This is a genomic window from Stenotrophomonas sp. SrG (assembly GCF_050031795.1).
Lineage (GTDB): Bacteria > Pseudomonadota > Gammaproteobacteria > Xanthomonadales > Xanthomonadaceae > Stenotrophomonas > Stenotrophomonas rhizophila_A.
In genome coordinates this window covers 1-57,671 of sequence record NZ_JBNBBE010000005.1, presented here as the reverse complement: position 1 = coordinate 57,671, position 57,671 = coordinate 1, and the positions used below count along the sequence as shown (strand labels likewise).

42 protein-coding genes and 1 pseudogene (1 of these 43 running past the window's edge) are annotated in these 57,671 nt (G+C 66.3%); 35 read left to right on the top strand and 8 right to left on the bottom strand.

Annotated elements, in window-relative coordinates:
- Positions 1 to 1,154, bottom strand: the 5' end (the start) of a protein-coding gene (locus ACQG3P_RS06250) for an indolepyruvate ferredoxin oxidoreductase family protein (protein ID WP_426804530.1). It extends 2,545 nt beyond the left edge of the window; 1,154 of the gene's 3,699 nt are visible here — the first part of the coding sequence; the start codon lies at positions 1,152 to 1,154; its stop codon lies beyond the left edge, outside the window.
- Positions 1,155 to 1,314: 160 nt separating this feature from the next.
- Here ACQG3P_RS06250 and ACQG3P_RS06245 point away from each other — a divergent pair, with 160 nt between their 5' ends.
- On the top strand, positions 1,315 to 1,953 hold the full coding sequence (locus ACQG3P_RS06245; protein ID WP_184126281.1) for a tetratricopeptide repeat protein: 639 nt from the start codon (positions 1,315 to 1,317) through the stop codon (positions 1,951 to 1,953).
- Between the two features lie 66 nt (positions 1,954 to 2,019).
- Here the strand turns inward: ACQG3P_RS06245 and ACQG3P_RS06240 are convergent, their stop codons facing one another.
- Positions 2,020 to 3,504: an AAA family ATPase gene (locus tag ACQG3P_RS06240; RefSeq protein ID WP_068848215.1), complete on the bottom strand. Its 1,485-nt coding sequence runs from the start codon at positions 3,502 to 3,504 to the stop codon at positions 2,020 to 2,022.
- A gap of 131 nt (positions 3,505 to 3,635) precedes the next feature.
- On the opposite strand from ACQG3P_RS06240, the gene ACQG3P_RS06235 reads away from it, so the two are divergent.
- The 9 genes from ACQG3P_RS06235 to ACQG3P_RS06195 all read left to right on the top strand — a co-directional run bounded on the left by ACQG3P_RS06235 (position 3,636) and on the right by ACQG3P_RS06195 (position 12,546).
- Positions 3,636 to 4,265 carry a ParA family protein gene (locus tag ACQG3P_RS06235; protein ID WP_068848217.1) on the top strand — a complete coding sequence of 210 codons (630 nt, stop codon included), beginning with the start codon at positions 3,636 to 3,638 and terminating at the stop codon, positions 4,263 to 4,265.
- Between the two features lie 16 nt (positions 4,266 to 4,281).
- Positions 4,282 to 4,758: a SixA phosphatase family protein gene (locus ACQG3P_RS06230; protein WP_426804529.1), complete on the top strand. Its 477-nt coding sequence runs from the start codon at positions 4,282 to 4,284 to the stop codon at positions 4,756 to 4,758.
- A 117-nt stretch (positions 4,759 to 4,875) separates the two neighbouring features.
- Positions 4,876 to 5,373, top strand: a complete 498-nt coding sequence (locus ACQG3P_RS06225) for a YceI family protein (RefSeq protein ID WP_083214025.1) — start codon at positions 4,876 to 4,878, stop codon at positions 5,371 to 5,373.
- Positions 5,370 to 7,463: a phospholipase D-like domain-containing protein gene (locus ACQG3P_RS06220; RefSeq protein WP_217538714.1), complete on the top strand. Its 2,094-nt coding sequence runs from the start codon at positions 5,370 to 5,372 to the stop codon at positions 7,461 to 7,463. The genes ACQG3P_RS06225 and ACQG3P_RS06220 overlap by 4 nt, the downstream gene beginning before the upstream one ends.
- 27 nt (positions 7,464 to 7,490) lie before the next feature.
- Positions 7,491 to 7,928: a hotdog fold thioesterase gene (locus ACQG3P_RS06215; RefSeq protein WP_068848225.1), complete on the top strand. Its 438-nt coding sequence runs from the start codon at positions 7,491 to 7,493 to the stop codon at positions 7,926 to 7,928.
- Positions 7,929 to 8,001: 73 nt separating this feature from the next.
- Positions 8,002 to 8,793: a lysophospholipid acyltransferase family protein gene (locus ACQG3P_RS06210; protein WP_068848227.1), complete on the top strand. Its 792-nt coding sequence runs from the start codon at positions 8,002 to 8,004 to the stop codon at positions 8,791 to 8,793.
- 4 nt (positions 8,794 to 8,797) lie between these two features.
- Positions 8,798 to 9,790, top strand: a complete 993-nt coding sequence (locus tag ACQG3P_RS06205; protein ID WP_426804528.1) for a YheT family hydrolase — start codon at positions 8,798 to 8,800, stop codon at positions 9,788 to 9,790.
- Between the two features lie 64 nt (positions 9,791 to 9,854).
- Positions 9,855 to 11,924, top strand: coding sequence for a tetratricopeptide repeat protein (locus tag ACQG3P_RS06200; RefSeq protein WP_426804527.1), 2,070 nt, complete (start codon positions 9,855 to 9,857; stop codon positions 11,922 to 11,924).
- A gap of 10 nt (positions 11,925 to 11,934) precedes the next feature.
- A complete protein-coding gene (locus ACQG3P_RS06195; protein ID WP_426804526.1) occupies positions 11,935 to 12,546 on the top strand; it encodes a YbhB/YbcL family Raf kinase inhibitor-like protein in 612 nt (203 codons plus the stop codon).
- A gap of 78 nt (positions 12,547 to 12,624) precedes the next feature.
- Here the strand turns inward: ACQG3P_RS06195 and ACQG3P_RS06190 are convergent, their stop codons facing one another.
- Positions 12,625 to 13,461, bottom strand: coding sequence for an META and DUF4377 domain-containing protein (locus ACQG3P_RS06190; RefSeq protein ID WP_093535553.1), 837 nt, complete (start codon positions 13,459 to 13,461; stop codon positions 12,625 to 12,627).
- A gap of 71 nt (positions 13,462 to 13,532) precedes the next feature.
- Positions 13,533 to 14,327: an undecaprenyl-diphosphate phosphatase gene (locus ACQG3P_RS06185; protein ID WP_093535287.1), complete on the bottom strand. Its 795-nt coding sequence runs from the start codon at positions 14,325 to 14,327 to the stop codon at positions 13,533 to 13,535.
- A gap of 246 nt (positions 14,328 to 14,573) precedes the next feature.
- Between ACQG3P_RS06185 and glnA the strand changes: the two genes are divergently transcribed.
- From glnA to ACQG3P_RS06065, 24 genes and pseudogenes are all read left to right on the top strand, one after another.
- On the top strand, positions 14,574 to 15,983 hold the full coding sequence (gene glnA, locus ACQG3P_RS06180) for a type I glutamate--ammonia ligase (RefSeq protein ID WP_184126272.1): 1,410 nt from the start codon (positions 14,574 to 14,576) through the stop codon (positions 15,981 to 15,983).
- 382 nt (positions 15,984 to 16,365) lie between these two features.
- The gene (locus ACQG3P_RS06175) at positions 16,366 to 16,704 is read left to right on the top strand and encodes a P-II family nitrogen regulator (RefSeq protein ID WP_068854487.1); all 339 of its coding nucleotides are present in this window, start codon (positions 16,366 to 16,368) and stop codon (positions 16,702 to 16,704) included.
- A gap of 18 nt (positions 16,705 to 16,722) precedes the next feature.
- On the top strand, positions 16,723 to 18,156 hold the full coding sequence (locus ACQG3P_RS06170; RefSeq protein ID WP_184126271.1) for an ammonium transporter: 1,434 nt from the start codon (positions 16,723 to 16,725) through the stop codon (positions 18,154 to 18,156).
- 270 nt (positions 18,157 to 18,426) lie between these two features.
- Positions 18,427 to 20,151, top strand: a complete 1,725-nt coding sequence (locus ACQG3P_RS06165; RefSeq protein WP_426804624.1) for a ShlB/FhaC/HecB family hemolysin secretion/activation protein — start codon at positions 18,427 to 18,429, stop codon at positions 20,149 to 20,151.
- A 70-nt stretch (positions 20,152 to 20,221) separates the two neighbouring features.
- Positions 20,222 to 35,728, top strand: a complete 15,507-nt coding sequence (locus ACQG3P_RS06160; protein ID WP_426804525.1) for a hemagglutinin repeat-containing protein — start codon at positions 20,222 to 20,224, stop codon at positions 35,726 to 35,728.
- Position 35,729: 1 nt separating this feature from the next.
- Entirely contained in the window at positions 35,730 to 36,311 is a 582-nt protein-coding gene (locus tag ACQG3P_RS06155; protein WP_426804524.1) for an imm11 family protein, read from the top strand.
- A gap of 824 nt (positions 36,312 to 37,135) precedes the next feature.
- Positions 37,136 to 37,594: a hypothetical protein gene (locus tag ACQG3P_RS06150; protein ID WP_426804523.1), complete on the top strand. Its 459-nt coding sequence runs from the start codon at positions 37,136 to 37,138 to the stop codon at positions 37,592 to 37,594.
- Positions 37,595 to 37,958: 364 nt separating this feature from the next.
- On the top strand, positions 37,959 to 38,477 hold the full coding sequence (locus ACQG3P_RS06145; RefSeq protein WP_426804522.1) for a hypothetical protein: 519 nt from the start codon (positions 37,959 to 37,961) through the stop codon (positions 38,475 to 38,477).
- The gene (locus ACQG3P_RS06140) at positions 38,474 to 38,905 is read left to right on the top strand and encodes a cytidine deaminase-like fold-containing protein (protein WP_426804521.1); all 432 of its coding nucleotides are present in this window, start codon (positions 38,474 to 38,476) and stop codon (positions 38,903 to 38,905) included. Before ACQG3P_RS06145 ends, ACQG3P_RS06140 begins: the two co-directional genes overlap by 4 nt.
- A gap of 10 nt (positions 38,906 to 38,915) precedes the next feature.
- Positions 38,916 to 39,245, top strand: a complete 330-nt coding sequence (locus ACQG3P_RS06135; RefSeq protein ID WP_426804520.1) for a hypothetical protein — start codon at positions 38,916 to 38,918, stop codon at positions 39,243 to 39,245.
- Between the two features lie 103 nt (positions 39,246 to 39,348).
- Positions 39,349 to 39,465, top strand: a pseudogene (locus tag ACQG3P_RS06130) (toxin C-terminal domain-containing protein); the annotation flags it as partial.
- A gap of 919 nt (positions 39,466 to 40,384) precedes the next feature.
- Entirely contained in the window at positions 40,385 to 40,834 is a 450-nt protein-coding gene (locus ACQG3P_RS06125) for a hypothetical protein (RefSeq protein ID WP_426804519.1), read from the top strand.
- Between the two features lie 582 nt (positions 40,835 to 41,416).
- A complete protein-coding gene (locus ACQG3P_RS06120) occupies positions 41,417 to 41,953 on the top strand; it encodes an immunity 42 family protein (protein ID WP_426804518.1) in 537 nt (178 codons plus the stop codon).
- 229 nt (positions 41,954 to 42,182) lie between these two features.
- Positions 42,183 to 42,530, top strand: coding sequence for an immunity 8 family protein (locus ACQG3P_RS06115; RefSeq protein ID WP_426804517.1), 348 nt, complete (start codon positions 42,183 to 42,185; stop codon positions 42,528 to 42,530).
- 460 nt (positions 42,531 to 42,990) lie between these two features.
- A complete protein-coding gene (locus tag ACQG3P_RS06110) occupies positions 42,991 to 43,506 on the top strand; it encodes a hypothetical protein (RefSeq protein ID WP_426804516.1) in 516 nt (171 codons plus the stop codon).
- 108 nt (positions 43,507 to 43,614) lie between these two features.
- Positions 43,615 to 44,352 carry an N-acetylmuramoyl-L-alanine amidase gene (locus tag ACQG3P_RS06105; protein ID WP_426804515.1) on the top strand — a complete coding sequence of 246 codons (738 nt, stop codon included), beginning with the start codon at positions 43,615 to 43,617 and terminating at the stop codon, positions 44,350 to 44,352.
- 71 nt (positions 44,353 to 44,423) lie between these two features.
- On the top strand, positions 44,424 to 45,599 hold the full coding sequence (mltA, locus tag ACQG3P_RS06100) for a murein transglycosylase A (protein WP_426804514.1): 1,176 nt from the start codon (positions 44,424 to 44,426) through the stop codon (positions 45,597 to 45,599).
- A 10-nt stretch (positions 45,600 to 45,609) separates the two neighbouring features.
- Positions 45,610 to 46,152, top strand: a complete 543-nt coding sequence (locus ACQG3P_RS06095; protein WP_217539271.1) for a hypothetical protein — start codon at positions 45,610 to 45,612, stop codon at positions 46,150 to 46,152.
- Positions 46,153 to 46,242: 90 nt separating this feature from the next.
- Complete coding sequence (locus ACQG3P_RS06090; RefSeq protein WP_426804513.1) at positions 46,243 to 47,178, top strand: HAD family hydrolase; 936 nt, start codon at positions 46,243 to 46,245, stop codon at positions 47,176 to 47,178.
- A gap of 60 nt (positions 47,179 to 47,238) precedes the next feature.
- A complete protein-coding gene (locus ACQG3P_RS06085) occupies positions 47,239 to 48,252 on the top strand; it encodes a tetratricopeptide repeat protein (protein WP_426804512.1) in 1,014 nt (337 codons plus the stop codon).
- A gap of 160 nt (positions 48,253 to 48,412) precedes the next feature.
- Positions 48,413 to 49,474: a two-component system sensor histidine kinase NtrB gene (locus ACQG3P_RS06080; RefSeq protein ID WP_068848254.1), complete on the top strand. Its 1,062-nt coding sequence runs from the start codon at positions 48,413 to 48,415 to the stop codon at positions 49,472 to 49,474.
- The gene (ntrC, locus tag ACQG3P_RS06075) at positions 49,464 to 50,912 is read left to right on the top strand and encodes a nitrogen regulation protein NR(I) (RefSeq protein ID WP_426804511.1); all 1,449 of its coding nucleotides are present in this window, start codon (positions 49,464 to 49,466) and stop codon (positions 50,910 to 50,912) included. The genes ACQG3P_RS06080 and ntrC overlap by 11 nt, the downstream gene beginning before the upstream one ends.
- Positions 50,913 to 50,983: 71 nt before the next feature.
- Complete coding sequence (locus tag ACQG3P_RS06070) at positions 50,984 to 51,553, top strand: superoxide dismutase family protein (protein ID WP_095362473.1); 570 nt, start codon at positions 50,984 to 50,986, stop codon at positions 51,551 to 51,553.
- A gap of 53 nt (positions 51,554 to 51,606) precedes the next feature.
- A complete protein-coding gene (locus tag ACQG3P_RS06065) occupies positions 51,607 to 52,236 on the top strand; it encodes a superoxide dismutase family protein (protein ID WP_426804510.1) in 630 nt (209 codons plus the stop codon).
- Between the two features lie 108 nt (positions 52,237 to 52,344).
- Here the strand turns inward: ACQG3P_RS06065 and ACQG3P_RS06060 are convergent, their stop codons facing one another.
- Complete coding sequence (locus ACQG3P_RS06060; RefSeq protein WP_426804509.1) at positions 52,345 to 53,232, bottom strand: hypothetical protein; 888 nt, start codon at positions 53,230 to 53,232, stop codon at positions 52,345 to 52,347.
- 92 nt (positions 53,233 to 53,324) lie between these two features.
- On the opposite strand from ACQG3P_RS06060, the gene ACQG3P_RS06055 reads away from it, so the two are divergent.
- Positions 53,325 to 54,620 (top strand): acetyl-CoA C-acetyltransferase, encoded by a 1,296-nt coding sequence (locus ACQG3P_RS06055; protein ID WP_095362474.1) that lies wholly within the window; start codon positions 53,325 to 53,327, stop codon positions 54,618 to 54,620.
- Positions 54,621 to 54,684: 64 nt separating this feature from the next.
- On the opposite strand, the gene ACQG3P_RS06050 is transcribed toward ACQG3P_RS06055, so the two are convergent.
- The 3 genes from ACQG3P_RS06050 to ACQG3P_RS06040 all read right to left on the bottom strand — a co-directional run.
- Positions 54,685 to 55,998, bottom strand: a complete 1,314-nt coding sequence (locus ACQG3P_RS06050) for a heme biosynthesis protein HemY (protein WP_426804508.1) — start codon at positions 55,996 to 55,998, stop codon at positions 54,685 to 54,687.
- A gap of 3 nt (positions 55,999 to 56,001) precedes the next feature.
- A complete protein-coding gene (locus ACQG3P_RS06045; RefSeq protein WP_426804507.1) occupies positions 56,002 to 56,973 on the bottom strand; it encodes a uroporphyrinogen-III C-methyltransferase in 972 nt (323 codons plus the stop codon).
- Positions 56,974 to 57,081: 108 nt separating this feature from the next.
- Positions 57,082 to 57,671: uroporphyrinogen-III synthase (locus tag ACQG3P_RS06040; protein ID WP_426804506.1), on the bottom strand; the 590-nt coding region annotated here is incomplete at its 5' end.

Sequence of the window (57,671 nt, the reverse complement as noted above, 5' to 3'; positions counted from 1 at the left end):
ACGATGGACGGGCGCTGGCCCCAGCTGGCCGGCCAGTTGTAGAACTGCTCCTTCATCTGGCGCTCGATGAAGGCCCGCTTCTCCTCCACCACCACGATGTCTTCCAGCCCCTGGGCGAAGCGCGCGATGCCTTCCGGTTCCAGCGGCCAGGTCATGCCGACCTTGTACACGCGGATGCCGATGTCGGCGCAGGCGCGCTCGTCCAGGCCCAGGTACTCCAGCGCCTGCAGCACGTCCAGGTAGCTCTTGCCGGTGGTAACGATACCCAGCCGCGCGCGCGGCGAATCCATCACCACCCGGTCGATGCCATTGGCCCGCGCGAACGCCTGGGCAGCCTTGACCGCATAGCGGTGCAGGCGCATTTCCTGGTCCAGCGGCGGGTCCGGCCAGCGGATGTTGAGCCCGCCGGCGGGCATCTCGAAGTCTTCAGGCAGCACGATCCGGCGCGCGAACGGGTCCACCTGCACCGATGCGGACGATTCCACCGTCTCGGCGATGGTCTTGAAGCCGATCCAGCGCCCGGTGTAACGGCTCATGGCCCAGCCGAGCAGGCCCATGTCCAGGATGTCCTGCACGCCGGCCGGGTTGAGCACCGGCATCATCGCGCTGACGAATTCATCTTCGCTGCCGTGGGGCAGGGTGGAACTACGGCAGGCGTGGTCGTCGGCGGCCAGCGCCAGCACGCCACCGTGCACGGACGTACCCGCCGCATTGGCGTGCTTGAACACATCGCCGCAGCGGTCCACGCCGGGGCCCTTGCCGTACCACATGCCGTACACGCCCTGGACCTTGGCCCCGGGGAACAGGTTGGTCTGCTGGGTGCCCCAGACCATGGTCGCGCCCAGATCCTCGTTGAGGCCGGGGGTGAACTTCACCTTCGCCGCCTCCAGGTGCTGGCGGGCGCGCCACAGTTCCAGGTCGAAGCCGCCCAACGGGCTGCCGCGGTAGCCGCTGATGAAGCCGGCGGTGTCCAGCCCGGCGGCCTGGTCGCGCAGCCGCTGCATCAGCGGCAGGCGTACCAGTGCCTGCACCCCGCTCAGGTAAATGCGGCCATCGGTACGGGTGTACTTGTGGTCCAGCGTGTAGCTGTCGTCCAGCGGCCCGGCAGGCAGGTTGGCGGACGAAGGCGAGGTGAGTTCGGCGGTACTGGTCATGGCTGGCCCGTGCTGACGGCTGGCACGGCCACCGCGAGGGCGGCCGGAAAGGGCGGAATTGTATCAGCCGGGCATTTTCTGGCCTTCGGGACTCGCACCGCGGGCGAGCTGCGGTTAGGATCGGGGAGGGAGGTTGTTGTGACAACCTGGGGGAGTTTGTATGGCAGTGGCAAGAAAGATGCTGACCGGCATGGTGCTGGCGGCGGGGATGAATGTGTTCGGGGCGGCAGCGCAATCGTTGCCGGCATTGCAGGAGTTCTACTTCGATGACGACGTGGCTGCGGTCACGCCCGTGGTCGTGCCGGCCGACAGCAGCGATGTCGTCGACCAGCTGATGAAACAACGCGAACGTGGCCGCAAGGCGCTGGAAGCCACCGTGCAGCTGGCCAGCGTGGCCTATGCACAGGGCCGCCCGGAGCTGGGCCGCGAGCTGTACGCCGATGCGGAAAAGAATGCGCCGGGTACCTCGGTGCCGGGTCGCATGGTGCGCTGGAACCATGGCTGGGACCTGTTCCGCCAAGGTGACGCCGAGGCGGCCCTGGTGCAGTGGCACAGCGCCCAGCAGGGTCTGCGCGGCAACGCATCGTGGGTGCCGCAGACCTACGCTCTGGCGTTGTGGACGCTGGGTCGCAAGGACGAAGCGGTGAAGTGGTACGCCGCCGCCGTGCGCACCGAGCCGCAGCGTTGGAGCACCAGCGACGGCTACGCGCAGGCACTGCCGGGCTGGCGCGACAGTGAACGTGCCACCTTGGCCGAAGTGCAGCAGGCCTGGGCGGCGCAGCCGCCGGCTTGGCCGTAACACCCGCAGGTTACGCCGGCTTCGACCCTGCTCGAAGCCGGTGGCCGCACCGTGCTGGAGCGTGGTCTATTCGTCCGCGCTGACGGTACGCCCGCGTGCCCAGTCGCGCAGGCCGTTGACCTGTTCGGCCATCAGCACCGACAGCGGGCGGCTGCCGCGGATCTCGGTCATCAGCAGTTCGGTGTCCAGCGCACGTTGTTCGGCATGTGCCGCGTACAGCCCGGCCACCACGGCCTGTTCGATTTCCGCGCCAGAGAAACCATCGCTGGCCGCCGCCAGCGCCGGCAGCGCGAAATCGTCGGCATTGAGCGTGCGCCGGCCCAGGTGCAGCCGCAGCAGCTCTACCCGGGTGTTGGCATCGGGCAGGTCGACGAAGAAGATCTCGTCGAAGCGGCCTTTGCGCAGCAGCTCCGGCGGCAGTTCATGCACCTGGTTGGCGGTGGCCACGATGAACACCTGGCTCTTGCGCTCGGCCAGCCAGGTCAGCAGGTGACCCAGCACGCGCCGGGACACGCCGCCGTCCTCGCCACCACTGGCCAGCCCCTTCTCGATCTCGTCGATCCACAGCACGCACGGCGCCAGCTGCTCGGCCGAGGCCAGCGCCTCGCGCAGGTTCTTCTCGGTTTCGCCGTGGAACTTGTCGTACAGGCTGCCGAAGTCCAGTCGCAGCAGCGGCACCCCGAAGCCGGCGGCGGTGGCTTTGGCCAGCATTGATTTGCCGCAGCCCTGCACGCCCAGCAGCAGCATGCCCTTGGGCGGGTCCAGCCCGGCCGGGCCCTGGCCGCCCAGGAACACGGGGCGACGCTGGTTGACCCAGCGCTTGAGCCGGTTGGCCCCGGCCACGTCGGCGAAGCGGGTGGTGTCGTATTCGTAATGCAGGTGCCCGGCGCGGTTGAGCAGCTCGAACTTCAGCTTCGCCAGCTGCGGCAGGTCGTCCTGGCTGATCGCACCGTCGGCGAAGATCAGCTGGCGGGCGATCCGCCGTGCATCCACCAGGCTCAGCCCACGCAGGTTGTGCAGGATCTTCTTGACCGCATCGTTGTCCACTTCGACCCGGCGGCCGCCGTTCTCGCGCGCATAGGCGGCCACTTCCTCGCGCAGCATCTTGAGCAGCGCGTTGGGGTCGGGCAGGCGCGGGTTGAAGCGGGTAGCCAGCGCCTCCAGCTCGGCCGGCAGCTCCACCTTGGCGCCGATCAGCACCAGTACGTGGGCCTCGCAGTGGCGGCGCTGGATCAGGTCGCGCAGCGCGCGCTGGTGGCTGGCATAGCCCAGGTAAGGGTGGAAATCGAGCAGCAGGTAGATGCCGCGCTGGTCGGCCTGGCGGATCATCTGCAGGGCCGAACTGGCATCGGGCGGGCCGACCGCGTCGTCCTCGCGGTCCATGTCGATCCGGCGCAGGCCTTCGGTGATGGACCAGCGGTGCAGGGCCCGCCAGACATGCATCAGGGTCTGCCGGAACAGCTCCACCACACGACCCTCGTCCTGGGTCTCGATCACGATCAGCGGGGTATTGGCGCGGATCAACGCGCTGAGGTCCTGTAACTCGCTCATGCCGGCTTGCAGTCCATTGGATCGCGCACGATAGCAAAGCGGCGCGGGATGCAGGAGGTTCAGCCGCGCGACTATCTCCATCACGGAGGGCGGTGTACGCTCGGGTCACGTTCCCCGGAAGCGAGGCTGGCATGAAGACGATCCTGGTAGCCGGTTCCAAGGGTGGGGTGGGTAAATCCACCATTGCCACCCACCTGGCGGCGCAGGCTGCCCTGGCCGGCAAACGGACCGTACTGGCCGACGCCGACCCGCAAGGCTCCGGCACCCGCTGGGCAGAACGCCGTGCCGGGCTGGAAAGCGCGGTGCTGCCCATCGATGCCAGCGGCAAGCACCCGCTCAAACACGTACCTGACGATACCGAGGTGCTGGTCATCGATGCCCCCGCCGGTGCCCGGGCCGGTGAGCTGGACGCCTTCCTGGACGTGGCCGACGCGGTGGTGGTGCCGGTGCTGCCCTCGGCGCTGGACATCGAAGCCATCGTCGGCTTCCTGAACACCCTGTCCAAGGTGCCGCGCGTGCACAAGCGCAAGCTGCCGGTGGGGCTGGTGCTCAACCGCACCAAACCGTGGACCCAGACCTCCCGCCAGGCCGAGCAGATGCTGGAGGAGTGGCCGTACCCGGTCGTTGCCAAGCTGCGCGATACCCAGGCCTACGTGGTCATGACCGGCCTGGGCCGAAGCATGTTCGATTACCGCTCCGCGCAGGTGCGCGAGCACCAGAGTGACTGGGAGCCACTGTTGAAGTGGTTGAAGATTGCCTGAGCCAGAAGAGAGCCTTATGCGAGAACTGATCCTGCTGCGCCACGCCCATGCCGAACCTGCGGGTACCGGCCAGGCCGACCTTGACCGGCCGTTGTCGTCGACCGGGCTGGCCGAAGCCGAAGCCGCCGGCAAATGGCTGAAAGACAACAACCTGCTGCCGGACTGCGTGCTGTATTCACCCGCGCGGCGTACCCGCGAGACCCTCGAAGCGGTGCTGGCCGTCATCGGCAACGTCGAAAAGCGCTTGGACGACGGGATTTACGAGGCGACGCCCGGTGCATTGGCCGCCCTGGTCGATGACCGCAGGGACGTGGATCGGCTGCTGGTGGTCGGGCACAACCCCGCACTGGAACAACTGGTGGCGCTGATGAGCGACGGCAGCAGCAGTGAATACCGCGGCATGGCCCCGGGCGGAATAGCGGTACTGCAGATTCCCAGGGACACTGCCATCGAGCCCGGCGTTGCGAGCCTGACCGCGTTCTGGTGGCCGTAAGCCGTGACAGCAGTGCGAACCCTGTTGTGCTGTCTGCTCGGGCTGGCGGCGGGGGCGGTGCGCGCCGAATCCCCGGTGACGTCCCTGCCCCCGGCCCAGGCCGCACCCAGACACGTGATGGAGCTGGATACGGCGCGTTCGCGCCTGGGCTTCGAGATCCGTACCCGGCTGGGCCAGCGTATCGAAGGGGTGTTCCCGCGCTTTGAAGGCCGCATCGACGTGCTGGCCGACGGCCGCCACCAGGTCCACCTGCGCATGTTCACCGGCTACGTGGAGATTCCCGGCAAGGACCGCTACACCGGCTGGATGCGGGGCGAGGAGTTCTTCGACGCCGGGCGCTACCCGGTGGTCGAGTTCGATTCGGTGCCCTACGACCCGCAGCTGGTCGAAAAGGGCGGCGGCATCCATGGCCGGCTGATCCTGCGCGGGGTATCCCACCCCGAGACCCTGCAGGTGGAACCGGCGTCCTGCCCCCGGGCCGGGTATGATTGCGATGTGGTCAGCCGCGGTACCGTCCAGCGTGGCCGGTATGGGATGGACAGCTGGCAGCTAGCCCTGAGTGATCGAGTGACCTTCGTCCTGCGTGCGCGTCTCAACGAGGCGCTGAAACCGTGAATCCCCTGCTGCGGGTGATCGTGCTGGCAATCCTGTTGCTGGGCAGCGGCTGTGCGTCGCTGTCCAACGCGCAGCGCGAGCGCGCGGCCGGCATTGCGGCGCAGGCGCGTTCCCATGCGGTGGACTGCGACAAGCCCGACCGCTGCGCGCTCGATTCGCCATTGCGCGCCCTGGGCGGGCAGGCCTTCAGCGAATCCACCGAAGCGGCGCCTCGCCATTACGCCACCATCCTGGACGAGGGCGAAACCGCGCTGGTGGCGCGCATCAACCTGATCCGCAGCGCCACCCGCAGCATCGACCTGCAGACCTACATCTTCGACAAGGACGACAGCGCCCGGCTGGTGCTGGACGAACTGCTGGCCGCCGCGCGGCGCGGGGTGAAGGTGCGGGTGCTGATCGACCAGCTCTCGGCGATCTCCGACCTGGAGATCCTGGCCGCGCTGGCCAGCAGCCACCAGAATTTCGAAATACGCGTCTACAACCCGACGTTCGGCAAGGCGCGGCTGAACTACGCCGATTACGCCGGCAGCGTGATCTGCTGTTTCCGCCGCTTCAACCAGCGCATGCACAACAAGCTGCTGGTGATCGATGATGCGCTGGGCGTGGTGGGCGGGCGCAATTACCAGGACGACTATTACGACTGGGACAGCGAATACAACTTCCGCGACCGCGACGTACTGCTGGCCGGCCCCGAAGCGCGCGGCATGGCAGCCAACTTCGATGCGTTCTGGCGCGCCCAGCGCAGCGTGCCGGCCGAGCGCCTGAACGATGTGGGCAATACCCTGCTCAAGCAGGGCGCCCCGGCCATGCCGCCGGCCGACTACCGCCGCCCGGCGCGGGTGGAACAGGTGATCGATGAGGCGATCGACCCGGCCTACATCCAGCGCATGTTCGTCGATACCGCGCTGCCGGTGCGCTCGGTCCGCTATGTGGCCGACCTGCCGCGCAAGCACCGCCGCGAGCGTGCCAGCCAGCCGGCCAACGGCCAGCACGTGACCGAGCCGCAGCTGGATTCGCTGATCGCCGGCGCGCAGAGCGAAGTGCTGCTGCAGACCCCGTACCTGGTGCTGTCCAAGCCGGCGCGCAAGTTGTTCGAGGCACTGCGCAAGCGCGAACAACCGCCGCGCATCGTGGTCTCCACCAACAGCCTGGCCGCCACCGACAACCCGATCGTCTACGCGCTGTCCTACAAGTACAAGCGCCGCAACATGCGCGAGCTGGGCTTCAACATCTACGAATTCAAGCCGTTCCCGCTGGATGCGCCGGTCGACTACCGCAACCTGGTGCCGGCCCCGCTGGGCACCACGCCCAGCACCGACAGTGGGCGCAGCAGCCTGTTGGGTGGCAGCGCGGCCGGCAGCAACGCGCGCGGCAGCGGCAGCAACCGGCGCAGCGCGGACACCACGGGTGCCACCGCACCGCTCGTGGCGCAGGAAGACGCCGGCACCGTGCCTGCCACCGACGACGCCGGCGGCCGCCCGCAGCCGACCCCCGGCCCGGCCGCGCGCCGCCGTACCGACGGCAGCGTGGTGGAACGCCGCGTGCTGCGTGCCGAAACCCGGCCTTCGTTCCTGGGCACCAAGGCGGTGAACAAGCCGCTGCCGGTGACCCGCAGCGGCGCGCGCATGGGCCTGCACGCCAAATCACTGGTGGTGGACCGCCGCATCGGCGTGATCGGCACCCACAACTTCGACCCGCGCAGCGAGAACTACAACACCGAGGGCGCGGTGATCATCGATGACCCGGCGTTTGCCGAAGCGCTGGCGCAGAGCATCCTGCGCGACATCCACCCCAAGAACTCCTGGGTGGTGGCGCCGCGGACCAAGCCGCCGGTGCTGTCGGGCCTGAACTACAGCGTGGGCAAGGCCTCCGAAGCATTGCCGGTGCTCGATTTCTGGCCGTGGCGTTACGCCACCGATTACGAATTCCAGCCCGGCCCGGACTGCCCGGAGCCGCTGCGCCGCCAGGACCCGGACTTCCACCGCTGCTATGTGGCCGTGGGCGATTTCCCCGAGGTCAACGTCGGCCCGAAGTGGTTGCTGGTGCGCATGCTCACCGCGTTCGGCGCCGGCCTGGTGCCCATCCTGTAATTACTTTTCGTTCCAAGGAGGCGCTGCATGTCCCAGGTATTCCGCGAGCCGGTTTCGATCGAGGCGCTCAACGCGCTCAGCCGCAACACCCTGATCGAACACCTTGGCATCGTCTTTACCGCCGCCGGTGACGACTGGGTCCAGGCCACCATGCCGGTCGACGCGCGCACCCGCCAGCCCTACGGGATCCTGCACGGGGGTGCCTCGGTGGTGCTGGCCGAAACCCTGGGCAGCAGCGCCGGCAACCTGTGCGTGGATACCCGCGAACAGGTCTGCGTGGGCCTGGAGATCAACGCCAACCACATCCGCGCCCAGCGCGGTGGCACCGTCACCGGTACGGCGCGGGCCGTGCACGTGGGCCGCAGCACCCACGTGTGGGACATCCGCATCGAAGACGAGGCCGGCAAGCTGGTCTGCACCTCGCGGCTGACCCTGGCCGTGGTCCCGGCGGTCCGCCCGGGCTGAGCCCGGCTTGACCTGCTGTGGCGGATGGCCCGCCACGCTGGCAGACCCCGCAGCGCTCGGGTATCGTTCGCGGATGACTTCCCCCCCTTCGGCCTCGCGTGGCGGCGTGGCGCGTGTGTGCCGTTACCTGTACCGCGTTCCCCTGCTGCTGGTCCACCTGCTGCTGTTCCTTCCGCTGCTCCTGATCGGCATGCTGCCGCCGTGGGGCAACCTGCGCGTGGGCGGGCGTACGTTGGAGCACCTGCTGGTCAATGCCTGGTCGGGCGGGTTGATGTGGATCTTCGGCTTCCGCCTGCACCGCATCGGCACGCCGTTGCCGGGCGCGGTGCTGTTCGTGGCCAACCACGTCAGTTGGGTGGACATCTCCATGCTGCACAGCCAGCGCATGATGGGCTTCGTGGCCAAGCGCGAAATCGCCGGCTGGCCGGTGGTCGGCTGGCTGGCCGCACGCGGGCAGACCATCTTCCACCAGCGCGGCAGCACTGAATCGCTGGGCGGGGTGATGCAGCTGATGGTCGAGCGCCTGCAGCAAGGCAAGGCCGTGGGCGTGTTCCCGGAAGGGCGCACACGGGGTGGCCACGAAGTGGGCCCGTTCCACGCCCGCATCTTCCAGGCCGCGGTGGAAACCCAGGTGCCGGTACAGCCGGTGGCGCTGCGCTACGGCGTGCGCGGCGACGCGCAGACCGTGGTCGCGTTCGGCGAGCGCGAAAGCTTCTTCGCCAACTTCCTGCGCCTGCTGGGGGAACCGGCACGGCGGGCCGAGGTGCATTTCCTCGCGCCCATTGGCACCCATGACCTGGAAGGCCGCCGCCGCATCGCGGAAACCTCGCGTGCGCGCATCGTGGCGGCCATGAACGCCCAATAGCGCGATGCTGACCGCTGCCGACTACTGTCCGCCGCGTTGGCTGCGCAACCCGCACCTGCAGTCGATGCTCAGCTCCAGCCGCATGCGCATGCAGCGCGGCCTGGTGCTGCTGTCCGCCACCGGCGCGGTCACCGAAGAGCTGATCCTGGACGGCGGCGAAGGCGTGCGCCTGCAGGGCTGGCACAGCCGCATCGAAGGCCGTGAGCCGGTCGGCATGGCGCTGCTGCTGCATGGCTGGGAAGGCAGTTCCGAATCCAGCTACATGCGCATGACCGCCGCGCGCATGCTCGAGGCCGGCTACGACGTGGTGCGCCTGAACTTCCGCGACCACGGCAACACCCACCACCTCAACCCCGGCATCTTCCACTCCAACCGCATCGACGAAGTGGTGCACGCCGCCGGCGACATCGCCCGGCGCTGGCCGCAGTTGCCGCTGGTGGCCGCCGGCTACTCGCTGGGCGGCAATTTCGTGCTGCGGCTGGCGCTGCGCGCGCCGTCGGCCGGGGTGCCGCTGCGGCGGGTGGCCTCGGTCTGCCCGGTGCTGGACCCGGCGATCACCATGGAAAGCATCGAAAACGGCCCGGCGATGTACGACTGGTACTTCCGCCGCAAATGGGCCGGCTCGCTGCGCCGCAAGCGCGACCTGTTCCCCGAGCTGAGCGACTGGGACGACCGCGTGCTGAAGCTGGACATCCGCGCGCTGACCGCCTGGCTGGTGGAACACCACACCGAATTCGGCACCCTGCAGGCTTACTTCGACGGCTATTCCATCGCCGGCGACCGCCTGGCCGGGCTGGAAGTGCCGGCCGACATCCTGATGGCCCAGGACGACCCGGTCATTCCCTACGCCACCTTCCACGGCTGGCGCCTGCCGGCCCATGCCCGGCTGGAAATCGCCCCGTGGGGCGGTCACTGCGGGTTCCTGGAAAACTGGCGTGGCGATGGCTTCTCCGAACGCTGGGTGGCCCAGCGGCTGAGCCTGGAAGCGCTGCGCTGAGGCCCGGCCCGGCGCGCCGGCGCCGGTGTTCTACAATCGGGGTTTGACCCCAAGCCGGACCGTCATGCAAGACACTATTCTCCAAGCCCTGCGCCGCAACGCAGTGGAAGAAGCCGCGCAGCTGGCGCGCGAATGGATCCAGGCCGAGCCGGAGCAGCCGCAGGCGCACCGCTGGCTGGCCCTGGCGCTGCAGCAGCAGGGCCAGCACGACGCAGCACTGGCCAGCCTGCAGCGCGGGCTGGAGCTGGCCCCGGACAACGCCGAACTGCATCTGCAGCACGCCGGCCTGCTGCTGGCGCTGCGCCAGTTCGACGCCGCCAACAGCGCGCTGGACCGCACCGCAGAGCTCAATCCCAACGAACTGTCGGCCTACCTGATGCAGGCCCACCTGGCGTTGTCGCGCAACGATGTGGACGAGGCCGAGCGGATCACCCGCACCGCCGCGCGCGTCGAGGAAGACAACGCCGAAGTGGTGGCGCTGCAGGGCATGATCGCGCTGCGCCGCAATGATGCCGACCGTGCGCTGGCGCTGCTCTCGGCCGCCAGCCAGGCGCTGCCCAACGATGCACGCATCCTCTATGCGCTGGGCTTTGCCTATATGGGCAAGGACCTGCTGGCGTTTGCCGAACAGGCCTTCCGCCGCGTGCTGGAGATCAACCCGGCCATTACTTCGCTGCAGGGCCTGCTGGTGCAGCTGGCCCTGCGCCAGGGCAATACCGAAAACGCCGCCGCCATCGTGGGCCAGGTGCTGGCCCAGCCCGAGACCGACACCCCGGCGATGCACCGTCTGGCCGGCGAGCTGGCCCTGCAGTCGGGCCAGCCGCTGCAGGCGCTGGAACACCTGCTGCCGGTGCTGGAACAGTGGCCGGCCGACCGCCAGACCCTGCAGCTGCTGCTGATGGCCTGGCAGCGCCTGGGCCGCGAGCAGCAGGCCCGCGACACCCTGGATGCCACGCTGGAAACGCACCCGCAGGAACACAACCTGTGGATGGCCCGCCTGGCCATCGAAGTGGTTGGCAGTGCCGAGGCCGCCGCCGTGGCCGATCGCTGGATCGCGGCCGTGCCGGATCACCTCCCGGCGCTGGAAGCGCGCCTGCGCCTGCACGACATGGCCGGCGATGCCGCCGCCGCGGAAGCCATTGCGCGTCGGATCATTGCGCTGGAGCCCGGCCGCAGCAGCGGTGAAATGCGCGTGGTCGAGGCCCTGCTGGCGCGTGACCCGGCGGCGGCTGTGGCGCACGTGGAGCAGCTGATCGAGCAGGTCCCGGCCGAGGCCAAGCCGGGCCTGCGCGCCTGGCTGGGCGCGGTGCAGGACCGTGCCGGTCAGCACGCCGCCGCGCTGGCCACCTGGACCAGCCTGCATGCCAACGAAGCCTCCATGCGCCTGCCGTTGCCGCCGCAGGCCAAGGCCCCGTTGAGCTGGCCGGCGCTGGGCGAGGTTGCCGCCGACGTCGGCAGTCGCCCCATGTTCGTATGGGGCGCGCCGGGTTCGGGCGTAGAGCGGGTCGTCGCCGCTATCGCGGCGGCCAGCCCGGTGGTGCGTGGCGATCGCTTCAGTCCCAACCCGCCCAATGATGCGTTCCAGAGCTACCACGCGCTGCAGGACCTCTCCACCGGCAAGCTGGCGCCGGAGCAGCTGGTGGCGCAGTGGCGCGCCGCCCTGCCCGAACGCGGCCTGGCCGACGGCAACGTGATCGACTGGCTGCTCTGGTGGGACAACGCGCTGCTGTGGGCGCTGCGCCCGCAGCTGCCCGAAGGCCGCCTGCTGCTGGTGCTGCGCGACCCGCGTGACATGCTGCTGGAGTGGCTGGCACACGGCGCACCGGCGCCTTTTGCGGTGAACTCGGTGCACGAAGTGGCCGAGTGGCTGGCGCGCGCACTTGCCCAGATCGCAACGCTGCACGAGCAGGACCTGTACCCGCACGCGGTGGTGCGCGTCGACGAGATCGGCAACGACCCGGCCGCCATGGCCGAGCATCTGGGCCGCCTGTTCGGCGTGCATTTCCCGCCCGCGCAGACCCTTGGCCCGGCGCGCTTCCCGGCCGGCCACTGGCGCCAGTACAGCGAGGTCCTGTCTGCCGCGTTCGCCCAGCTCACCCCGGTTGCGGTGCGGCTTGGCTACACCGAAGCGTAAGGAGACCCTGATGAAACTCACCAGTACCCGCCTGCGCAACGGCGCGCCGATCGACAGCAGCTTCGCCGCAGGTGATGCAGGCGGCTTCGCCGCCAACCGCAACCCACCGCTGGCCTGGAGCGAGGTGCCCGAGGGCACCCGTTCGTTCGCCCTGCTGTGCATCGACCCGGACGTGCCCACCGTGCCGGAAACGGTGGGCCGCAGCGACTGCAGCGTGCCCGTCGACCAGCCACGTGCCGACTTCACCCACTGGGCGATGGCCGACATTCCGGCCGAGCTGCGCGAGATCGCCGAAGCCAGCTGCAGCGACGGCTTCACCGCCAAGGGCAAGCTGCAGCCTGCCGGCCCGGCCGGTGCGCGCCAGGGCCTGAACGATTTCACCGGCTGGTTCGCCGGCAACCCGGACATGGCCGGCCAGTATCTGGGCTACGACGGCCCGTACCCGCCGTTCAACGACGCACGCGTGCACCGTTACTTCTTCCGCCTGTTCGCGCTGGACGTGGCCACGCTCGAGCTGCCCACCCCGTTCACCGCCGCCGACGTGCACAAGGCCATGCACGGCCACGTGCTGGCCGAAGCCGCATTGCACGGCACCTACACGCTCAACCCGGCGTTGGCGTGAAAAAAAGCCGCCCGATCAATCATCGGGCGGCACAGTGCATCGGTAGCGCCGGCCGTTGGCCGGCCCACGCAATGCCGGTCACTTCTCGGTCGCAGACTCCACGACCATATCCAGCACATACGCCTTCGACGACGCATCGGCCGGCGGGTTGGCCACGTTGAAGCGCTTCACCCGCAGCACGTTGCGCGTGCCGGCTTCGTGGGTATAGCCCTCGATCACGTCGTAGAAGTTCTCGAACGCGCCCGGCGTACCCTGCTTGATCCCCTTGTCGTCGAAGTGGATCTCACGGGTCTGCAGGCACTGCTTGTCGCGGATCATCGGGTGCGGGCACGGCTTGGTCTGCGCGGCCACCTCGATGAAAATCGTCTCGCCCGGGCCGCCGAAGCGGGTTTCGGCGGTGGGCTGCGGGCTGAACACCAGCACGTCGCCGCTGGCGGTGCGCAGGGTCAGCTGGCCTTCGCCGCCCAGCTCGGTCTTCAGCGCGCCTTCCAGCCGCGAACCCACCGCCTGGTCCAGCGCCATCAGCGCCTTGTCGGTGCAGGCCATCATGGTCGAGGCCATCGGCGAGACGGTCAGCGTGCCGTCGGCCAGGGTGTAGCCGCCACCCATGCGGTTGCAGGTATTGCTCACGGCCAGGCGGCCATCGATGAAGTCCAGCGTGACCGGCTTGTCGGCGCGCGCGAACAGCGCATCGATGCGCTTGCCAGCGCTGTCGGTGGCGCTGTCGAGCACCCAGTGGTTGCCCTGCAGGCGCTGCACGTCCAGCTGCACGGCGGCCTTCTGGTCGGCGGCGGCGGTCGGGGCCGGCGCGAGGTCGTCGCGGCCGGGGCCGGCGGGGGCCTGGCTGGAGGGGTTGCTGCACGCAGCCAGCAGGGCCAGCGGCAGGATCAGCATCAGGTTGCGGGTGGTTTTCATGGACATCTCCTTGGGAACCCGGGGAATAACGCTGGAGCACCCCGGGTGGGGTTGCGGCGACGCGGCGCTGTTCAGTTCCCGGCAGGCAGGAACAGCAGCAGCCCCGCGCCGAGTGCGATCCGGTAGAACGCAAACGCCGTGAAGCGGTGGGCCTTGATGTAGCCCAGCAGCCACTTCACTACGACGAAGCCGGTGATGACGGCGGCAACGAAGGCCACGCCCACGTCGGCCCAGTTCTCGCTGGCCAGCTTGCCGTCCTTGGCCAGCTCCAGGAATGCGTAGCCACTGGCGGCGAACATGGTGGGAATACCCACCAGGAACACGAATTCAGTGGCGGCCGCGCGCCTGCTCAGGCCGAACAGCATGGCGATGAAGATTGCCGCCGCCGACCGCGAGGTGCCCGGGAACACGCCGGCCACCACCTGCGCCAGGCCAACCAGCACCGCCACCTTCCAGGTCACCTCGTCGCGGTCGGGCAGGCGCGCGGTGCGCGCTTCCACCAGGATCATCCAGATACCGCCGATGATCAGCGCCCACGCCACCGGGGTCACCGTTTCGGGCAGCTCCCAGCCGGCCAGCCGGACCGGCAGGCCCACGATCGCGGTCACCAGGAACGCGGTGCCCAGCTTGAGCACGTAATCGCGGTTGGCGCGGTCGTGCAGGCCGGTGGCCAGCGTCCACAACCGCTGGCGGAACACCAGGGTGATGGCCAGGATCGCACCGGCCTGGATCACGATGTTGAAGAAGTCCGAGCGTGCGCCCAGCCAGTGCTGGGCGATCAGCAGGTGGCCGGTGCTGGAAATCGGCAGGAATTCGGTAAGGCCTTCAAGGATGCCCAACAGCAGGGCGGAGAACAGATCGGACATCGGCGGGCAATTGCTCGAAAAATGAAGGGGTAGAGCCGGGCCCTGCCCGGCTGGTGCGGTCAAATCATAAAACATCACAACCCGCACCAAATGTGTGCATGGTGCGGCCATTGCACCGCAATGGTGCGCCGCGTTCAGCGTCCATCCGGGTGCACGCCGTGTGAAATCAACCACTTGTGCGCCACGAAAAGTTGGCACGGGGATTGCTCTATCCACACAGGCAATCACCCATCTGAGGTTTCACCGATGTCCGTGGAAAATGTTGAGAAGCTGATCAAGGACAACCAGATCGAGTTCATCGACCTGCGTTTTGTCGACATGCGCGGTGTGGAACAGCACGTCACCTTCCCGGTCAGCATCGTGGAACCGTCGCTGTTCGAAGAAGGCAAGATGTTCGACGGCAGCTCCATCGCCGGCTGGAAGGGCATCAACGAGTCCGACATGGTCCTGCTGCCGGACCCGGCCAGCGCCTACGTCGACCCGTTCTACCAGCACCCGACCCTGGTGATCAGCTGCGACATCCTCGACCCGGCCACCATGCAGCCGTATGGCCGCTGCCCGCGCGGCATCGCCAAGCGCGCCGAGGCCTACCTGAAGTCCTCCGGCATTGCCGAACAGGCCTTCTTCGGCCCGGAGCCGGAGTTCTTCATCTTCGACTCCGTCCAGTTCGCCAACGACATGGGCAACACCTTCTTCAAGATCTCCTCCGAAGAAGCCGCGTGGAGCACCGGCGACAAGTTCGACGGCGCCAACAGCGGCTACCGTCCGGCGGTCAAGGGCGGCTACTTCCCGGTCCCGCCGACCGATTCGCTGCACGACTTGCGCGCTGAAATGTGCAAGACGCTGGAACAGGTCGGCATTGAAGTCGAAGTGCAGCACCACGAAGTGGCCACCGCCGGCCAGTGCGAAATCGGCACCAAGTTCAGCACCCTGGTGCAGAAGGCCGACGAACTGCTGCGCATGAAGCACGTCATCAAGAACGTCGCGCACCGCAATGGCAAGACCGCCACCTTCATGCCCAAGCCGATCGTCGGCGACAACGGCAGCGGCATGCACGTGCACCAGTCGCTGTCCAAGGGCGGCACCAACCTGTTCTCCGGCGACGGCTACGGCGGCCTGAGCCAGCTGGCGCTGTGGTACATCGGCGGCATCTTCAAGCACGCCAAGGCCATCAACGCCTTCGCCAACTCCGGCACCAACAGCTACAAGCGCCTGGTGCCCGGCTTCGAAGCCCCGGTCATGCTGGCCTACTCGGCCCGCAACCGCTCGGCCTCGTGCCGCATTCCGTGGGTGTCCAACCCGAAGGCGCGCCGCATTGAAATGCGCTTCCCCGATCCGATCCAGTCCGGCTACCTGACCTTCACCGTGCTGATGATGGCCGGCCTGGACGGCATCAAGAACCAGATCGACCCGGGCGCACCGAGCGACAAGGACCTGTACGACCTGCCGCCGGAAGAAGAGAAGCTGATCCCGCAGGTGTGCTCCAGCCTGGACCAGGCCCTGGAAGCGCTGGACAAGGACCGCGAGTTCCTCAAGGCCGGCGGCGTGATGACCGACGACTTCATCGATGGCTACATCGCGCTGAAGATGCAGGAAGTGACCCGCTTCCGCGCCGCCACGCACCCGCTCGAATACCAGATGTACTACGCCAACTGAGCAACAGGTGGCGATGCCGAAGGACTTCCCTCCCACCTTCGTCATCGCCACCGCTTCTGCACTAACGCGCCATGGCTGGGGAGCCAAAACGCGGCAACACGCACCACGCGGCATTCCGCACGCACCACGCGACATCCGCACGCACCACGCGACAATCCGCACGCACCACCCGGTAGAGCCGACTGTTAGTCGGCTGCTTCTGCCGCACCACCAGGGGAAAAGAGAGACCGGACGCGCAGCATGGGCCACACCTCCCTCCCGCGTCATCGCGGTCCATGCAACGTCCGGCGCAACGACCGGCGGCCATGTGCAAGTGGCCGCCGGTTGACCTGACATCGGCCTGCGTCTTCGGGCCGGTTCCATCCACCATCGGGACATGCGCATGAAACTGATCTCCGCCATCATCCGGCCGTTCAAGCTCGACGAGGTCCGCGAGGCCCTCTCCGATGCGGGCGTGTCGGGCATTACCGTGACTGAAGTAAAAGGCTTCGGTCGCCAGAAGGGACACACCGAGTTGTATCGCGGCGCCGAATACGTCGTGGATTTCCTGCCCAAGATCAAGATCGAAACCGTGGTCACCGACGAACGACTGGACGCGGTGGTTGAAGCGATCCAGAACGCGGCCGGCACCGGCAAGATCGGCGACGGCAAGATCTTCGTCACCGCCGTTGAACAGGTCATCCGCATCCGCACCGGCGAAATCGGCGCGGACGCGCTCTAACCCCACTCGGAGCCCACAATGAAGACTTCCTTGTTCACCGGGTGGCAAGCCCGGTTCCACGCGGTGTGCCTGTTGATGCTGTTCAGCGCGCTGGCGGTGGGTGCCTTCTCCGGCACCGCGCATGCCCAGGCCCAGGTCAGCCCCGCACCGTCGGAAGCCGTTGCCGTCGAACCGCTGCCCGGCCCGGAAGCCGCGGCACCGGCCGCCGCCGCGGAAGCTGCCGCAGCGCCCACCTTCGACCATGGCGACGTCGCCTGGATGCTCACCTCCACCCTGCTGGTGCTGCTGATGGTGGTGCCTGGCCTGGCCCTGTTCTACGGCGGCCTGGTCCGCTCCAAGAACGTACTGTCCGTCCTCAGCCAGATCCTGGTGGTGTTCTCGCTGGTGCTGATCCTGTGGGTGGCCTACGGCTACAGCGCGGTGTTCAGCGAAGGCAACGCCTTCTTCGGCTCGTTCACCCAGTTCGCCTTCCTCAAGGGCTTTGCGCCCGATTCGGTGGGTAACACCCCGATCAAGGGCCTGCCGGATTACCTGTTCGTTGCCTTCCAGTCCACCTTCGCCGGCATCACCACCGCGCTGATCGTCGGTGCGTTCGCCGAGCGCATCAAGTTCAAGGCGGTGCTGCTGTTCTCGGCACTGTGGTTCACCCTGAGCTACATCCCAATGGCCCACATCGTGTGGGGTGGCGGTTACCTGGGCGCAATGGGCGCGATCGACTTCGCCGGTGGCACCGTGGTGCACATCAACGCGGGCGTGGCCGGCCTGGTCGCCGCGTACTTCGTCGGCAAGCGCATCGGCTACGGCCAGACCGCCCTGAAGCCGCACAACGTGCCGTTCACCTACATCGGCGCGATGCTGCTGTGGGTGGGCTGGTTCGGCTTCAACGCCGGTTCGGCTGCTGCTGCCGACACCGTGGCATCGCTGGCCTTCATCAACACCATCCTCGCCACCGCCGCTGCGGTGCTGGGCTGGACCCTGGTCGAAGCGGTCAGCAAGGGCAAGCCGTCCGCGCTGGGCGCGGCGTCCGGCGCGGTCGCCGGCCTGGTCGGCATCACCCCGGCGTGCGGCACCGTGGGTCCGCTGGGTGCGATCGTGATCGGCCTGGTCACCGGCGTGGTCTGCGTGTGGGGCGTCACCGGCCTCAAGCGCCTGCTCAAGGTCGATGACACCGCCGACGTGTTCGGCGTGCACGGGGTCGGCGGCATCGTCGGCGCGCTGCTCACCGGTGTGTTCAGCGCGCAGTCGCTGGGCGGCACCAAGGCCGACCTCGACATCGGCCACCAGGTCTGGGTGCAGCTGGTCAGCGTGGGCTTCACCATCGCGTGGTGCGCGGTCGTCACCGTCGCCATCCTGCTGGTAGTGCGCCTGGTCTTCGGCCTGCGCGTCACCGAGGAAGCCGAGCGCACTGGTCTGGACGTCACCTCGCACGGCGAATCCGCTTACGAGGTCTGATAGAGGTCACAGTTTCTTCGGGGTTACACCATTGCGGTAATGCACGTTGACCATTGACGTTGCTACCGGCGGTCTTCGGGCCGCCGGTTTTTTTATGCCCGCGCACGCCCCGGGCGAAGTCTCACTTTCACGCGCGATGCGTAGTTTTCCTACAAACGAAAGGGAGGATCCAGAGCTGTTTCGGATCGCGGGATTGCTTTAAAGTTCGCCGCCCGCCGGCCGTTTCAGGATCGGAGGCTTCAGAATTTTCTGCCAGGGAAGCGCGTGAACGTGGATCAGGGACGTATCGAACGCAGCCGTGCGCTGCGCTGGCCGTTGGCCGTGGCCGTGGCAATCGCCTGCCTGCCGGCTGCCGCCGTTGCACAGGTGGCCGGGCCGTCAGACCAGGAACTGCTGCGCCAGCAGGAGCGTGAGCGTGTGCTGCGCGAGCAGCAGGAAACCACGCCTGACGTGCGCCTGCAGGCAGCCCCGGAAGAAGCCGTCGGTCGCCTGCCGGTCGACGAATCGCCCTGTTTCACCATCAACCACATCGTGCTCGACGGTGACCTGGCCGAACGCTTCGGCTGGGCGCTGAAGGCCGCCGATCCGCGCAACGATCGCGCCACCGGGCGCTGCCTCGGCACCGGTGGCGTGGACATCGTGATGAAGCGGGTGCAGAACGCGATCATCGCCCGCGGCTTCGTCACCACCCGCATCCTTGCCGCCCCGCAGGACCTGAAGACCGGCACGCTCACGCTCACGGTGGTGCCCGGCCGCATCCACGCGGTCCGCTTCGCCAGCGGTGAAGGACGAACCCCGGCGCTGTGGAACGCACTGGCGGTCGGCCCCGGTGACCTGCTCAACCTGCGCGACATCGAACAGGCGCTGGAAAACCTGCAGCGCGTGCCGACCGCCACCGTGGACATCCAGATCGCACCGCCGCAGGAAGGCGAGCAGGCCCGGCCCGGTGAGAGCGACCTGGTCATCAGCTGGAGCCAGCGCGCGCCCGTGCGCCTCAACCTGACCCTGGACGACGCCGGCAGCACCTCCACCGGCAAGCTGCAGGCCGGTGCCACGGTATCGCTGGACAACCTGGCCGGGATCAGCGACCTGTTCTATTTCAACGCCGGCAAGTCCGTGTTCAACGGCAGCGCACGCGGCACCGACAGCTGGGCCGCGCACTACAGCGTGCCCATGGGGTGGTGGCTGCTGGGTGCCAACGCCAGCGAGTACGACTACCAGCAGACCGTGGCCGGCGCGTTCGAGACCTACGAATACAGCGGCTCCAGCCGCAACGCCGAACTGCGCCTTACCCGCATGCTGTTCCGCAACGCGCGCGCAAAGACCAGCATGCACGCGCGCGGCTGGTACCGCGAATCGGACAACTTCATCGACGACACCGAAATCCTGGTGCAGCGCCGGCGCATGGCCGGCTGGGAACTCGGGCTCGCCCACCGCCAGTTCATCGGCAAGGCCACCCTGGACGCCAACCTGGCCTACCGACGTGGTACCGGCGCGTTCGATGCGCTGCACGCACCGGAGGAGGGGTTCGGCGAGGGCACCGCGCGCGGCAAGGTGGTCACCGCCGATGCGCAGCTCACCGTGCCGATGCAGTGGGGCAGCCAGGCCCTGCGCTACACCGGCAGCTGGCGCGCGCAGTGGAACCGCTCGCGGCTGGTCCCGCAGGACCGCTTCTCCATCGGCGGCCGCTACACCGTGCGTGGCTTCGACGGTGAAGTCTCGCTCACCGGCGAGCGCGGCTGGCTGCTGCGCAATGAGCTGGCGTTCGCGCTCGGCGGCGCAGTGGAGAGCTACGTGGCGATCGACCACGGCCAGGTCAGCGGCCCGTCCACCGAATGGCTGCTCGGCGACCGCCTCACCGGCATGGCGCTGGGCCTGCGCGGTGGCACCCGCCACGTGCAATGGGAAGGCTTCGTGGGCAGCCCGCTGGACAAGCCCGCCGGTTTCCAGACCGCCTACACCACCTTTGGCATGAATCTCGGCGTCTCGTTCTGACGTCCGTCGTACGGTACTGCGCACCGTGCCGGTGCGCGCCCCTACCACCGCATTGAAAGGAAGCAACGCCGTGAATCGAGTCTACCGTCTGGTCTTCAACCGCACGCTGGGTGTCATGCAGGTCGCCTCCGAGCTGGTCACCGCACCGCGCGGTGGCTGCGACGCGCGCGGTGGCAACACGGTGGCCACGCTGCGCCCGGTGAGCTTCGCCCTTTGGCTGGCGCTGGGCTGGGTGGGCGTGGTGCAGCCGCTCTCGGCGCAGCAGTCACCCAGCGCCGGCCGCATCATCGCCGACCCCAACGCGCCGGCCGACCAGCGCCCCACCGTGGTCAGCTCGGCCAACGGCACCCCGCAGGTCAACATCACCACGCCCAGTGCGGCGGGTGTCTCGCGCAACCAGTACCAGCAGTTCGACGTTGGCGCGCAGGGCGTGATCCTCAACAACTCGCGTGGCGATACCCAGACCCAGATCGGCGGTTGGGTGCAGGGCAACCCGTGGCTGGCCACCGGCACCGCGCGCGTCATCCTCAATGAAATCAACAGCAGCAGTCCCAGTCAGCTCAACGGCTACATCGAAGTGGCCGGCGCCCGCGCGCAGGTGATCATCGCCAATCCGGCCGGCATCCAGATCGACGGCGCCGGCTTCCTCAACGCCAGCCGCGTCACCCTGACCACCGGCACGCCCATCGTCAGCAACGGTGCGCTGGAAGGCTACCGGGTTGCCGGGGGCGCCATCCGCATTGCCGGTGCCGGCCTGGATGCCAGCCGCACCGATTACACCGACATCATCACCCGCTCGCTGCAGGTCAACGCCGGCATCTGGGCCAACCAGCTGCAGGCCAGCCTGGGCAACAACGTGGTCAGCGCGGACAACACCGCCGTGACCCCGCAGGCCGCCGGCAGCAGTGCCCCGGCGTTCGCCCTGGACGTGGGCGCGCTGGGCGGCATGTATGCCAACCGCATCTGGCTGGTCGGCAACGAGCAGGGCGTGGGCATGCGCAACGCCGGCAAGATCGGTGCGCAGGCCGGCGAACTGGTGGTCACCGCCGAAGGACGGCTGGAAAACACCGGCGCGCTGCACGCCCAGCAGGACACCCGCATCAAAGCCGCAGGCGGCGTGGCCAACGCCGGCACGCTCAGCGCCGAGCGCGAGCTGCGCGTGGACACCCCCGCCGACATCGACAACAGCGGCGGCACGCTCAACGCACGCCGGCTCGAACTCAACGCCGACGCGCTGCGCAACCGCGCCGGCAGCATCGAACAGGTGGGCGCGCAGGCGCTGCAGTTGAAGGGGGCCGACGTCCGCAACCTGCAGGGGCAGATCGGCACCGTTGCCACCACCACGCCAGGCGAAGGCACCGGCAACACCGGCGGCACCGCTCCGGGCAGCGGCAGCACTCCCGGCACCGGCACGGGCATCCCGACGCCCGGCACCGGCACCACCCCGCCGCCCGCCACGACGGTTCCCCTGGCGGCCGGCGTGCTCAACATCGCGCGCACGCTGGACAACGACGGCGGCGCCATCGACGCCACCGGCGTGCTGCAGCTCGACGCGCGCAGCAGCCTGGACAACAGCGGCGGCACGCTCGGTGTAGACACCCTGAAGGTGCAGGGCCAGGCCCTGCGCAACGTCGGCGGCACCCTGGAAGTGCAGGGCGCCACCACCGCCCGGGTAGCCACGCTGGACAACAGTGACGGGCACATGACCCTGGCCCAGGGCGCGGAGCTGCACACGCAGACACTGCTCAACCGGGGCGGCAGCCTGGCGCACGGCGGCGGCGCCGCCAGCGCCTGGACGATCGGCATGCTCGACAACCGCGATGGCAGCATCGCCAGCAACGCGGCCAGCTTCGGCCTGGGCATCGGCACCCTGGTCAACACGCGGGGCAGCATCAGCCACGCCGGCAGCGACGGCCTGCGCCTGCGCGCCGATCGCCTGGATGGCGTGGGCGGTACCCTCGCCACCGCAGGCGATCTGCTCCTGCAGCTGGGCACTGCCGACCACCGCAATGCGCAGCTGATCGCCAACCAGATCAGCCTGACCGCCGCGTCCTTCGACAACCGCGGTGGCCGCGTGCTCGCCACCGGGCAGCAGGCCAGCAGCCTGGACGTACAGGGCACCCTGGACAACGGCGACGGCGGCACCGTGGCCAGCAACGGCGACCTGCAGATCAGCGCAGCGCAACTGGGCAACGCCGGCGGCACCGTGCAGCAGGCCGGCAGCGGCAGCCTGCGCATCGATGCGGCCACCCTCCAGGGCCAGGGCGGCAGCGTGCTCAGCAACGGCAGCCTGCTGCTGCAGGGCGGCACCACCAACCTGCGCGACGGCACCACCGCTGCCCAGCGCATCGACATCCATACCAACGACCTGGTCACCGCCGGCGGCTCGCTCACCTCGGCCGGTCCCGAGGCGCTGAACCTGCAGGTAAGCCGCACCCTGGACAACACCGGTGGCCTGCTCGGCAGCAACGGTGCACTGGCCATCGAGGCCACGACCCTCATCAACAACGGCGGCAAGCTGGTCGCCGCCGGCACCGGGGCAAGCACGCTGCGCGCCAGCGGCCTGCTTCAGAACCAGGGTGGCACGCTGTCCAGCAATGGCGACCTCCGCATCGACGCCGACGGCCTGCTCAACGCCGGCGGCAGCATCGACCACGCCGGCGACGGCACCCTGCAGATCACCGCCAACACCGTGCAGGGCAGCGCGGGCAGCATCGCCAGCAACGGCCTGCTGCAGCTGCAGGCGCAGGCGCTGGATGTACGCAAGGGCAGCACCCGCGCACGCCAGGTGGACATCCGCGCCGGGTCGCTGGACAACAGCAACGGCACGCTGCTGTCGCTGGGCGAGCAGGCCCTGCAGCTGAGCGTAAGCGGCGCCCTGCTCAACGATGGCGGCACCCTCAGTGCCAACGGTGCACAGCAGATCGAGGCGGGGTCGCTGAGCAACCGCAGCGGCGAGCTCACCTCGGCCGGCACCGCCGACACCCGCATCGTGGTGGCGGGCACCCTGGACAACCACGCCGGCAGCGTGGCCAGCAATGCCGCAGCGCTGCAGCTGCAGACCGGCACGCTGGTCAACGCCGACGGCGCCATCAGCCACGCTGGTAGCGGCGGGCTGTCGATCACCACCGGCCGCCTGGACGGACAGGACGGCCGCATCGGCACCGCCGGCGCGGTAACCCTCAGCGCCGGTGCGGTGGACCATCGCGGCGCCTCGCTGGCCGCCGCCCAGCTCGACCTCACCGCGCAGTCGCTGGACAACCGGGGCGGCAGCATCGTCGCCACCGGCACCGCCGCCAACACGGTGCAGGTGGCCGACACGCTGGACAACGGAGACGGCGGCAGCCTGGCCAGCAACGGCGACCTGTCGATCAGCGCCCAGACCCTGGGCAACGCCGGCGGTTCCATCCAGCAGGCCGGCAGCGGCACACTCGCCATTGAGGTGGCTCGCCTGGACGGTACGGCCGGCAGCCTGCTCAGCAACGGCACCCTGCAGCTTCGCGGCGATACTCTGGACCTGGGCAGGGGCACCACCTCGGCGCAGCAGATCCAGATCGACAGCGAGCGCCTGGTCACCGCCGGTGGTCAGCTCAGCGCGCTTGGCACCGGCGTGCTGCAGGTGCAGGCCCGCACCCTGCTGGACAACAGCGGCGGCACCTTCGGCAGCAACGGCTCGGTCAACATCGCGGCCGGTACCTTCACCAACGACCACGGCAAGTTGATCGCGGCCGGTGAAGCGGCCTCGCAGATCCGCGTGGCCAACCTGCTCGATAACAGCGGCGGCGCCATCTCCGGCAACGGCAGCCTCCACATCGACACCGCCACCCTGCGTAACGCGGGCGGAAGCGTGGTCGCCAGCGACGCGCTGCAGCTGCAGGGCGAGGAACTGGACCTGCGCGATGGCGCGGTCGGCGCCACCCAGGTCACGGTGCACGCCGGCAGCCTGGACAACAGCGGTGGCTCGCTCAATGCCACCGGCACGGCCGACATGCTGCTGCAGGTACGCGACCGCCTCGGCAACGACGACGGCACCATTGCGTCCAACGGTGCCCAGCGCATCGAGGCCGGCACGCTGTCCAACCGCGACGGCACGTTGAGCTCGGCCGGTACGGCTAACAGCCAGATCACCGTCAGCAGCGAACTGGACAACAGCCAGGGCCTGATCGCCAGCAACGCTGGCGCGCTGGCAGTAAGCGCCGGCAGCCTGCGCAATGAGCAAGGCACGCTCAACCACGCCGGCACCGAGGGTCTCACGGTGGACACCGGCACGCTGGACGGCCGCGACGGCGCCATCGTCACCGCAGGCGACCTGGCCCTGTCGGCCACCACCGTGGATCATCGCGGTGCCACGCTGCAGGCGGCGCAGATCGCGCTGGACGCGCGCTCTTTCGACAATCGCGGCGGCAAGCTGGTGGCCACCGGCACCGGGGCCAACCGCCTCACCGTGCAGGACACGCTGGACAATGGCGGGCAGGGCCTGATCGCCAGCAACGGCGACCTGGCCATCAACGCGGCCACCTTCGGCAATGCCGGCGGCACCGTGCAGCAGGCCGGCAGCGGCCTGCTCGACATCACGGCGGTCCGCGTCCTCGGTGCCGATGGCACGCTGGTGAGCAATGGCAGCCTGACCGTGCAGGCCGACGACATCGACCTGCGTGACGGCACCACCTCCGCGCAGCGCATCCGCATCGACGGCGGCACCGTGACCACCGCCGGTGGCACGCTCACCGCCACAAGCACCGATGCCCTTGTGCTGCACGCGCGCGGCCAGCTCGACAACAGCGGCGGCACCGTTGCCGGCAACGGCACGCTGGACCTGCGCGCCGGTGCGCTGCTCAACAACGCCGGTACGGTGCAGGCCGCCGGTACCGGTGCCAGCCAGCTGCAGATCGACCAGGCGCTGCACAACCGCAGCGGAAAGATCCTCACCAGTGGCGATCTCGCCATTACCGCGTCCAGCCTCGACAACCAAGGCGGCACCCTGCACAGCGCAGCCGACCTTCGCGTGGGCGTGGACGGGCTGCTGGACAACAGCAACGCCGGCCTGGTCGCCAGTGCGGGCGACGCCGACATCAGCGCCGGAACCCTGGACAACCGCAGCGGCGCCATCGAGCAGGCAGGCGACGGCCAGCTGCAGATCAACGTGCAGACCCTGCAGGGCGCGGCTGGCCGCATCGTCAGCAATGGCGCGCTGAACCTTGAAGGCGAGACCCTGGACATCAGCGGCGGTACCACCGCCGCGCGCGACATCAAGGTCATTGCCGGCAGCCTGCAGAATGCAGGCGGTACCCTCAGCGCCACCGGCGAACAGGCCATGGTCCTGCAGGTACGCGATGCGCTCGGCAACAATGGCGGCACCATCGCCGCCAATGGCGCGCAGCAGATCAGCGCCGGCGCGCTCTCAAACGTTGGCGGCACGCTCAGCTCGGCCGGCAGCGCCGACACCCGCATCGACGTCACCGGTCAGTTCGACAACAGCCGCGGCACCGTGGCCAGCAATGCCAACGCCCTGCAGGTAAACGCAGGCAGCCTGATCAATGAGGCAGGCCGCATCGCCCACGCAGGCGACGGTGGCCTCACCCTGCACACCGGCAGCCTGCTCGGCCAGCAGGGCAGCATCGCCACCACCGGGGCACTGACCCTGCGTGCGGGGGAAGTCGATCATCGCAACGCCACCCTCAGCGCCAACCAGCTGGACATCGTGGCCACCGGCTTCGACAACCGCAGCGGCACCGTGGTGTCCGGTGGCACGGGCCCCAGCACCGTGTCGGTGCAGGGCAGCCTGGACAACGGCAACAACGGCACCCTGGCCAGCAATGGCGACCTGCAGATCACCGCAGCGACCTTTGGCAATGCCGGCGGTACCGTGCAGCACGCCGGCAGCGGCACGCTTGCGATCAACGCGCACACGCTCAATGGCCAGGGCGGCAAGCTGCTCAGCAATGGCACCCTGCAGTTGCTGGGCGAAAGCACCGACCTGCGCAACGGCACCACCGCCGCGCAGCGCATCCGCATCCAGACCGGTGACCTGATCACGGCGGGCGGCACGCTCACCGCCGCCGGTACCGAGGCCCTGGCGCTGGACGTGCGCGGCCGCCTCGACAACACTGCCGGTACGCTGGCCACCAATGGCACCCTGGACCTGCGCGCCGCGCAGCTGTTCAACAACCAGGGCACCGTGCAGGCGGCCGGCACCGGCGGCCACCAGCTCACCCTCGGCGGGGCGCTCGAAAACCGGGGTGGCCGCATCCTCACCGGCGGTGCCACCACGGTCACCGCTGGCAGCGTCGACAACCGCGGCGGCATCCTGCACACCGACGGCAGTGCACCGCTCACCCTCACCGTGGACGGCCTGCTCGACAACAGCGCGCAGGGCACGATCAATGCCGGCGGCAGCGCCGACATCCGCGCGCAGTCGCTCAACAACACCGCCGGCATCCTCGCCGCCGGCGCGGTGCTGCAGCTCGATACGGCTACCCGGCTGGCCAACGCCGGCGGGCTGATCCAGGCCGGTACCGACCTGCACCTGGGCGCGGCCGGCATCGACAACCAAGCCGGCCGGATCATTGCCGGTACGCTGGAGCTGGACACCCGCGGGCAGGCGCTGGACAACCGGGGCGGCACCATCGCCAGCCTCACCGGTGGCGGCGTGCTGCGCACCGGCCTGCTCGACAACACGGGCGGCCTGCTGCAGACCGCCGGCAACCTGCGCATCGACACCGCCGGGCAGGCACTGATCAACGCCAACGCAAACGGCAATGGAATCAACAGCAGCGGCACGCTGGACATCACCAGCGGTGCGTTCGACAACCGCGCCGGTGCGGTGTTCGGCCAGGGCGCCATCACGCTCAACGCCAGCAGCGTGGACAATGCCGGTGGCTCGCTCCAGGGGGCGGGTGACCTCACCCTCCGCGTGCAGGCGCTGAACAATGCCGGCGGCGCCATCAGCGTCGGCGGCAACGCCGATATCGCGTTGCCAGGCGCGCTCGACAACCGCAGCGGGCTGGTCGCCGCCGCCGGCACCTTGACCGTGCAGGCCGCCAGCGTCGACAACCGCAACACGCTCAGCGCGCCCAATGGCCCGGCGCTGGGATTGCAGGGCAAGCAGCTGCAGCTGACCAGCGGCAGCCTGGTCAACCAGCAGGGCCAGGTCCTGGCCGACAACCTGACGCTGCAGCTCGGCGGGCTGTTGGACAACACCGGCGGGCAGGTGTCCGCGTCGGAGACCTCCGACATCAGTGCAGACAGCATCGCCAACGGGGGTGGCACCCTGGTGGCCGGTACCCACCAGATCATCCGCACCCGCGAGATCACCGGCGACGGCAGGGTGCTCTCGCAGGGCGACATGACCCTGGAGCTGCGCCAGAGCTACACCAACACCAGCGAGCTGGCCGCCAACGGCACGCTCACCCTGGCCATCCAGGGCAACCTGGACAACCTGGGCAAGCTGCAGGGTGCCAACGTCAACATCAGCGCCGGCAACGTCTACAACGCAGCTACCGGTGAGATCAGTTCTGTCGGCCTCACCCGGCTGGTCGCCGCCGGCGAACTGGTCAACCGCGGCCTGCTGGATGGGCGTACCACCCATGTCGACGCCGGGACGCTGGTCAACATCGGCACCGGCCGCATCTATGGCGATCACATCGCCATCAACGCCGGAACGCTCAACAACCAGGCGGAAAACGTGGGCGGCGTGCAGCGATCGGCGACCATTGCCGCACGCCAGCGCCTGGACCTGGGCGTGGGCGTGCTGAGCAACACCGGCCAGAGCCTGGTCTTCAGCGATGGCGACGCCGCCATCGGCGGTGGCCTGAACGGACTGAACGCGGTGGGCACTGCCCAGCGCATCGACAACCTCAGCTCCACCATCGAAATCGCCGGCAACCTGGACATCAACGCGCTAGCGGTGAACAACATCCGCGAGAACGTGGTGGTGCAGCAGCAGACCACCCGGCATGCCCCCGTTACCCTGAACCAGCCGGGGTGGTTCAAGAACGGCAACAACACCGGCAGCCTGCGCAACACCTCCAACTTCCAGCCCTACGAGGTGTATTACCTAAACCCGGCTGACATCCTGGAGGACTCGGCCTACATCACGCCGGACGGTCAGCAGATCCGCAGGGCGGTGGTCAAGATGACCCCCAATACCAGTGCGTACTACTTCGCGCGCGGCGGGCTGTACGGCGCGCGCGGCGAACGCGCGCGTCTGGACGTGCAGGGCGGCACGATGGTGATCTACTACGTGCTCCGCGCGGACAACCGCAACAATCCCGACCAGCTCGGGGCCGGCGCTGAAGACCCCTTCCGCGACCTGTCGACGTCGCAGCCGGGCAGCCCAGCGTTCCACTATGAATCGGACAACCTGACCTACAGCAACGCCTACGGTACCTGCACCACCACGTGCGTGCAGCTGATCACCTATCCGGACTACGACAATCCGGACGCGATGCTGATCAACATGCAGCGCCATCCGGAAAACACCAGCGGCAATGAACAGCGCCGCGTGGCCACGCGCACCACCGTGGAAGACGTGGTGGTGTCGGCCGGTTCTGATGCGGTGATCAATGCGGGCGGCAACATGCGCATCACCACCGATGCACTACGCAACGAGTACGCCAGCATTGCCGCCGGTGGCGACTTCGCCACCTTCGGCATTACCCAGGACGCGTCGGTCACCAACATTGCCAAGACGCTGTACCGGACCCATTCCTTCTTCAATGAGTCCTATACGTACAACAATTCGAAGAGCACATGGAGCGCCGCACCCATCTCCGAACAGACCGGTGTCCTGGGCTCGGGCATCGTCGCCGGTGGCAAGCTCACCATCGACGTAGGCAACCTGCGCAATGAAAACACCGGCCGCGACGCACCCAACGTGCGCGACGGTGACAGCATGGCCAACCTCAATACCGGCGGGCCCGGTGCGGGTTCGGTCGGCCCCGGCGCCGGCGCGGTGCAGGGACCGGGCCAAACTGCCGGCCAGGGCGCGGGACCGGTCTCCGCGCAGGGTCCGAATGCCGCCACCGCAGCGCAGGGCCAGAACGGCATTGCCGTGCAGGGCCCGGGCAATGCCCACGCGCAATGGGCCGACACCGCCACCGCGCAGGGACTGGGCCAGGTGGGCTCGGCTGGGCCGGGCGGCAGCGGCGTGCAGGACATCAGTGCCGTCCAGGCCGGGCAGGCCATCGCCACGGGCCCGACGGCCGCGCAGGGCGGCAACCATGCCGGCAGTGGCGCCAACGCTGCACTCGACCGCAAGCAGGCCGTGGCCGCCGCCGGCAACGATCCGCACCTGGTGGTGACCACCGCACCGAACGCCAGCGCCCCCAGCGCCAGCCTGTTCAACGTGGACGCCAACCGCGGCAGCTACCTGGTCGAAACCGATCCGAAATTCGCCAACTACCGCAGCTGGCTCAGTTCCGATTACCTACTGCAGCGCGCCGGCTACGAGCCCTCCCAGACCCAGAAGCGCCTGGGCGACGGTTTCTACGAGCAGAAGCTGGTGCGCGAACAGATCGGTGAACTCACCGGCCGCCGCTTCCTCGATGGCTACGCCAGCGATGAAGACCAGTACCGCGCGCTGCTGGAAGCCGGCGCCACCGTGGCCGGCGAATGGGGTCTGCGCCCCGGCGTGGCCCTCACTGCCGAGCAGATGGCACGCCTCACCAGCGACATCGTGTGGCTGGTGGAGCAGGACGTGACCCTGGCCGACGGCTCGGTCGCCCGCGCGCTGGTGCCGCAGGTCTACCTGCGCGTGATGCCGGGCGACCTCGACCGCAACGGGGCACTGCTCGCCGGTGCCGACGTGGACATCAAGCTGCGCGGCGACCTGGTCAGCAACGGCTCCATCGCCGGGCGCCAGTTGGTCAGCATCGACGCCGGCAACATCCGCAACATCGGTGGCGGGCAGATCAGTGGCCAGCAGGTGGGCCTGAAGGCCAGCGGCAACATCGACATCATCGGCAGTACCGTCACCGCCACCGACGTACTGGCGCTCAAGGCAGGCGGTGACATCACCGTGGCCTCCACCACCCGCGACTGGCAGGACAACGGCGACCTGCTGACCCAGCGCACCACCACCCTGGACCGCGTGGCTGGCCTGTACGTGACCAACACCGACGGTGCCGGCGTGCTGAGCGTCAACGCCGGTGGCAACGTGGAACTGCGTGCCGCCCAGCTGGCCAATGCCGGTGCCGACGGCCTCACCGCTATCGTGGCCGGAGGTGACATCAACCTGACCTCGGTCGTCGAGCAACGGAGCGTGTCGCTCACCCACGACGCCCGCAACTTCAGCAACCAGAGCCAGCTCACCCACACCGGCACCACCATCACCGGCGCCGGCGACGTGGTGTTGAACGCGGGCCGTGACCTGAACCTGGCGGCCGCCAATGTCTCGGCCGCCAACGCACTGGTCGCCCAGGCCGGCCGTGACATCAACAGCGTCGCCGTGGTCGACACCCAGACCTTTGAGAGCGGGGCAAAGAGCCGGAACCACTCGCGCGAGGTGACTGCCGCCAGCGGTTGGGTGCTGGGCAACCAGCTCAGCGGCGGCGAAGGCGTCGCACTGCAGGCCGGGCGCGACCTCACGCTGCAGTCCACCACCGTGGACAGCAGCGACGGTGGCGTGGTGCTTTCGGCCGGCCGCAACGTCGCCCTGACCACCGCCCAGGAAACCCATGACCTGGTGGTGGATGAAACCACCCGCAAGAAGAAGACGCTTTCCAGCACCACCACCACCACCCACGAGCAGAGCGCGGCCAGTTACGCGGTCGGCTCCAGCGTCGGCGGCAAGACGGTGGACATCATCGCGGGCAACGACGTCTCCATCACCGGCTCCACCGTGCTGGCCGACAACGACCTGCGCATTGCGGCGGTGAACAACATCACCATCGAATCCGCGCAGGACACCCTGAGCGAAGCCAGCAGCTTCAGCCAGAAGAAGTCGGGCATTACCGGTGGCTTCGCCAACGGCGTGGCCTCGGTGGGGTACAGCAGCGCCAGGTCCAACAACGAGAGTGCCAGCCAGTCCACCACCCAGGTGGGATCGGCAGTGGGCTCGATGGACGGCAACGTGCAGCTCAACGCCGGCAACCAGCTCACCATCGCCGCCTCCGACGTGGCCGCCGGGCAGGACCTGACCCTGATCGGCAAGGACATCAACCTGGTGGCACGCCAGGACACGCTGGACACCCAGAACAGCCAGTCCAGCAAGTCCAGCGGCTTCTCGATGGGCGTCACCTACGACCCCACCAAGGCCTACCGCAGCGCCCGCGATTCCACCACCGACGGCATGGCCGACAGTGGTTCGATCATGGGCGACATCACCCGCAATGCCGAAGGCACCGCCTCCGGCGTGCGGGCGGCCACCACCTCGGTCGTGGTCACCGGCGGCAGCCAGCGCTCAAGCGGCAACCAGACCCACTCCACCAGCGACGCCCGCGTGGCCCAGCTGAGTGCTGGCGGCGACATGACCCTGATCGCCAATGGCGGCTCGATCACCAGCCAGGGCGCGCAGCTCTCGGCAGAAGGCGACGCGCTGCTGCTGGCCACCAAGGACATCGTCTTCGACGTCGCGCACAACACCGAATCCAGCACCAGCCAGAGTGCCGGCAAGGGCTGGGGCTTCGCCAACAACACCAGCGGCCTGCCGTTCGGCACCAACAACTCCCGCAGCGACGGCACCGGCCAGAGCGACACCATCACCGGTACCCAGCTGTCGGTGGGCGGTGGCGTGCGCATGGCAACCACCGAAGGAGACATCACCCTAACCGCAGCAAACATTGCCGCCGAGAAGGACGTGACCATCCGCGCCGCCGGCAACCTCACCGTGCAGAGCGGCCAGGACACGGTGAGCAACGCCAACACCGCCGACAGCAAGGCCATCGGCACGGTGCAGATCTCCGACACCGAGAAGTTCGCCGGCTGGCACCGCCAGCAGCACGAGGACGACAGCGGCATGGTCTCTCAGGTCGCCAGCACCATCGGCAGCCTGGGCGGCAACGTCAACCTGGGTGCAGGCGGCAAGTACACCCAGATCGCCAGCAACGTGGTGGCCGCGCAGGATGTGAACATCACTGCCGCCGAGATCGAGCTGCTCACCGCAGATGAGAGCGGCCATAACTCGCAGAGCGACAAGGACCTGAAGATTGGCGTGTTCGCGCGGATCAAGTCGCCCTTCATCGACCTGATCAACAACGTCGATTCGGCGCGCCAGTCCGACGGGCGCCTGCAGGCGATGCAGGGCATGGCGGCCGGGGCGAATGCCTACCAGGCAGCGAGCGCGATCTCGGCGGCCGCCGGCGGCGCTGGCAGCGGCTCGCTGTTCAGCGCCGAAGCCGGCATCGGCTTCAAGTCCTCCAGCAGCAGTGCCGAGGGCAGCAGCACCGTCTCGCGTGGCTCCACCATCCAGGGCGGCGGCAACGTCAACCTGACCAGCACCAGCGGCGACATCCATGTGGTGCAGGGCAACCTCAGCGCCGGCAACACGCTGGCGCTGGATTCGGCCGGCGATATCCTGCTCGAAGCAGGCAAGGCGCACCTGCAGGACAAGAGCAGGAGCAACAACGCAGGTGCCGAAGTAGGCGTGGGCGTGTCGGTCGGCGCGCAGACCGGCGTCTACGTGTACGCCGAAGCCAGCGTGGGCAGCAGCAAGTCCAACGCCGACAGCAGCACCTGGCAGAACACCACGCTCACCGGCCAGAACATCTCGCTCAAGGCCGAGGGTGACACCACCCTGCGCGGCGCCACCGCAACCGCCGACCGGATCGACGTCAAGACCGGCGGCACGCTCACCATTGAATCGCTGCAGGACGTTGCCGAAAGCATGTCCAAGGACAGCCAGGTGGGCGGGCGCGTGCAGGTGTCGGTCGGCACCGCGTGGGACGCCAGCGGCTATGCCAGTGCGGGCAAAGCCAACGGCAGCTACAAGGGCGTTGGCCAGCAGTCCGGGCTGTTCGCGGGCGATGGCGGCTACCACGTCGACGCCGGGCACGTGAACCTGGTGGGCGGCGCCATTGCCAGCACCAACGCTGCCAACAGCGAGCTGACCGCGCAGAGCTTGACCTTCACTGATCTCAAGAACGAGATGGACTACCGGGCGAGCTCGGCGAGCATCAGTGGTGGGTTTGGGAACAAGGGCACCGGTGAAGGCGCCGACAAGAATGCCGCCGGTCAGTTGAAGGACATCGGCACCAACGTGGCCGGCGGCAAGTTTGGCAGCGCGGACGGCACCAACTTCAGTGGTGGCGTGCCGATGACCAGCAGCGGCAGCGACAGCTCCACGACCTACGCGACCCTGACCGAAGGCAACATCACCATCGGTGGAAAGAAGGTCACGGCTGCAGAGCTGGGTGTCAACACCGATGCCAGCAAGGCGCACGAGGCGATCAATGCGCTGCCCGACCTGCAGAAGCTGATGCAGGAGCAACAGGCGATGTCGTCGGCTGCGGGCACCGTGGTGGCGACAAGCAAGCAGGTGGCCGGAGATGTGTTCGCCTACAAGAGCAAGGTGGCACGAGCTGAATACGAACGTGAGCTGCAGAAAGACAGCACCAAGTGGAACGATTACTCGAAGTTGGATGAGGCAGGCAAGCAGAACTATCTGGCCGACAACAGTCCTGGTTTCCAAGACGCACTGAAGTGGAGCACCGGTGGTAGCTACAGTCGTGCGCTTGATGCGGTGACTGCCGCCGTTGTAGGTGGCGTCGCAGGACAAGGAGGCAGCCAGGTTGCAGCAAATGCGCTTGCCCCCTATGCGGCCAACTTCATTGGCAGCCAGTTCGATCCGAACCACGGAGAGAATCCGGACGCGACTCTTCAGCTGATCTCACATGCGGTGCTCGGCGCACTGCTGGCCGAGGCAAACGGTGGAAGCGCGGGGAGTGGCGCAACCGCCGCGGTCGGGGGCGAGCTGGCCGCGAAATTCATCACGGAGTACCTCTACAGGGGCGAGACCAGTAACCTTACCGAGGAGGATAGGCAGACAGTCCTCGCCCTGTCTCAGGCAGTGGGTGCGCTTGCAGGATCTGTGGGCTCGGGCGGGCTTGCAAGTGCAGCGCTGGGCGCCGGTATTGCGCAGAACGCCGTTGAGAACAACTACCTCAGCCACGGTGAGCGCATGCAGTATCTCGACGCGATGCTCGGCTGCCTCAAGGGAGACAAGGAGGGCTGCGGCACCGAGAAGGAGCTTGCTGCTCTTTCAGATTCCCGCAACCAAGCCCTGATCGCCGCCTGCACTGGCGCTGCCAGTTCCCCGCAGTGCGCAACGGAGCAGGAAAAGCTGGGCGCCGCGTACGCCACGCTGGTCCACAGTGATGCCGCTTATCAAAAGTGGATTAGCGACAATGCGGTGGATCTGGCCATAGCCGCAGCAAAAAGCGACAGAAGTGGTGAGATTGCCAGCGGTCTTCTGACCCACACCAGCAAGCAGGATGCGCTTTACAAGATTACTTGTGCGGCCGCTGGAAGCTGCGGGAAAGACACCGCCATGCAACTCGCGATGGCTGGGAAAGGCCAAGAAGCGGCCACCAATCTTGCCTTGAGCATGATCTTCGGCGGCGGCGGCCAGATTGCAGGTGTAACCGCAAATGCGGGGGGCATGGTCATCGACATGGCCGCGATGAATCCCATCTACAGCACCTACCAGCAGTACGAACAAGCCAAGTACGACATCAATCGAATTCAAGAGATTGGTGCTATCGGCCTTGTCAAAGAAAAAGGGATGGGAGTAGTTACGTCGGTTTCGGACTATGCAGGGAGTGCATGGGACACGCTGAAATACGAAACGGGATTCACCGACAAATGGAACCTCGCTGATGTGACATCCAACGGCTTCACGAAGGGTGAAGTAGGGCTAGATGCGGCACTTGCTGTTATTTCTCTTGGCGAAGTCACGGCGCTCCGGGCGGCTGTTCAAGCGCGAAAACTGGCCGTGCTTGATCGCGGAGCGGTCAAGAGCCCCACAACCCGGCCTGCGGACACCATACCAAGCGGAAAGCCCCCGGTTGAACCAACTCTTCCGCCGAGCAAGCCGATCTCACTGCCATCCCCGGAGTTCAACGTACCCAGCGGCTACACCGTGAGCAAAAATGCGGACGGTTCAGCGACGGTAGTTGGACCGCGAGGCGGCGTGTACAACTCAACGGGTCGCTACACCGACGAAGGTTTGCCCGTGTACAAAGACAATAGCGGTGGCTACGTCACGCTCGAAGGAGGACGAACCACCGTTGCTGCGCCAGTTAACTTCGACTCCATCCCAAAGCACCACATTTGCACGAACAAGTGCGCTGTGGAGGCGGACGGCAAAGTAGCATGGACGAAGGAATACCAGCGGTTCTTTGACGGCGCAGACTTGAGCATCGACAAGTCGGTCGAGAACCTTGTAGATGTGAAGGGACATCGCGGGCCACACCCGCAGGAGTACCATCAATACGTCTACGACAGCCTGGATCGCTCTACTGCCGGGCTCACGCCTGGAACAAAGGCCTACAAGGATGCGGTCACGCAGACTCTTGGTAGAATCAAGGCAGAGGCTGTCATCGTTGGCAGCCAAGTCAACAAGTGGCTGACCCGGAGTTGAGATGAACCACTATTTGATCAGGGCGGACATGACGATCTCAGAAAGGTGGGTGCTGGGTGACATAAACCACATCAACAATTGGTATCTGATCGAACCGCCGGTCAACTTCATGGAGCCCGGTAGCTATAGCCTCTCGGTCACGCACCCTGGGCGCGAGGTCGACTATTCACTGGCTGGATACGCAAGTGCCCCGGTTGTCAGTGAGAGGCTCTTCAGTGCATTGAGGGGTTTGGCCGAGGTCGACGAGCCATATGAGAACGTTGTCTTCGAGCCTGTAACTATCGTAGGGCAGGAAACGGATCATAAATATTTTCTCATGATTGTTGAGACACAGGTCGACTGTATCGACGAAGCGCGTTCAGAGTTCGTCAGGTTCGACGACGGCGATGTGGCAAGGCCAGACCTGGCTGGACAGATTCGAGCGTTCTTCAAAATGACCTTGGACGAGGATAGGACAGAATCGCGGCACGTGTTTCGATTGAAGGGATACCCAAGCGCATTGATCGTCAGCGATGAAGTGAAGCGGCGTATCGAGGCTGCCGGTGCGGTGGGTCTTAGCTTCGAGCGGGTCAGCGGACATTGAAGCGCGACGCCTGCGTGAGCCTATCAACGTTCATTGAGCACCAGTAGTGCGCAATTCTGGTAAGCACTGTCGCTGCCTGGCGTAATCTTGAGGCCGGGTGTGATGTGATGATGAATTTGTCTCGGGATTGCGTTGGCGCGCGGCACTTAAAGCGATTTCCGTTATACAGATGGAGTCCGATGATGGATAGAAGGCTGCTGGAGGAGTGCGCAATTCGCCGGATGGCCAATGACTCGCGCGGACAATGATATCTATCTCGATGTAGCTTCCATCTTGTCGGAAGCTCCGCCAATCGGTGAAGCTCAGATGGTGATGAGTGCCAAACTTACACCGGAATCAGATGCATGCAGGTTTACGTACGATTCGGTTAAGGGCGCTGGAGAAAAGAGCTGGCTTGCACCGGGAGCGAAAGTTAACTCGTCTTTGATGGATCTACTCGTTGAGCTGCGAAATTGATCTGTTGCTGCCGGCTTGACGGCTGATCGTGCACCTTGGAGCGGTTGTGAGTCTCTCTACCGAGCGGATTAACGTTCAATTTTCTTACGATTGATCTGGGATCGTCGCAATAGCCAGGGCGAAGAGGCAAGGCTACCGGGCACGTAGTCGCGCAACTAGGTTGGTCTAGTGGGCACCCGCGCAGGCCGGCGCGTATGTGTACGCCCAAGGCCGTGTGTTCAGCCACGGCTCCAAGTCGGGCGGCGGCACGTGCTCGTTGCGCTCCAAGACACGGTGGACACCCAGAACGCCAGAACACCCAGTCCAGCAAGTCCAGTGGCTTCTCGATGGCTACAATAGGTACTTGTGTGGGGCTTTGGAAGTTTTCGATGGCCGATGCCGAAGCAGGGCGAAGAATGATGAGGTTGGAAACGTTGTCTGAGGATCTGATGATCCGATTGAGGCAGGCGTGCCCTTCTCAAAGGAGGATTGCCGCACTGGCGGCGTGTGCCTATGCAGTCGAGTATGCGCAGGTGCACGATAGTGCCGTGCTCTCCGTTCTCGGCGAACTGAACTCAGCGCGCGGCGTTGCAGCTTCTGCGATTGAGAAGGTTAAGACACTCTCGGAACAAGCCGACAAGCAATATTTCGACCTCCATGACGCCAGTGACTCATCGGAAGACATCGGTTACCTCACGGCATTCAGCAGGGCTCGCGCCTTGTCAGCAATGCTGTTTCTGGTCGAGGAAGAGTCGCTACGTTCGTCGTCTGAGGCGATATACGAGGCAGTCTCAGCTGTAGACGATGCTAGCGCCATTACTCTTCGAGTCGTTTCCGCTTTGGTCTGATCGCTAGTGGGGGCGAGGAATTGGCTACAGTTGCCGAAAGGGAAGTCGTATGGAGCGCTACTTGATGCGGGCGGACTTGGCTATCCTGGAACGATGGGTTCTGGGCGATGTGAGTCACATCAACAATTGGCACCTGATCGAACCGCCGGTCAACTTCATGGAGCCCGGTAGCCATAGCCTCTCGGTCACGCAACCAGGGCGCGAGGTCGACTATTCACTGGCTGGATACGCGAGTGCCCCGCTTGTCAGTCAGAGGCTCTTCAGTGCATTGAGGGGTTTGCCCGAGGTCGACCAGCCATATGAGAACGTTGTCTTCTAGCCTGTAGCCATCGAAGGTCAGGAAACTGATCAGAAGTATTTCCTGATGATCGTTGAGACACCGGTCGAGGCAAACTGGGATATCTACTACAGCACCTACGTAGCCCAGAACGGCGGAGGCTTGACGCCCGGCGGTCAGGTGACCGGACAGCTATCTGGAACGGGTCCGGACACCGTAATCGGCTTCCCCTACGCAGGACTCAGCGTAGACAAGCATGCATATTCGGATACAAACCTGACCTGGTTTGAAAGGTACAAATACAGAGAGAAGACCAGCAACGAGAGCGCCTACATGGAAGGACTGCTCAGGTCAGGCTTGGAAAGCTTCCGGTCAGAAGACTACCTTCCGACCAACATGGCTTGGCGCAGCTTCTTTGCGGTCCAGGATGCTCAGATAAACAGTGCGCTCGCGAGCGCCGCTTACCTTGCTGCAAGTGCGTCCGACATGAGTGAAGAGCGTCGTCGGTCACTCACTTTGACAGTAGGGGGACTGGCAAATCTACTGGGGAACGCTGCGACGGTGAAATCTGGAGTTGCCCCTGTAACGGGGTCACTTGGCATTTGAAAGCCGCCGGCGGCCACCCCTCTGAGCTGGAGGTGCCTCAAACAAATGCTCTTAGCCTTCCGCCTCAGAACGGTGGCGGTCTGTCGGACCGAATTGTCGTTCCAACCGTCACTGCAACGACCACCATTGGAGGAAGAACCTTCGTAGACTACAATCAGACTGCGAGAGAATTTGACCAAGGAAATGCCGGCATACCAAAGCTGATAGCGGATCGCGTCGCTGCTCGATCAGAGAGGTCAGGCAAGGTGTTGCCCAATGGCAACATGGCGACGGCTCATGCAGAGATCGGTGTTATCCAGAAGGTGCATGATGCTGGGCTTGCGGTCGGTGCGGACATGAGCATCTCTGTCTCCGGAAAAGACGTCTGCGGATTCTGTAAGGGCGACATCGCTGCGGCGGCCCAGGCTGCTGCCATGTACAGCCGGTGAGGAAAAAATGATGGATCTATGGTGCGGAGTTGAACAGGATCTTGATGAGTACAGGAGAGTCAGTGGCAATATTCGGCGCGCGTTGATTTCATGTGAGGCGCGAGCGGAGGAGCTGATCAAGGAAATCGGATCCTCCAGTTACGAAGGCGCAGGCTTGAAGTTCGACGAGCTTCGATGCTTGCTCGATAATCTGTCTACCGCGAAGTACAAGTTTGACTTTCCTTTGGGGGACAGGCTTGACGGCCTTGTTTACCACATGGATCGGGACGACGAGTACTCGCGCCGGTTCTGGCATGGAAAGTTCAGTGAAGGACTCGAATGGCCGGTGGATGCTGACTGACTACGAGGTCACATGTTGGCGCTGTCTATGCTGCAAACAAGTAAGCCACTGAGGCTGCGAAGGCTCTCGGGTATCAGCGGGTAAGCGAGACGGTGCACAACGTCAATCGTTATTCCGAAGCGGATCTCTGTACATCACAAGAGACCTTGACGGGCACAATGGCGGTGCCTGGGAGGTGGCCTCCTCCGTTAAAGGCCTTGAAACAAACCACCTCGCATAGTTACATTCGACGCAAATATGAATAAGTTTGGAGACTGGTAATAGTGTCCGTTAATGGATGGGAGAGCAGAGGGAAGACGGTCCGAGGTTTGATTGAGGAACTTCGCAGTTTCGAGAATCAAGACTTGAAGGTTGAGATCGCGTTTGAGCCTGGCGAAGAGAGCTTTCCCATCAGTCTCGTCGGCAATGACGGCGGAAAGTGCATTCTCTTTTGCCTCGCTGGGCGTTCTAAGCCGAGTGCGTGATGGCGATCGAACGGAGCGGCACGAAGATTGACTGCCGCTTCGGCCCAATCGAAGAGGCTCTTTCCGCCAGACCTTGCCTGTCCAACTGCCTGGCTACGGGATAGCCGACAAGGTGTGGCCTTGCTGGGAGTTCTGAGTCAGGTGTGGAGTAGTACGTGACGTGAGGATCTTGGTTCCAACGAACTGCAGCCATTGGCGCTGAACTCCGGAGACGATGAAAGCGACCAAGCAGAACATTCTTCGGTTCTCTTGCTTGTGCCTATGGGTTCTCAGTGTGGTGGTTGAGTCTGCGTTCTTGAGGGACGCGGCCTGCAGCAAGGCCTTCTACACCGCGCTAGGGCCAATGGAGTTTTCAAATCGAGAGGATGTGGACGTGCTTGATGCCGTAGCTAGCCTTGCAGTCCGCGCGCATGGTTCCCATGTCGCGTCTCGATTCCTTGGATAGGTTTGGGCGAACGGGTACGGTGGGCTTTCCGTGTGTACCAAGGGGGTGGGGTACAGTCAGCAGCCCGTTCAGTAGTTCTAATACCTGGCTTGATGACTTTGTGTGGTGCCCAATGCTCGCGACATAGGTGAGCAGGTCGACAAGCTTCAGTGGCGGTGGAGTGACTTCCAATCAAGGCAAAAGTGCATGACTATTCGCGATTCGCAGGGAAAATCGATGGAGGTCTGCCAGTGAATCAACGACTTGCGCTTTCGAAGATTCTTGCGGTTGCTCTCAGCGCCGGCATCTGCGGGTTGCTCCTGATCGGCCTACCACTGAGCGTCAATGCAGGGACAGAAATTGAGACGATCTACTTTTCTTCGATCATAGGCATGGTGGCAGCTATCTTCGGCGTGGTGGTTGGCTTCCCAGCGATTCTCATTGTTGATGCCGTACTACCTCACGCGAAGTTCCGCCATGTCGCGTTGGGCGCGTTCTGTGCGGTGCTCGCTTGGCTCATAGTCGAGGGCGCCTTTGCGCGTGACGCTTGGAACAACATCTGGGCAAGCAGCACCTTCTGGATTGAACGGGCGCCCAGGCGACTTGCAGTGTTTGCGGTCATAGGTCTGCTCGCGGGCATCCTTTACTCTTTCATCTGGCCCAGCTTGCTACGAAAGCTGACAGCGGCCAAGGACAGGTAGAAGGGGTGGTCGAGTGACAGTAAGTATTTCGAGACTAGCGTGGCGGGTGGCAAGTTGGTGCCGCGGACGGCACCACCGCTGATCAGGGGATGTTCTGAAGCCTCATGAGACCCCGGCTGTGCAGGCGCCTGCAATCATTGACTGGAGTAAAATTGTGTCTAGATCGTGGTGAATGGATTGCATGAGTCAGGAGCGTGATCATGGCAGGAGCGAAGTACAACCTGATTCACCCTGCGTACTTTTGCCTCTGGGCGCTATGTGCGCTGGTCGAGCTAGTTTCTGCCTATTCCCATTGGAATAGGGGCTTGAGATTGATGCCCCAACTTCTTTTGGGACCTTACGGGGACTGGGTCCGGCTTGCCGTCGTCGTGTCATTTCTGTCTCTTCCAGTCCTTCTCTGCGTTCTCGTCGCTCGTTTGCGCCACTGGAAACGGACTAGGCTTCTGGAGGTCTTCCTGGCGATCGTTGTCGTTACCCTATTCCTATACAACATGTCTTTCATAAGTTCTTAGTTCTCAACGCCTAATCATCTCCAACCGTCGAGTTCCCGATGATCATTCTTGCTTGCATTACTGACCGTACATGACTGTCTTCGGCGACCCAAACAATTTCGCACTCATTGCCGCGAGCGTCCAATCCTGGAACGAAAGGCCTGGCCTGGGGAATGGCATATTTCACTTCGTTGTAGATGGTCGGCTATTCCCACGACGAGCGAGGGTATCAGCGCTCTCGGCAGACATTGGTAGCTTGTCGTCCGGTAATGCTCTTGTGGATCTCCCAGAGAATTCCGCTGTGTCAAGTCTTGGTACGGATGATGCATTCCGCTTTCTGCTGAATGGAATGCTTCCCTACATCCTTATGGATGAAGATGAGATTCCCGATAACTTCCAGACTGACTATACCTACCAAGCCTCGACGAACAATTTGGAGGATGAGAATTGCTTCGCCTTTGCAGTGAAGGTTGGCCATCAGGTCAGGGTGCTCGCAGCGGAAATCGTGCTGGACTCCCTTGCCGGTGGTAATCGCTTGTTGGATGTATCCGAGGCGTGGATCGATGTGAAGGAGCTCGCGGAAATTATTGATCTTGCGAAAGAGGCCTTCAAGAATCGAAGCCTCTAGCTGCCTCCAGCAGTTGCGCGATCCCTGCGACCGGGTGGTCGGTCCGGGGTTTCCTGGATCGTGGCGAAGCCTCTGGTGGCGACTTGACTCGGATTTGCAGGGAAAGGCGATAGATGTCTCCCAGTGCGGCGCCATTGCCATGACAGATGCAGTCACAGTGAGCTTATGTTCGCGGATGCGCAAAGGCGCACTGCAGCCGACACTTCTGCAACACCGACCAGGAAACCCTATGAAAGCCATACTTCGAAGTATTTCAAGCGACACGTTCAATATCCGGACATGGAGTCCGGAAGATGCAGAATGCTTCGCGCTTGACCTCCTGCTGAAGATTGGCGCGGAGGGATCTGATGGCGCCGATAACTTTGATTTGAAAGTGTGCAGCCCCAGCTGGTTGGCGCAGACGTCGTGGAGCTTCCGGTGGGGACGTGGCTTGCTGATCGTTGCAGAGTACGATTTAGCTGCAGTTGAGAAGGAGATATCGGCGCATGTTGCCGCTTGTCAGGGTGACACTTGGATCGACATTGCAGTCAAACTCTCCCGAACCTTGATGTGGGAGTTCGAAGACTACGTTCAGTAACCTAGGCAGTTGCTTGGGGGGAGGACTGGTGAGCCTTCCTCACGCTGAAATGCGCTACGTGTAGCCCTTTTGATCAATGTGCCCGGCATCGCGACTGCGCCAATTTTCTACCGTAGAGCTATGTAGTAATGAATGGAGCGGTTCTTCCAGCGTGGTTGCACTCAATCGTATTTGCAGTGCTATCGGTCTACATTTTCATGCTTTGGGCTGGCTTGAAGCGCGACTCTCTGAGTGAGGCGCAGAAGCGTTTGGTTGACCGCATTGAAGTTCTTCGGTCACCGGGCGCGGCCTTGTCTGTTGGCTGCATGTTTCTGGCTCTCGCAGTCGGCAATGCCGTTTGGGCTTATGGGTACCGGTGGTGACCGTTACCTGCGATGCTATGCACGTGTGTGGATCTTCGGCTATGCCAAAGCGCCCGCACCGAAACTTCAAAAATGACTGATTCATGATGAAACACGGAATGTACGCCTCAGCCGCAATCATGCTCCTCTCCATGGCGGGCACCTCCGTGGCGCTTGCCGAATGTCAGTCGGAAACAAGGGACCTGGAGGGCTCCCCCGCTACGGCTGAGGTCTGCATCGTATCGGTAGGGATGTTCAAACCCAACAAGGTGACCGCGAGCATCAACGGGAAGGCCGTGTTCAGCGGTACAGATGCCAAGGATGTCATTTTCGATGGCCGATATCAGCGAAAGGTGCTGAGTGGCGGTTGCAACGAGATGGTGTCCATCCTGGACATGGCCACAATGAAGAGCGCACCCATCGCGGTGCTGCCTGAGAGTTTGGTGTCTGAGTGCCATATCGCAGCTGACGCGGATGGCCATGCGTTACCGTTTGAGAAGGACGCGGCCTGCAGCAAGAGCTTCTACACCGCGCTCGGTCCGCTGCTGGGCAAGCTGATGCCCGCCGCAAACGCAAAGCGCTGCACGGTAGTGCTCGACGCGGTTGAGGTTCTTAGCAAGGAATTCAAGCTGTAGGCAGGGTCTGTGACGGGGCGCTCCCAGCACATCGCCGAAGCCACAGCGTGTTGAGCCATCTCCCCTGCACCCCGCGCATCCGGCCGCCGAATCAAGCACAATCGGGTAATGCGCCGAATCCGCCTCCCGCTCGTGCTGCTCACCGCCTTCCTGCTTGCCGCCTGCGCCAGCACCGATGTGCGTAGCCCGCTGGCGACGTGGGTACCTTCGCCGAACCACAACGTGCGCAACCCGGTCATCATCGTGCTGCACCACACCGACCAGGACAACGTGCAACAGAGCCTGTACACCCTGCGTACCGCCAACAGCGGTGGCAAGGTCAGTGCGCATTACCTGGTGGGCTCGGATGGCCACCTCTACCAGCTGGTGGCCGACAACCGCCGTGCCTGGCATGCCGGAGGCGGCCGCTGGGGCACCATCACCGACCTCAACTCAGCGTCGATCGGCATCGAGATCGACAACGACGGCAGCAGTCCGTTTGCCGCGGACCAGATCGCCGCGCTGATCCGCCTGCTGGATGATCTGTGCACCCGTCTTAACATCCCGCGCACCCAGATCATCGCCCACTCCGATCTGGCGCCGGCCCGCAAGCAGGACCCCAGCCGCTATTTCCCGTGGCAGCGGCTGGCCGAAGCAGGTTTCGGCGTCTGGCCCCGCGCCAGTGACGGCCCGGCGCCGGAGGGCTTCGACCCGTGGCTGGCCCTGCAGGCTTTCGGCTACCCGCTTGACGACCGCGCCGCCGCCGCCGGCGCCTTCCACCGCCGTTTCCGTGGCCGCGACGACCTCCCGCCCACGCTCGACGTCGAGGACGCCCGCATCCTGCATTCGCTGCTCCTGCAGCGGTAGAGCGGCCGGTTGGTCCGCTGCTTCAGCAACCCCCTACAATCAATCGCTGATACCGCCCAGAACGAGCATCCATGAAGGCCAAGCGCATCACCGCTGCAACCAGGCACCCTGCCTTGACCCTTCTAGGTCTGTCCCTGCTCAGCGCCTGCAGCGTCAGCACTCCCAAGTCCGATGCGCCGCCGTCTGCAAGTCCCGCCACCTACGCAAAGGCGGAATGGAACGCGCTCCCCGCGGTCAGCGACAGCGACCTGCAGGCCGGCTTCAGCGCTTGGCGCAGCGCCTGCCCGCGGCTGAAGAGCGACGCCACCTGGGCGCCCACCTGCGCGGCGGCTGCCAACATCGCCAACACCCCAACGGCGATCCGCCAGTTCCTGCAGGACCGCCTCGAGGTCTATTCGCTGCGTGCCGGCGGCCACCGCGCCGATGGCCTGATCACCGGTTACTACGAGCCGGTGTACAGCGGCAGCCTCACCCGCACTGCCAAGACGTCCGTACCGGTCTATGGCGTGCCGACCGACATGGTCAGCGTGCAGCTCGATGAGCTCTACCCCGAGCTCAAGGGCAAGCGCCTGCGTGGCCGCGTGGAAGGGCGCGTGCTTCGCCCCTACGACGACGCAGCAAAGATCTCCGCCAAGGGCGTCAACGCGCCCGTGCTGGCCTGGCTGTCCAACCCGATGGACCTGCAGTTCCTGCAGATCCAGGGCTCGGGCCGCATCCGCCTGGACGACGGCCGCCAGTTGCGCATCGCCTACGCCGACCAGAACGGGCATCCCTACCGCCCGATCGGCCGCTGGCTGGTGGCGCAAGGTGAGCTGAAGAAGGAGGACGTCACCATGGACGCGATCCGCGCCTGGGCCGATGCACACCCGCAGCGCGTGACCGAGCTACTGGCCAGCAACCCCAGCTATGTGTTCTTCACCAAGGGGCCGGAAGGCGACGAAGGCCCGCGCGGCTCGTTGAACGTGCCACTCACCGCCGGCTACAGCGTGGCGGTGGACCGCACCGTGGTGCCATTGGGGAGCCTGCTGTGGCTGTCCACCACGCGCCCGGACGGCAGCCCGGTGGTGCGCCCGGTGGCCGCGCAGGACACCGGCGGCGCCATTGCCGGCGAAGTACGGGCTGACCTGTACTGGGGCACGGGCGACGCCGCCGGCAAGCTGGCGGGGGACATGAAGCAGAAGGGCAACCTCTGGCTGCTGTGGCCGAAGGGTGCCGCCCTACCCACCATTACGGCCGCTGGCGGCTGAGGACCCACGCATGGCGATCTTCTACGTAGTGGTCGCGGTGATGGTGCTGGAGATCATCCTGGAGCTGACCTGGAATCCGCTTTACTTCGTCACCGGTATCCGCCTGTTCAACGAGCGCATACCCGCCAACGCCGCCATGCGCGAGAGGCTGGTGCTGAACTGCCTGGAACGCGATGTAGCCACCCAGAGGTGGCTGCCGCTGGTATTCCGCGCGCTTCCCGACGGCCGCATGGCCTTCCGCGAGAGCTTCGGCATGAACTTCACCGGGCGCTACTACCCGGTGATGCGTGGGCTGGTAGTGGTGGATGCCAAGCGCAACCAGGTACGCGTGGAAGGCATCTGCAACTGGATGACGCTTGCCATCGGCGGGCTGTGCGTGGCGATGCCCTTGGTAGTCGCGGCCGCCTGGCCGATGCTGATGATGCTGGGGCTGTTCGTCGGCTGCTACCTCTTCCAGCGTCGGCGCTACCACGGCGTGGCTGACGCGCTGCGCGAACAGATGCGTGTGGAGCTGCCGGAAGCGATCATGGCGTTGAGGCGCCGCACCCAGTAGAACTACTGCGCCCAGCGCAGTGATTCTGCGCAGGTAGCCGCCGTGCGCCAGGGCTAGCATTCCAGCTTCAAGCCCCCTCGAGTCATATCCATGCACGAAGGACTGCTCAAAAGCTGGAACGCCGGCGCCACGCGCCAGGCCATCATCGCCTACGTCGCACGGGTCACCCTGGAGGACGGCCCCGACTACGTGCCGCCGGCCGCACGGATCGCCGTGTTCGACAACGACGGCTGCCTGTGGTGCGAAAAGCCCATGCCGATCCAGGCCGGCTTCCTGTTGCGCCGCATTGCCGAACAGGCTGAAGCAGACCCGTCGCTACGCGACCGGCAACCCTGGAAAGCCGTTCATGAAAAGGACCAGGCGTGGCTGGGCGATGTCATCACCAAGCATTACGAAGGCGATGACACCACGCTCAAGGAAATGGCGGCCGGCCTGCTTTCGGCCTATGCCGAAGATGACGTGGAGTCGTTCGCCAGCAAGGCCGACCAGTTCCTGCGCAGCGCGGAGAACCCGGTGCTGAAACGCCCCTACCTGAAGACCGCCTACGCGCCCATGCGCGAGCTGCTGCAGTACCTGGAAGCCAACCAGTTCACCAACTACATCGTGTCCGGTGGCGGACGCGATTTCATGCGGCCGATCACCCGCGAGCTGTACGGCGTTCCGCCCGAGCGCGTGGTCGGCACCACCGTCGCGCTGCAGTACCGCGAAGAAGACGGCATCGGCAAGTTGGTCCACACCTCGAAACTGGAGGTGTTCGACGACGGCCCGAACAAAGTGGTGCGCATATGGAGCCGCATCGGTGCGCGCCCGATCTTCGCTGCCGGCAACTCCAATGGCGACATCCAGATGCTGCAGTTCGCCACGCAGGGGAAGGGCGCCTCGCTGGCGTTGCTGGTTACCCACGATGATGACGAGCGGGACATTGCGTATACCTCGGGCGCCCAGAAGTCGGTGGCGCTGGCGAAGGAGCGCGGGTGGCCGCTGGTCAGCGTCCGGGAGGACTGGGCGAAGGTGTTCGTGGATTAGCGGCGGACCCGATATCATCCCCACCAGAACATCTGGAGATGATGACGAGTGAGAAAGTCCATGGAAGGCGTGATCCGCGCAGTAAGCCGCGTGGTGCTTTTTGTCGGCATGGCCGTGGTGGCCTGCAGCGCCCATGCGCTCAGCGATGAAGAAGCAACCCTGCTGAAGAGTATCCAGACAGCCGCAAAATCGGGCAACGCGAAAGCAGAGTACCAACTGGCCAATCTGTATCTCAGCGGTGCCGGTGTCCGCAAAGATGCGGCGAAGGCCGCCGCTTGGTATCGCAAGGCGGCTGACAAGGGCTACGGTCCTGCCCAATCCGAACTGGGTGCGCTCTACCTGCGTGGAATCGGCGTGCCCAAGGACGAGGCCCAGGCCATCGTCTGGGTGCGAAAGGCGGCGGAGCAGGGCGAAGTGATTGCACAGTCCGACCTGGGCATGCTGTATCTCAATGGACAGGGCGTGGAACAAGACAACGCCCAAGCGCTGGTCTGGCTGCGCAAGGCGGCCGAGCAGGGCTCTGCCGCCGGGCAGCACAACCTTGCCAGCCTGTATCAGCGGGGCGGCGCAGGTCTCGCCAAAAACGATGATGAAGCCAAGCGCTGGTACGGCAAGGCAGCGCTGCAGGACGGATCGCAACTCGGCGTCAGTCAGTCGCGCATGGCGCTCTGCCTGTATCGCGGCGAATACGAGGTGTGGTGCGGCGAGGCCGAAAGTCCGGGAGCCTTCGGCCCCGTGGAAGACCTGGTAGCGGCCGCAGAGGGTGGCGACACCCAAGCGCAGACCAGGCTCGGCGACATCTACGGCAAAGGGATCGGAGTGCAGAAGGACGAGCCCCAGTCGTTCAACTGGTACCGCAAGGCGGCCACCGCCGGATACGCCCCGGCCCAGACCCGGCTGGGCTATCTCTATTCCATCGGGCGCGGTGTACCCAAGGATGAGGAGGCAAGCATCGCCTGGTACTGCGAGGCAGCAGTGCAGGGATACCGCAGGGCCCGCGCCGACCTCGAGATCCTGCGCACCTACGGGTTGTTCGATCCGGACGAGTGCCCACAGCGCCGGGCGCTACGATGACACCTGTAGCGCCACGCCCTGCGTGGCTCCACGCTGGTGGAAGTCGAATGAGTTACTGGCGCACGTCCTGAGGGGGCCCGCCAATGCCGTTACGTCGCTCTGGGATTCCTGCAGCGGACGGAAGGGGAAATAGACCCTCGTTTTGCACTACATTGGTGCAATGACCCCCGCACCACCGTCTCCGTCCCTCGAAGTCCTTGGCACCCCTGTCGCCTGGGCCGATGCCGAAGGCCGCGTCGCCGGCTGCAACCCGGCCTTTGCGCGCTGGCTGGGGGTAAGCGTGCGACGCCTGCTCGGCCAGCCGCTGGCCTCGCTGGAGGTACAGGGCGAGGCGCTGGCCCACTTCCTGGCGCGCGGCGAGCGCGACACCCTGCGCCTGCACCGGCTGGCCTTGGCCCTGCCCGGGGAGGCCCCGCGCTTCGCCGAGGGCTGGCTGAGCCGGCATGAGGAAGACGGCTGGCTGCTGGAAGCGCACCCGGTGGATGAGTTCCCCGGGTTGGACCCGACCCAGGCCCTGCCCAGTGCCCTCAGTGCCGCCCTCAAAGGCCTGGCCCACGAGCTGCGCAACCCGCTGGCCGGCCTCAAGGGCGCGGCCCAGCTGCTGGCCCGTCGCAGCGCCCAGCGCGACCCGGAAGAGCGCGAGCTGATCGAGCTGATCGGCTCGGAAATCGAACGGCTGAACGGGCTGCTGGAACAGTTGTTGTCGCCGGCTCCGGCCGCGCCGCATGCGCCCCTCAACATCCACGCCTCTTTGGAGCGCGTGCTGCGCCTGGCCGAAAGCGAAGGCGGCTGGGCGGTGCGCCTGCAGCGCGATTATGACCCCAGCATTCCCGAATTCGACGGCGACGCCGACCGTCTCACCCAAGCGATATGGAATCTGGTGCGCAATGCGATCCAGGCCGGGGCGGGTACCGTCACCCTGCGCACCCGGGTGGAACATGGCGTGCGCATCGGCGACCAGCTGCAGCCGATGGCGCTGCGCCTGGAGATTGCCGATGACGGCCGTGGCGTGCCCGAAACGCTGGCCGAGCACCTGTTCCTGCCGTTGGTCAGCGGCCGCGCCGAAGGCACCGGGCTGGGCCTGGCGCTGGCCCAGCAGGTGGCGCGCGAACACCGCGGCACGCTGACCTACCGCTCGCGCCCCGGGCATACCGTATTCACCGTGCATCTGCCGATCGGGCAAGGCACCCCCGCTGCCGAGGAGACCGCGCATGGCGGATGACAGCCAAGCCACCGCCCAGCGTGTCTGGGTAGTGGATGACGACCGCGCGGTACGTTTCGTGCTGTGCACCGCGCTGCGCGATGCCGGCTATGCGGTGGAAGGTTTCGATGGCGCGGCGGCGGCCTTGGAGATGCTGGGCAGCCAACCCGCCCCGGACCTGTTGTTCACCGATGTGCGCATGCCGGGCGATGACGGGCTGGTGTTGCTGGACAAGCTCAAGGCCGCGCACCCGCAACTGCCGGTGATCGTGATGTCGGCCTATACCGATGTGGCCAGCACCGCCGGTGCGTTCCGTGGCGGCGCGCAGGAATTCCTGTCCAAGCCGTTCGATCTGGACGATGCGGTGGCCCTGGCCCAGCGCGTGCTGCCGGAGCCGGACACCCCCCTGGTCGAGCCCAGCCTCCCGTCAGTGGAGCCCGCGCCTGACCAGCGCCCGCAGCTGGTCGGCGACACGCCGGCCATGCGCGCGCTGTTCCGCGCCATCGGCCGCCTCGCGCAGGCGCCGCTGTCGGTGTTGATCAACGGTGAAACCGGCACCGGCAAGGAACTGGTGGCGCATGCGCTGCACCACGAATCGCCGCGCGTGCAGGGCCCGTTCGTGGCGCTCAACACGGCGGCCATTCCGTCCGAACTGCTGGAAAGCGAGCTGTTCGGTCATGAGGCCGGCGCATTCACCGGGGCGCAGCGCCGCCATGTAGGCCGCTTCGAGCAGGCCAATGGCGGCACGCTGTTCCTGGATGAAATCGGCGACATGCCGCTGCCGTTGCAGACCCGCCTGCTGCGCGTGCTGGCCGAAGGCGAGTTTTTCCGTGTGGGTGGCCGCGAATTGATCCGGGTGGATGTGCGCGTGATTGCGGCCACCCACCAGGACCTGGAAACGCTGGTGGCGCAGGGCCGCTTCCGCGCCGACCTTCTGCATCGGCTGGACGTGGTGCGGCTGCGCCTGCCGCCGCTGCGCGAGCGCCGCGATGACGTCGCCCAGCTGGCCGACACCTTCCTGGCCGCCGCCGCGCGCAAGCTGGATACGCCGCCCAAACGGCTCACCGCCGCTGCGTTGCAGGCGCTGCGCGAGCACGACTGGCCGGGCAACGTGCGCGAGCTGGAAAACGTGTGCTGGCGCATGGCCGCACTGGCTGCATCCGACACCATCGGCGTGGCCGATGTGGACAGCGCGCTGCATCGCGGTGCCGGGCCGCGCACCCGCGCGCAGGGCGATCCCAGCCAATGGGAAGCCCTGCTCTCGGCGTGGGCCCGGCAACGGCTTGCAGAAGGCGCCGAAGGCCTGCATGCGCAGGTGCGCGACCGGGTGGACCAGGCGCTGCTGGAGGCGGCGCTGCAGATTACCCACGGCCGCCGTGCCGAAGCCGCCGCGCGGCTGGGCATGGGCCGCAATACCCTGACCCGCAAGCTCGGCGCCGGGCGCCGACGCGGCGGATGAACCCCGCGTTCACCGCCTTTCATGGTGTGTGGACGACCCCAACGCTAGTTTGCAGATCCAAGGAGTACCCCATGCGTCGTTCCCACATCGCCCTGCTGACGCCGACCCTGCTGGTGCTTGCCGCTTGTGGCAGCGCCCCGCAGAAGGCGCCTGCGCCGGCACCCAGCGTGCCGGTGGTGAGCACCGCCCGGCAGGCTGAAGCCAACCTGGCGCCGGCGTCGGCCAGTATCGTCAGCGGGCGCCTGGTGATGGTGCCGGACGCCAGCGGCGTGCACATCACCGGCACCATCGGTGGACTGCGGCCGCTGCAGGCGGCGGCGTTCCATGTGCATGAACGCGGCGACTGCAGTGCCGTTGACGCCAGCAGCGCGGGGGCGCATTTCAACCCGTTCAACCAGCCGCATGGCCGCAACAGCGCTGGGGCACATCACATTGGCGACATGGACAACCTGCGCGCCGACGCGCAGGGCCGGGTCAGCGTCGATGTACGCCTGCCAGCGGTTACCCTCGGCGGCGGTGCAGCCACCGACATCGTCGGTCGTGCGCTGGTGGTTCATGCCAACGCCGACGATTACCGCAGCCAGCCGGCAGGTAACGCCGGCGCCCGAATCGCCTGCGGCGTCATCCGGGTCACGCGCTGAACGCGCTGTCCAATGACGTCGCTTTTTCCCTCGTTACCCGCAAGGAGATCCACATGCGCCTGATCCATACCTCACTGTTCGCCGCCATTGCCGCCATCGGCCTGACCGCCTGCAACAAGCCGGCCGATGCGCCCGCCGCCGATCCCGCCGCCGCCACCCCGCCGATCGCCGAAACCGCGCGCACCACCGAAGCGCCGCCGGCGATGACCAGCGAAGCGCACGCCAACCACAGTGCCGTGGCCGAGCTGGCCCCGACCCAAGGCAATGACGTGAAGGGCAACGTGACCTTCAGTGTCGTCGACGGCAAGGTCCACGTGAAGGGCCAGGTCAGCGGCCTGAAGCCGAACAGCGAACACGGCTTCCACATCCATGAGAAGGGCGACTGCAGCGCGCCGAACGGCGACAGCGCCGGCGGCCACTTCAACCCGAGCAAGGAAGACCACGGCAACGTGGCCACCACCCCGCACCACGGTGGCGACATCCCCAACATCAAGGCCGACGCCCAGGGCAACGCGGTGGTGGATGCAGCCGTGTCGACCAACGTCAACATCGGCGAAGGCAACGACAGCGACATCATCGGTCGTGGCCTGATCGTGCATGCCGACCCGGACGACTACAAGACCCAGCCGACCGGCAACGCCGGTGCGCGCCTGGCGTGTGCGGTCATCAAAGCCGCACCGTAACCGGTAGCGCCGGCCGTTGGCCGGCCCCGTGAAACGAAGAACGCCGGCATCGCCGGCGTTTTTCTTGAACGGTAGCGCCACGCCCTGCGTGGCTGCGCGGCGTCACCGTCAGCGGGTCAACAATTCCCGCGCATCCTGGCCCGCTTCGCAATGCACGAACAGCACCGGCAGCCCGTGCGCTTCCAGCACGGCAGCCATCTGCCGCTGACGCATCAGGTACTGCTCGTAGATGCCCTGCAGGCGGTCGCAGTTGCCCTTGTCGTGGCTGTAGTAGCTGCACCAGCCGGCCGGATCGAACAGTGCCATACGCACTTCGCCGTCAGCGTATCGAAGCAGCGGTTCCGGCGCTCTGTCCAGCCACTGCTCCGACTGCGGCGCCATCAGCGCCGTTTCTATCAGCGGCCACAACTCGGCCAGGCCCTGGTTGTCGTATTGCATCGACATCATCGCGGCCAGGTCGTTCACCGTGAAATACCGGGCGTGCTCGATCTGCGCGCCGAAGGCGTTCTGCGCCTGCAGGGCGGTATCGGCCTGGGCCATGCCCTGGGCCAGCAGCACCTCTTCCAGTGCTTCGGCTACGGCGGTGGTCTGGGTCACGTCGGTGCCCGTCAGCAGGAACGGCACCACGCGCAGGCCACCGCCGGTGAGGCTCGCATCGGCCTGGAACGGCAGCGGCACTTCGCCGTCGGCACCGGCGCCGAACGCCAGCAGGCGCGGGCCTTCGTTGCGGCCGGGCGCACGCATCTGCAGTTCTTCCAGGCGGCGGTGGATCGGCCAGCCGGGGCGCAGGACTTCGGCGGGGTCGAAATGGGCGCCGGCGAACACGAAATCGAGTCCGCTCACGCCGGGTACCAGCTTGGCCAGGTCGCGGCCAACGCGGTCGGCCAGTTCGCCCGCCTGCGCGGATGTCAGGGCCGCGTGGCGGGGGGCGTCTCCTCCGGCCAGTTCCAATGCCAGTACGCCAAGGGCATTCATGCCGGGGTCGGGTTTGCTCATGGGTTCACAGTTGGCCCATCACAGGGCGGCAGCTACACTTGGCCCCATTATGCCTGCTCCTTCGTGCAGGCCATGTTGCAGACACCCCTCCCATGCCAGGTATCTCCATGCCCAACGCTCGTCCCGTCGCCATTCTCGGTGGCGTCCGCATCCCGTTCTGCCGCCAGAACACCGCCTATTCGGACGTTGGCAACCTGGGCATGTCGGTACGTACGCTTGGCGCGCTGGTGGAACGGTTCGGCCTGCACGGGCAGCAGCTGGGCGAAGTGGCGATGGGCGCGGTGATCAAGCATTCCAGCGACTGGAACCTGGGCCGCGAAGCCACGCTGTCCTCGGGCCTGTCCCCGCTCACCCCGGGCATCACCATGCAGCGCGCCTGCGGCACCTCGCTGGACACGATCATCGCGGTGGCCAACAAGATCGCGCTGGGCCAGATCGAATCGGGCATCGGCGGCGGTTCGGACACCACCTCCGACGTGCCGATCGTGTACGGCAAGAAGCTGCGCGCGCGCCTGCTGGCCGCCAACCGCGCCAAGACCACCGGCGACAAGATCAAGGCGATCGTGCGCGGCTTCAAGCTGGGCGAACTGAAGCCGGAATTCCCGGGCGTGGCCGAACCGCGCACCGGCAAGAGCATGGGCGACCACTGCGAAGACATGGCCAAGGAGTGGAACATCTCCCGCGATTCGCAGGACGAGTGGGCGGTGTCCTCGCACAAGAAGCTGGCCGCGGCCTATGAGCGCGGTTTCTTCAATGACCTGATCGCGCCGTTCCGCGGCGTGGAGCGCGACAACATCCTGCGCGCGGATACCTCGCTGGAAAAGCTCGCCACGCTGAAGCCGGCCTTCGACAAGGTCTCCGGCCGCGGCACGCTGACCGCGGCGAACTCCACCCCGCTCACCGATGGTGCGTCGGCGGTGCTGCTGGCCAGCGAGGAATGGGCGCGCGCGCATGGCCACGAACCGCTGGCCTACCTGCGCGATTCGCAGGTGGCCGCCGTTGATTTCGTGCACGGCGAAGGCCTGCTGATGGCGCCGACCATCGCGGTGCCGGAAATGCTCAAGCGCAATGGCCTGACCCTGCAGGATTTCGACATCTACGAAATCCATGAAGCCTTCGCCGCGCAGGTGCTGTGCACCCTGCGTGCGTGGGAAAGCGAAGACTACTGCCGCAACCGCCTGGGCCTGGATGCGCCGCTGGGCAGGATCGACCCGGCCAAGATCAACCCGTTGGGGTCGTCGCTGGCCACCGGCCATCCGTTTGCGGCTACCGGTGCACGCGTGATCGCCACGGCGGCCAAGCAGCTGGCCGAACGCGGCGGTGGCCGCGCGCTGGTCTCGATCTGCACCGCCGGCGGCATGGGCGTGGTGGCGATCGTCGAGCGCTGAGTTGTTCGCATCGCGCAAAAAAAAAGGCCGCCCGGTTGGGCGGCCTTTTTTGTTGGGGACGGCGTCAGCGGATCGGGTTGCCGTATTCATCGCGCTCGTCGCGATGGATGTCGCGCACCGGCAGCGGTTCGCTCATCAAGGATAGTTCTTCGACCGTGGCGCGTTCGGGCACTACGGCCGCCAGTGGGGCGACCGGGCGCGCGAGCACCACGCTGTCTTCCCCGCGCTGCTGGCGCAGGGCGTTGGTGTAGCACTGCGCGGCGAGCGCGGGTTCGCCGCGTGCGGTGAAGACCTCACCCAGCGCTTCCCAGGCGGGGGAGCCGGCGCCGGCGGCGATGGCGCGGTGCAGGTAATCCTCGGCCTGGACGTGCTCACCCTGGCGCGCGGCGATGCGGCCGAGCGCCAGCAGCAGGGCCGGGCTGGACGGCTGCTGGCCCAGCCAGCGCTGCAGGTTGGCCTGGCGGGTGGCCAGCTTCTCCACCGGCATCTGACCGTACAGCGTCACCAGCGATTCGTCCCAGCGCGTATCCAGCGCCTGTTCCAGGTTGAGCAGGGCCGGTTCATCCCAATCCAGCGCCACGGCGCGCAGCGCGTAGGCCGACACCACATCGGGGTCGCTGCGCAGGGCCTTCGGGGTGGCTTCCCACTGCGCGGCCAGCGCATTCACATCGCCCGCCTCCAGCAGCGACTGCGCGGCCAGGCGCACTTCCAGTTCGGCCACGGCCTCATCGGGCAGCACCTTCTGCTTGCGCAGCGCGCCCAGCTGGCCGTAGGCCTCGTGCGCGCGGTCGGCACGTGCCAACGCTTCGGTGCGAAGCCACAGGCCGCGCGGCGGCAGCGGCTGGATGCCGGGGGCATCCAGCGCGTTGATCGCATCCACCGGGCGCTCCTGCTGCAGCAGGCGTTCGGCCTGCATCAGCGCATAGGCGGTGGCATCAGTGGTGGACAGGCGCTGCAGGTACTGGTCCACCGCGGCCTGGTCCCCGCGCGCTTCGGCGCTGCGGATGGCGGTCACGTAGGCCACCGCGCTTACTTCTTCGTCCTCGGCGGCGGTGCCCAGCAGCTTCTCGGCGCGCTGCCAGTGGCCGTACTCATGCGCCTGCATGCCTTCGATCAGGCGGGCGCGGCCCTGCTTGCGGCGGTAGCGGCCCCAGGCACGGAACGGCGAGGCCACCAGGCTCCACAGCAGCCACAGCACCAGCAGGCCCACCAGCACCATCAGTGCCACCTGCGGCACGGTGGAGCGGTAATCGTTGCCGCCGGCGCGGTAGATCACCTCGCCGTACTGGCGCAGCGATTCGGTGCCCAGCCATTGCGCGGCCACCACGCCCAGCACCACGGCCAGCAACAGCACCACCACGGATTGAATCGGCTTCATGTATCAACTCCCATCGCGCATGGCGCGCAGTTGCTGCAGGGTGCTGCCCAGTTCGGGCAGCGGCGGGCGTAGCACTTGGGTGCGCAACTGCTGCAGTTCACCACGACGCTCGCGCAGGCCGGGTGAATCCGGCCACAGCCGTGGCATCCACAGCGCCACCCGATCCAATGCCTGTTCAAAGCCGGCCTGGTCGCCGCGTTCAACCGCGGCACGGGCCAGGGTCAGCTCCAGCTGCAGCGAATCCCATGCGGCGGTGCGCTCGGCGCGGGTCAGAGGACCCTGCACTGCGGTGGGGGTGATGGTCACGAACGGGGCGAGCACGTGGTGCCACCACGGCGGCGCAGCGGTGTCCGTCGCCGGAGCGATCTGTTCGGGCAGCGCCAGCAGCGACTGCGAGAAGGTGCCAAGGCGCTGGTTGATGCCGGCGCGCACGCCCGGACCGAGGGCATCGACCGCGTTACGTTCCTGCATCAGCGCTTGGCGCAGGTTGAGGAACTCGGTGCCCTGGACGTCTTCCAGCGCCGTGGCCGCCAAGGCGTACAGGCGCTTGGCGCCCTCCACGTCATCGGCGAACGCCAGGCGCTGGCCGGCCTGGCTGAGCAGCAGTTCGGCCTCTTCCAGCTGCAGCGCCTGCGCGTTGTGGCGGGTGCTGTCGGCCAGCCGTGCCAGGTTCTCTTCCAGCAGGGCATTGCGCTGGCTCAGGCCCAGCATTTCATCGCGCAGCACCCGGTTGGTGGCGGCCGCATCCTGCACCCGCTGCGAGGTGGAGCGCTGGTCGCGGCGCAGCGCTTCCACGCTGCCGGCCAGGCCCTGCACGAGCACGGCGGCATCGGCCTCGCGCTGCGCGACACGCGCCTGCTGCGCCTGCCATTGGGTCCAGCCCCACGCGGCGCCACCGGCCACCACCGCAAGCGCGGCAAGCGGCACGATCCAGCGCAGCGGTCGGTGGGGCGGGGGCGGAACCATGTCGTTCATGCAGGCATCCTTGTCGACCGCGCCGGTGCATTCACGAGCTGGCGATCGACGAAGTGCACAGCATCGCTCGCCGCCCGCAGGCCCTGCAAGGCCGCAAACGACCCCTGTTCAGGAAGTTGCCGCAGTGGTGACAGCCGCGTGTGCGGCCTGCGCCAGCTGCGCCGGCAGCGGGCCGGCGGCGAGGGTGACCCGCGTGAATCCGGCGTCCGTCGCCAGCGCGGCCAAGCGCTCGCTGGCGGCCACCACGTGCGCCTGGCGCAGCTGCGCCAGCAGGTCCGCCGGCAGCTGTTGGCTGAGCAGCGCCAGGGCCTCGGCACTGCTCAGCGCCAGCACCCACGGCCCGGCCTGGTGGCGCAGCCGCTGCAGTTGCCGGGGCGGCAGGCGCAGCGCTCTGCGCTGGTAAACATCCACCCGCTGCAACGTCGCGCCACGTTCCTGCAGCGTACTGGCGATGATGCCGCGCCCGCCGGGGGCGGTAACCAGCGCCGCGCGCAGGCCCTGCAGCTGGGCCAGCGCCGGCAGGTCGAGCAGGCCTTCGCTGTCCATCCGGGTGGGAGCCACCACGTTGTCAACGCCATGCCCGCGCAGCGCAGCGGCAGTGCCGGCGCCTACCGCCAGCCAGGTGCCGGCGTGCGGGGCCTGCAGCGGCTGCAGCCGCGCGGCGGCATGCACCGCCGCCGGGCTGCTGAACACCACGA

What these genes read in the sequence shown, in the direction of transcription:
- ACQG3P_RS06115 (WP_426804517.1), top strand. Translation starts at nt 42,183, where the DNA reads ATGAAAGCCATACTTCGAAGTATTTCAAGCGACACGTTCAATATCCGG.
- ntrC (WP_426804511.1), top strand. Translation starts at nt 49,464, where the DNA reads ATGGCGGATGACAGCCAAGCCACCGCCCAGCGTGTCTGGGTAGTGGAT.
- ACQG3P_RS06230 (WP_426804529.1), top strand. Translation starts at nt 4,282, where the DNA reads ATGCGAGAACTGATCCTGCTGCGCCACGCCCATGCCGAACCTGCGGGT.
- ACQG3P_RS06175 (WP_068854487.1), top strand. Translation starts at nt 16,366, where the DNA reads ATGAAACTGATCTCCGCCATCATCCGGCCGTTCAAGCTCGACGAGGTC.
- ACQG3P_RS06080 (WP_068848254.1), top strand. Translation starts at nt 48,413, where the DNA reads ATGACCCCCGCACCACCGTCTCCGTCCCTCGAAGTCCTTGGCACCCCT.
- ACQG3P_RS06110 (WP_426804516.1), top strand. Translation starts at nt 42,991, where the DNA reads ATGTACGCCTCAGCCGCAATCATGCTCCTCTCCATGGCGGGCACCTCC.
- ACQG3P_RS06055 (WP_095362474.1), top strand. Translation starts at nt 53,325, where the DNA reads ATGCCAGGTATCTCCATGCCCAACGCTCGTCCCGTCGCCATTCTCGGT.
- ACQG3P_RS06155 (WP_426804524.1), top strand. Translation starts at nt 35,730, where the DNA reads ATGAACCACTATTTGATCAGGGCGGACATGACGATCTCAGAAAGGTGG.
- ACQG3P_RS06095 (WP_217539271.1), top strand. Translation starts at nt 45,610, where the DNA reads ATGGCGATCTTCTACGTAGTGGTCGCGGTGATGGTGCTGGAGATCATC.
- ACQG3P_RS06185 (WP_093535287.1), bottom strand. Translation starts at nt 14,327, where the DNA reads ATGTCCGATCTGTTCTCCGCCCTGCTGTTGGGCATCCTTGAAGGCCTT.
- ACQG3P_RS06045 (WP_426804507.1), bottom strand. Translation starts at nt 56,973, where the DNA reads ATGAACGACATGGTTCCGCCCCCGCCCCACCGACCGCTGCGCTGGATC.
- ACQG3P_RS06060 (WP_426804509.1), bottom strand. Translation starts at nt 53,232, where the DNA reads ATGAGCAAACCCGACCCCGGCATGAATGCCCTTGGCGTACTGGCATTG.
- ACQG3P_RS06105 (WP_426804515.1), top strand. Translation starts at nt 43,615, where the DNA reads ATGCGCCGAATCCGCCTCCCGCTCGTGCTGCTCACCGCCTTCCTGCTT.
- ACQG3P_RS06210 (WP_068848227.1), top strand. Translation starts at nt 8,002, where the DNA reads ATGACTTCCCCCCCTTCGGCCTCGCGTGGCGGCGTGGCGCGTGTGTGC.
- ACQG3P_RS06195 (WP_426804526.1), top strand. Translation starts at nt 11,935, where the DNA reads ATGAAACTCACCAGTACCCGCCTGCGCAACGGCGCGCCGATCGACAGC.
- ACQG3P_RS06135 (WP_426804520.1), top strand. Translation starts at nt 38,916, where the DNA reads ATGGATCTATGGTGCGGAGTTGAACAGGATCTTGATGAGTACAGGAGA.
- ACQG3P_RS06050 (WP_426804508.1), bottom strand. Translation starts at nt 55,998, where the DNA reads ATGAAGCCGATTCAATCCGTGGTGGTGCTGTTGCTGGCCGTGGTGCTG.
- ACQG3P_RS06190 (WP_093535553.1), bottom strand. Translation starts at nt 13,461, where the DNA reads ATGAAAACCACCCGCAACCTGATGCTGATCCTGCCGCTGGCCCTGCTG.
- ACQG3P_RS06170 (WP_184126271.1), top strand. Translation starts at nt 16,723, where the DNA reads ATGAAGACTTCCTTGTTCACCGGGTGGCAAGCCCGGTTCCACGCGGTG.
- ACQG3P_RS06145 (WP_426804522.1), top strand. Translation starts at nt 37,959, where the DNA reads ATGATCGTTGAGACACCGGTCGAGGCAAACTGGGATATCTACTACAGC.
- ACQG3P_RS06065 (WP_426804510.1), top strand. Translation starts at nt 51,607, where the DNA reads ATGCGCCTGATCCATACCTCACTGTTCGCCGCCATTGCCGCCATCGGC.
- ACQG3P_RS06205 (WP_426804528.1), top strand. Translation starts at nt 8,798, where the DNA reads ATGCTGACCGCTGCCGACTACTGTCCGCCGCGTTGGCTGCGCAACCCG.
- ACQG3P_RS06120 (WP_426804518.1), top strand. Translation starts at nt 41,417, where the DNA reads ATGACTGTCTTCGGCGACCCAAACAATTTCGCACTCATTGCCGCGAGC.
- ACQG3P_RS06215 (WP_068848225.1), top strand. Translation starts at nt 7,491, where the DNA reads ATGTCCCAGGTATTCCGCGAGCCGGTTTCGATCGAGGCGCTCAACGCG.
- ACQG3P_RS06070 (WP_095362473.1), top strand. Translation starts at nt 50,984, where the DNA reads ATGCGTCGTTCCCACATCGCCCTGCTGACGCCGACCCTGCTGGTGCTT.
- ACQG3P_RS06225 (WP_083214025.1), top strand. Translation starts at nt 4,876, where the DNA reads ATGGAGCTGGATACGGCGCGTTCGCGCCTGGGCTTCGAGATCCGTACC.
- glnA (WP_184126272.1), top strand. Translation starts at nt 14,574, where the DNA reads ATGTCCGTGGAAAATGTTGAGAAGCTGATCAAGGACAACCAGATCGAG.
- ACQG3P_RS06245 (WP_184126281.1), top strand. Translation starts at nt 1,315, where the DNA reads ATGGCAGTGGCAAGAAAGATGCTGACCGGCATGGTGCTGGCGGCGGGG.
- ACQG3P_RS06240 (WP_068848215.1), bottom strand. Translation starts at nt 3,504, where the DNA reads ATGAGCGAGTTACAGGACCTCAGCGCGTTGATCCGCGCCAATACCCCG.
- ACQG3P_RS06090 (WP_426804513.1), top strand. Translation starts at nt 46,243, where the DNA reads ATGCACGAAGGACTGCTCAAAAGCTGGAACGCCGGCGCCACGCGCCAG.
- mltA (WP_426804514.1), top strand. Translation starts at nt 44,424, where the DNA reads ATGAAGGCCAAGCGCATCACCGCTGCAACCAGGCACCCTGCCTTGACC.
- ACQG3P_RS06085 (WP_426804512.1), top strand. Translation starts at nt 47,239, where the DNA reads ATGGAAGGCGTGATCCGCGCAGTAAGCCGCGTGGTGCTTTTTGTCGGC.
- ACQG3P_RS06150 (WP_426804523.1), top strand. Translation starts at nt 37,136, where the DNA reads ATGGCCGATGCCGAAGCAGGGCGAAGAATGATGAGGTTGGAAACGTTG.
- ACQG3P_RS06200 (WP_426804527.1), top strand. Translation starts at nt 9,855, where the DNA reads ATGCAAGACACTATTCTCCAAGCCCTGCGCCGCAACGCAGTGGAAGAA.
- ACQG3P_RS06235 (WP_068848217.1), top strand. Translation starts at nt 3,636, where the DNA reads ATGAAGACGATCCTGGTAGCCGGTTCCAAGGGTGGGGTGGGTAAATCC.